This window comes from Myxococcus sp. CA040A (genome assembly GCF_013336725.1).
GTDB classification, from domain to species: Bacteria; Myxococcota; Myxococcia; order Myxococcales; family Myxococcaceae; genus Myxococcus; species Myxococcus llanfairpwllgwyngyllgogerychwyrndrobwllllantysiliogogogochensis.
Window position 1 is genome coordinate 57672 of the sequence record NZ_JABUMR010000008.1, and the last position, 57671, is coordinate 115342.

Genomic DNA, 57671 nt, shown 5'->3' on the forward strand with positions numbered 1-57671 from the left:
CGGCGTCGGCCAGGCTGGGCTCGGTCATCTGCGTGGCGAGCGCCGTCGGCGTGCGGCGCAGCGTCAGCGCCTTGAGTGCATCACCCGGCCGCCGCATGGCGACCAGGCCTGAGGCCGTGGCGCGCAGTTTCAGCGTTCCGGTCCGTTCGCCGGGGAAGAGAGCGGACAGGGCCTGGGTCATCTCCTCACGGGGGATGGGCACCATCACCAGCACGGACACGGCGGTCAGCTCCTCGCCCGTCTTCGTCAGGTCGATGGGGGCCAGGAACAGGCTCTCCGCCAGCAGTGCGCCAATCTCGTCCTCGGGGACGAACGACAGCTCCACGTCCACCTCGGGCGGGAAGAAGACCTCCGTGGACTCCTGCCCGCTCACGGCGACGGCGGCCGCGGGGAGTGGGCCCGCGGGGGGCAGGGCGAAGAAGTGCTCGCTGGCCGCGAAGCGCTCCCCCTGGTTGACCTGCCGACGGGACTCGAGCACCTCTTCCAGGTGCTCCCGGTACTGCAGCAGGTGGGCCTCGCGCAGCGCGCGCGGCGCCTGGCCGAAGCCCAGGAAGTCCGTCTGCTCCGAGCCCACCTCGCGGCGCACGAGGAAGCGGTCGATCCACCGGATGACGCCGTGGTCCAGGGCGAGCATCCCGATGGGCAGGGCGTCCACCGGCGGGCGCAGGCCGCCGTTGCGCACGAAGATTTCATGGGCCACCCGGGAGCGGCGCGACTCGAAGCCCGCCCCCGCGTGGTTGTCCGGGTAGGGGATGAGGGTGATGGCGGTGGCCTCGATGATGTCGCCGTCCTGCGCCGTGCGCGTGCCTCCCACGGAGCTGGGGTACGACGCCACCAGGTTGGCCGTGTACTCCACCGGACGCAGCGCCACGATGTAGAGCCCGGAGCGGTTGCGGGCCGTCTCGCGGGGGATGGGCGCCAGTCCGAAGGCCGCGTCCAGCCGCTGCACCTCCGGGATGTCGTCCAGCCGGACGTTGGTCAACTCCCGAGGGATGACCACGGCCTCGCCCGAGGGGGTGACGCCGTGGCCCGCGGTGATGCGCAGCGCGCGCGGGTCCGGGCCCTCCTCCACGCTCAGCCCCGTCACCACGCCCACGCCTCCGCCGCGGCCCAGGTCCGCCTGCCGGGTGAGGAAGTAGGCCTGTTCGCGCGTGAGGTCCTTGGCCGTCAGGAAGCGGCCATCGAAGAAGAAGGAGCGCAGCCGTCGGTCGTCATGGACGAGTGTGCCCGCGACTTCCAGCCTCTTGGCGGCGTTGGGTTCGAGCCGCTCGCGCGCCGGTCCTATTGTCGTATCAATCATCGCAGCCACTCTCCCCGCGTCTTGTCGAAGTCCAGGGGCTAGATGCCCAGCCAGCGCGCCAGCGCCGCCACCGTGACGGCGAACGGGCGCATCTCGTTGTCCACGGCCACCGCGCCCGTGCGTACGGGCCTGCCACCGCCATCCGCCGCGTTGGTGACGCCCACCGCCACGCGAGCGAGGAACACCCAGGCGGGGTCGGCCACCTTGCCCCCGGGCTGGCTCGCGTCGAAGCGCAGCGCATGGGGCAGGAACTCATCGCCCCACAGCCGGTCCAGCAGTGACTGGCGGCTGGGCAGCCATGAGTCGAGGATGGCCTTCTTCAAGGCGCTCCTGCGCGTGGCCTCGTCCCCGGACGAACCCGGGAAGGGCGTGCCTCCCGCGGGACGAGGCCAGGGCCCCGCGGGCACCCCGGGCAGCGGTTGGAGCACCGTCTCCAACCGAGGCACGAGCCGCAGCTCGAAGCCGTCGCGCAGCCGCGCCGGCGACACCGCGTCCGTCGCGTCGTAGAGCCCCGAGGCCAGCGCTGGCGTCCAGCCGCGCTCGTACACGCGGAAGCGCACGAAGAGGTCGGCCACCACGGCCTGCTCGGGCAGCTCCGCCGGAGGCAGGCCCATGCCCAGGTCCGCCCGCGCCCGCCTGAGCAATTGCGCCGCGTCGTGGCCCTCGTACCAGCGCTTGACGCGGATGCACGCTCGGGACGCGACCTCCACCGTCCTCCCGAGCGGATCCACCGCGAGCCCTGGCTGGACGGCGACCTCCGCCTCGCTGAGCGCGTCCGAGTACGGCTCGTGGAGGACGCGCAGGCCGGAGGCCGTGCCCGGGCCATGCAGCGCCGCGAGGGAGCGCGCCAGCCGGCCCCGGTGGTACGTCTGTTCCGCGACGAAGTCCGGCGTGTCCAGGAGGACGCCCGTCGCGTAGTACGTGCGGTCGGTCGCCTCGTTCTCGAGCAGCGGGTCCATGGGGGAGCTCATCGGCTAACCTCCTGCAAGAAGTCGGGGGTCCAGGCTGGGTGGTCGCTCGAGCAGATTCTTGCTGCCGAGCGCGCCCTCGCCCACGCGAAGGGGCTGGGGGCCGGGCGGTGGGCCCAGGTACGTGTCGATGCCCACGAGCGACGCCACGCCCACCATGAGCGGATGGCTCGCCCGCTTCACGGAGACGGCGACGTGCGCGGGGGCCTCCAGCTCCGCCACCCGCTGCACCAGGCCCAGCTCCCGTGCGTCGAGGTCCTGGTGCACGAGCACCGTGACGCGGTGGGCGAGCTCCGCGAGGAACCGCTCCACCGCGGCCTCTTCGGCGGCCGTCGTCGGGAGGTCGGGGCCGAAGAGCGCGAGGAACTCCCGGCTGTCCTCGGCGCCCAGGAACAGCGTGTCGCCGACATACGAGTTGCCGCTGCGATGCAGGCCGGGCAGCAAGGCATCCTCCTCGTCGCCCAGGTTGATGCCGAGCAGCGTGGAGAAGGTGCGGCGCAGCCGGAATTCCTCCACGACGACCAAGCCTCCTCGCGAGATGCCTCCGTCGGTGAGGGCGTCCAAGGCCAGGCGCAGGCCCCGCATCGTGCCGCGCCAGGGACGGATGCGTGGGGCGGCCTCCAGCATCCGCCGCCGTCGCTCCTGGGGAATGGAGGCGTCGAAGGAGAAGCCAATCCAGCCCGCGAGCCACTCCAGCGACTCCTCGGGGACGGTGCGCGGGTCCGTGAGCAGCGAGGCGCCGGCGATCTTGTCCTCGATGGGCGTGAGGACACCCTCCACAAGCCCGAGGAAGCGCTCCATGAAGTCCGAGGGGGTGCTCGTCGCCGGCGCGTTGGCCTCGTCGCCGAAGACCTGCTCTCGGTAGAGCTCCGGCAGGTAGTTCTCTGCGTACGAGAAGCGCGGGCCATGGACGCGCAGCGCGGCCAACTCCGGCGAGGAGCGGCCATCTCCGACGAGCTGCACCCGCACCCACAGGTAGCGCCCCTGGAGCGAGCGCACGCGCAGCCCCGCGCGCTGGATGAGCACGGTGAAGAGTCCCCGGCGGCCGGGCACGGACTCGCCGGGCAGCAGCCCGGGATGGAAGGGCAGCTCCGAGGACTCGGGCACCCACGAGCCCCGCGGTACCTGAAGCGCGCCGCTGACGGAGGACGCGTCCCCGAAGAGGTGCTCGTGCCAGGTGTCCTCTGCGTCTTCGGCCGGGCGCTGCGCGGTGGCTGTCGCCGCGAGGAAGACGCGGATGCCGCAGCGGGGCGGCAGGCAGGCCTCCAGATAGAGCCGGTGCCAGACGGCGCGGGCGCTTCCCGCGTCGAGCAGCGGTGCATCGGGAGGCGTGGCGTTGCGCAGGGAGCCATGGATCGCGAAGGACGGCAGCGACACCGGGTGCAGCGGCTCGGGCGGGCCGCCCAGGATGGGGTAGTGAAGCTGCTCGCGGGGGCCATGCAGGAAGGGGCCGCCGTCGTGGTGGGTGAGTGGGTAGTAGTCGCCCAGTGGCGCGGCGAGCTGCTGCCCTGGCTCCAGTTCGTAGGCCACGACCTGCGTCGTGGTCTCCCCCGTACGCACCAGCACGACGAGGCGCTCGTCCGAGACCCACGCGAAGCTGAAGGGCCTGCGAGCGCCCAGCAGCGCCACGGGCGCCGTCAACCCGGTGCCGGTGACGAAGCGCAGGCGCGCGGAGCCGTCGCCCGGCGGCGTGGCGCTCGCGGCGTCATGCACCCAGCTCAAGAGGGCGAGCCGTCCGTCCGGACAGGTGGCGAGCCCCACCAGCACCTCGCCCGGGAGGCTGGGGCCGTCCAGCATGAGCGACATCCGGGGCGGGTCGCGGTTGTCCTCGGGGTTGAAGACGGTGGGCGCGCGCTCGCCGGGCAGGCCCCGGTGGAGCGGCCGTCCCGTCACCTGGGCCAGCTGGACCTGGGCGGGGCCCGAGGGAGCGCTGAGCGAGGCGGGCCGGCCCAGCGCGAACACACCGCCTCCGGGCGCGGGCGCGAGCCGCCAGGCCTCGAAGCCCTCCAGCGACGTGGTGGCCGGGTCCCAGCGGTTGCGTGTGTCCTTGAGCAGCACCTTGCCGCCGCCCGTGGCGACATAGAGGACGCCATCCTCGCCAAGCACCAGGTCATTGGGCCGCGCGCGGGGCGTGGTGGCGTCGAAGCGCAGCAGCGGGTACGGCTCGGGGCCGGCGCCAGCGGCCATGACGGTGGCCGTCGCCGCGTCGAGGTAGGCCCAGGTGCCGAACGCGTCCAGCGTGCCGGGCACCTGGTTCACGAGCTGCTCGGCCCGCGCCGGTGCGTCGGGCTCGGTCCAGGGGAACGTTCCGGGCGAGCTCGCCAGCCGCACGCTGCGGCGGCGGGTGTCGCGGTGGATGGCGTGCGGCAGGGACGGGCCCTCCGGGAGGGGCTCCCAGTGGACGAGTGGCTCTGCCAGCATCCAGAAGCGCAGCCGGTTCGCATCCATGGTCAGCAGACCTCTGGGACGACGGGGACGGCGACCCCGGGCTGGGATTGGAACGGGTCTGGCGCGCCCTTCAGGTCACGCGGCAGGCCTCCGTCCGCGTCCACGACGACGGCCATCAGCTCCGGCAACTGCCAGGGGCGCAGCACCAGCTCCACTGGCATTCCGGGCACGGGGCCGGCCAGTGCTCGCCAGCCGGAGGGAGACGGGCTGGTGCTCGCGGGCAGCGCGGAGCCGGAGGCGCCCGTGGACGTGACGGACGCCGCGGGCCGCACCTCGAAGCGCGCGGAGGTGGGCCCGTCCGAGCCCGAGGGCGTCGGCGGCAGCGCCACCACGGTGCCGCTGCTGAACAGGCGCACGCCGGTGATGGAGTCCACCCCGGGCACCTGGGCGATGGCCACCTCCAGCTCGCGGTCCCTCACGGCGCGCCCCAGCGTCCAGCCTCCGCCCTGTGGCCCTGCGGGAGGCAGCGGCCACAGCCAGCGGAACAGCGCCTCGCGCACCGCGTTCACCACCGTCTCGCGGCCGAAGCCCTCTCGCACGGTGATGCCCGTGGCCAGGCCCAGCGGTACGTACTCGCAGCCGATGACGTACAGCTCCGTGGCCAGCGGCCGGCGCGCGTCCAGGTGCGCGTGGACGCCCTCGAGGAAGGGGCGGTCCGGGCGCGGGTTGGGCGCGCGGAAGGTGCTGGAGGGCGGAAGCACCATGACTGTCACCACGCCGGGGACGTTCTCCCGGCGCTGGTGGGGCTTGAAGCGGGGGAGCACCTCCACGCGGCCGGGCGTCGCTCCGGGGCTGCCGGCGGCGAGCCAGCGGAAGTCCTCCGCCGTCACCGCGCGCTCGCCATGGCGCAGGGTGGAGGGGATGCGCCGCTCCGCGTCCGGGAGCGTCTCCGCGTCCTGGCCTCCCTGCGTGGGCATCGCCTGCTCCACCTTCATCGCGCCGGAGGGCGCGGTGCCGTCCAGCGTGAGCGCGCTTAGGGCCTTGAGCGTGCCCGCGGGGAGGTTGCCGGCCACGCCTCCGCCGGTGCGCATCCGGGCCACGCGCACGCGCATGCCCACCACGGGGATGCGGCCGCGCACGCCGTTGCCGAAGCGCACCAACCCCGCTTCCGCGTCGAGCTGGAAGGCGGCCGAGTCGCGCCCGGTCAGCGTCAGGTCGTCCACGAGAGTCCACGGGCGGTAGCCCTGGCCGGGCTCCTCCACCTCGAGCTGGAGCGACTCGCGCTCCACCGAGCCCATGGGCAGCTTCAGCTCCTGGTCCGGCGTGCCGTCGCCCTGGCCCACGACGACGGCGGTGTACGTGCGGCGCTGCTCCACCTCCACCGCGTTGATGCCCACCCAGCTGAGCGACAGGTGCGACAGCCTCACCGTGGGGCGCAGCCGCAGCCACGCGACGAGCCGCTCGGTGCGCTTGACGTCATCCAGCCGGGGAGGGCGGTCGCCAACGCCCGCGTGCAGGCTCTGGCGCACGTCGTTGGACGGCACGCCAATCGGGTGGCCTGGCATGACCAGGTGGATGACGCCGCGGCGGGTGAGCCCCTGCGAGGAGTCGTAGGCCACCGACAGCAGGTGGTAGGTGGGGTTGCTCTGCGCGTCCGGGACGCCGCTCAGCTCCCACTGGTGGGGGATGCGGGCGCGGGGGCCAATCTCCTCATGGAGGGCGGGCACCTCGATGGACGGCATGATGCCCACGCTGAGCACCCGGGGCGCGCCCGCGGAGCCCGTGTTCAGCTCCTGGCGCAGCGGGGCGACGTCCGCCGCGGTGGGCGCCAGCAGCGCCAGCCACAGACAGTGGTCCACCGTCCGCTCCACCACGTCGAAGCCCGCGGACTCCGCGACGCCGCCGGGGAACAGCGCCGTGGTGACGTAGTAGGCGGCCTGCGCGGAGGACAGTCCGTACACGCGCGACAGGCCCGTGAGCAGCAGGCTCATCTCCTGGCGCTCGGCCTGGGTCAGCGGCCGTTTGTAGTAGGCCTCCGCCGTCAGGTGCAGGACGGGCAGCTCCGTGCGCGTCTCGAAGGGCACCGGCCCCCGCACCTCCGAGTACGGACGCAGCACGACAGAGGGCTGCAGCGTCTGGCTGTCGAACCGCACGCCCACCACACTGGTGGAGGCGACGGCGGGGCGCAGCTGGATGCCCAGCAGGCGCAGAAATGCGAGCCGCTGGCGCTCCGGGATGAGGTTGGCCCGGTACAGCACGGTGTCCGCCAGCCAGGCGAACAGCTCCAGCAGCGTGCGGCCCGGGTCTCCCTGGCGAGCGTGGGTCCACTCGGGGGTGTGCGCGGGGATGCGGGAGAGCAGCTCCTCGACGAGGTCGTCGAAGTTCCGGTCGTCGAGTCTGGGAGGGACGATGGGCATCCTAGGCTCCGAGGTCCAGGGTCAGCCCGAGCCCCTGCACCGTGCCGGTGCGGCGCAGCCGGTAGACGAGCTCCACGCGGGCGTGGGCGGGCGCGCCGTCGACTTCCAGCACGTCGACGCGCTCCACGTCGATTCGCGGCTCCCACCGCGCCAGCGAGTCCACGACCAGGTCGCGGATGCGGCGTCGCGTGGCGAGCACGTTCGCCTCTCCGACGAACTCCTCCAGGCCCGCGCCGAACTCGGGGCGCATCAGCTGCTCGCCCGGCCGCGTGCGGAGGATGACCTCGATGGACTGGCGCACGCTCGCCTCGAGCGTGGGGAAGTGGAGCTCCCCGCGCTCGTCGGGCACGGGCAGCAGCGGGAAGCTCACCAGCGGTCGTGCAGGGGTGTTCATCACGTGGGTCTCCAGGCAGCCTCACCGGCTCCGGCGAGGGAGCGGGATGCAGATTTTGATGAAGGGCAGCCACCAGAAGAGGATGTTGAGCAACGACAGGAAGATGCTCAGCACGATGAACGCGCAAAGCGTGATGATTGGGATGTTGAAGCCGCAGATCCAATCGAGCCCGAGCGAGCGCCCCTCGCGCGCCTTCTCCTCCAGGAAGTCCTTCGCCTTGTTGCGCGACAGCAGGTCGAAGATGTTGCCGGGGACCTGGAACGCGACGTTGGGCAGGAAGTTGCGCGCGTTCTCCCGGGTGACGGCGGGCAGGGCGACCTGGATGGGCGGCAGCCTGCCGTTCTCGTACCAGTGCGCGATGCGGAACGGCTGGCTGGGCGGGCCCCAGAGGATGGCGGGCGGACAGCCGTCATCTCTCCGGACGCGGAGGAAGGCGCGGACCTCGTAGCGGGCCTCCGGCACGTCGAAGCGCCCGCGCCGGGGCAGTAGCGTCGCGAGCCGGCTCTTCGAAGCCTCAGCGCCGGCCCGCACCAACGCGGACACGTCGCCGGACGACGGGCGTGGCCAGGCATCCGGCATGCGAAAGAACCGCTCCGGTCGGCCCAGCACGAAGACGTCCGCGGCCTCCGCCAGCGCGTCTCCCAGGGGCTTGCTCGTGGCGCCGAACCGCAGCGTCAGCCGGTTGAGGGCCGTCTTCATCGCCGGGGACTCGAAGGCGTTGAAGACGCTGACCAGCTTGCGCATGAACGTGGCGAACTGCTCCAGTCGCTGCCCGGCGACCTCGCGCGCGGCGCCGGAGAGCGAATCGTCCTCGGTGAGCTCGTCGGAGTAGCGGTACGAGTACGTCTTGCCGGCGATGCCCTCCAGGTTCACGCCCACCGAAGCCGAGAAGTACGGCAGGAGCATGTCGCGCAGCTCGTCCTCTTCGTAGCGGGGAGGCGGCGCCGCCTTGCCGGACACCTGCTCGGCGCTGGCCACGGGCACCAGTCCGTAGAGGATGGTGCGGCGCGTGGCGGCGCAGACGTGGGGCGGCGCCACGAAGAGCCGCGACACGCTCTCCTCGTAAGGCACGGGCGCGCCGAGCGCGTCCTCGACCAGCGCGTCCAGCGTGGGGTGGCCCGCGGGGAACGTCGCCTTGCGGCGAACGGGGTCCGGGTCCGTGTCGAGCGCGCGCGCGTCCGAGAGCGGCACCCAGCCGCGCACCTCGCCGTTGAGCTTCATCCACCCCTCGCGTTGGCCGGAGGTGGGGTTGAGCCGGCGCACCACCAGGCCCGCGCTCTCGATGCTCGCGGGGTCCAGCCGCGGCTCCCCGGGGATGTCGCAGAGGGCCTCGAGCACGGCCAGCTGGAACGAGCGGTGGACGGGCTGGTACAGCTTGAGCGATGGCGCGCCCTCGCCCGCGTTGCGCACCGTCGCCGTGAGCTGCTTGCGGCCCTCGTCGCTGCCCAGCTCCGCGAGGAACGCGGAGATGAAGTCGTCGTCCGTGCGCTCCACGAGCACCGGGCGGTTCTCCGTCGACGGCATCGGCCGGCCGCTGCCACCGTCGAAGGTGAGCCCTCTCAAGAGGGTGGGGTGGGCTACCATACGTTTCCAGCTCCGGGCGTGTAGGTCGCGGCCACGACGGTGGTGGCCTGGAGGACGTCGCACTTCACGACGCCGGAGAACGTGGACATGGCGGCGTCCACCTGGACCTGCGCGGCGGACACCTCGACGCGGCTGGCGGAGACCTTCACCGTCAGCGGCGTCTGGACGGTGACGCCCTGGGTGTCCAGGGTGACGGTGTTGCCCGCGGCCTCCAGGATGACCTTGCCGCCGTCCCGCTGGGTCACCGTGACGATCTGCCCGCCGGGCGTGGTGAGGGAGACGGTGGCCTGGCCGTCCGTCTCCTCGACGATGGCGATGCGGCTGCCCTTGCGGCCGGTGAGGGTGTAGCGGTCCACGCGGTCCCCCGCGCCGCCCAGCTGCTCGGAGGGACGGGCGGCGCCGTTCCACAGCCCGCCCACGACGAGCGGTTGGCGCGGGTCTCCGTTGACGAAGACGATGGCCACCTCGTCGTCCACGTCGGGGATGAAGAAGGCGCCGCGCCCGCCGCCGGCGAAGGGCACCGCGACGCGGGCCCACACGGTGGCGTCCCCGTCGCCAATCGTGTCGGGCGTGCTGACGAGGCGCACCTGCACGCGCGACAGCTGCTCGGGGTCCGCCACCGAGGTGACGCGACCGAGGTAGGTGCCATGCAGGGCACCCAGGTGTGGCGGCATGGGAGCCTGGGGCAGGGGCTGCATCACGGACCTCCCAGGAAGGCGCACTCGGCCTCGAAGTCCGTCTCGTAGCCGCGCGTCAGGTCGTAGCGGTGATGGGCGCGGACGACGTAGTAGGTGTTGTCGTAGCGGCGGCCCAGGCCTCGCAGCGACAGGTGCGTGCCCACGCGCAGGGAGGGGTTGCCCTCGGCGGTGCCCTCCACGCAGACGAAGCGGCGGGCGCGCTGGTCGAACGCGGCGTCGGCCAGGGCCCGTGCCTCCGCATCCGTCATCGCGGAGAGGTCACCCAGGTGCTCGGCGCGCGCTCCCAGGGTGGAGCGGAGCACCTCCGCGCCCTGGCGGCCACCGCCGGGGCCGAGGTTCGTCCCGGTGCCGCGGCCGGAGACCTTGCTTCCGGTGAGCGCGTTCCAGCCGGAGACGGAGACCTCGGTGGCCTGGTGGGCCAGGTCCACCATCACCCGCGCGCGGCGCAGCTGGCTGTGGAGGGCCAGCTCCACGGTGCCACGCCGCACGTCCTTGCGCGGGGCCACGTGCAGCTCCTCGCCCACCACCTGCAGGTCGCCGTCGCGCGAGGCCAGGAGGCGCCGCAGGAAGGCGAGGTCGCTCTCGTTGAGCTGCACGTGGGGGCCCATCGGCGCGTCGAAGCCGTCGACGACCGCGCGCATCCCCATACGCGTGGCGAGCTCCTGGGCCAGCGAGGCAATCCTCGTGTCCAGGTGGACTTGCGTGCGGCGCGCGAGCCGGGCCCGCTGGAGCGCGTCCTCGGCCAGCAGGAGCAGCGCCGGCCCGGAGGCGCCCTCGAAGCTCGCCTCCATCCCAGTGACGAGCCCCCGGAAGATCTCCCGAGGGGCGTCCTCGTCGCCGGCATGCACGGAGACGGTCGTCCCGAGACGCACGAGGGCTTCGTCCTCGAACGCTAGGTCCATCTTTCCGTCGTCGAACCGCGCGGTGTTGTCCAGGCTCAGCTCCAGCGAGGACATGCCTCCCTCGGACTCGGTGATGTTCATGGTCCCCAACTGCTGGGTGACCTTGTCGGACGCACGCCCGTCGATGCGCACGGTGGGGCGCGCGGAATAGAGGGGCCTGCTGCTCAGTGCTTGTTCGGCCATGGCGTCCGGTCCTCAGTCCGCAGTGAGCCGCGTCCGACGCCAGGCCCTCGTCCGGAGCTGACGCTCCAGCGCCTCGGCGTGCTCGGGGCCAGGCGCGCCGCCCGGTGGAGTGGCCTGCGCCGTGCCCGCCTCGGGGGGCTGCTGCGCGGAAGGACTGTCGCTCACGCTCCCCACCACCTCACCAATCGAAACGATGCCCATGGCTCACTCCTCCTCGAAGCGCATGCGGACTCGCGTGTTCCCACCCAGGCGCGACCCTCGGCTCAACATCCGTCCGCCCAGCTCGAAGGTGGCGCCGTCCTCCGTGGCGTGGGTGTGCGTCTCCACCCGCTGCACCAGTCGGCTCGCATCCAGGCGCACGGTGGACGCGCTGACGGAGGGCATCCGCAGGCCGGAGAAGGCACCCCGCAGCGAGGGGAGTCCGCCTGGGCTCCCTCCAATGCCCACGCTCGCGAAGGCCGCCGGCGGGGAGAGCGTGGCGGACACGTCCACGGTGAGCACGGGGGCGCTTGGAAAGCGCATGCTCAGCTCGCCATTCATCGCCGCGATGGCCCGCCCCGCGGAGGGCGCGCCCGCCTGGGTGGCGGTCGTCGTGGTGGAGCCGCCTCCGGGCGGTCGAGCCACCTGGGACTGGGAGTCGGCCCCGGCCTCGGCGGGGCTCCAGCCGGCTGCCTGTTGTCCCGGCGCGCCGCGCGCGAAGATGTCCTCGTCCTGCGTCATGCCCAGCGAGACGCTGGAGCGCAGCGGCACCCCGTCCGAGGAGAAGAAGTCGAGGGTCTCCTTGTAGGAGTCCACGATGCCCTCGAACTTGAAGGCGCCCCACTCGAACGCGACGAACGGGGGCGGCTTGCCCTTCTCGCCGAGCAGCCGCGCCACCTTCACCGTCGTGTCGCACACGTTGTCGAGCGTGTCCGTGGTGTCGAAGACGAGCTCCACGGCGAGCTTGGCCGTGCCCTCGTTGACCACCTGCCGGCCGCCCTGCTTCTTGCTCTTCTTCTCGTTGAGCTTGGTGGACAGGGTGAGCTGCAGCGAGGCCGGGTTGAAGTGCACCTCGATGGGGGATTGCCCCTTGGGAGTGAAGGTTGCCTTGGTCGGCGCGCTCATGGGGTCACTCTCCCGTCCCGGGTTGGGACTCGAGGAAGAGCCCCTCGTGGGCGAGGTGCAGTTCCTCGATGCCCACTTCGGTGGCCCTGGCGTTGAAATCGGCGGCCTTGAACTTGATGGGCATCGCCCGCTCCAGTCGCCAGGTGAGCAGGACCTGTGGCTCTGACGCGTTCGGCGCCGGCATCGCCTTGAGCAGGATGCGCACCGTGCATCGGTGCCTGGTGTCGCCGGTGGCCACGCGCTCGAACCACTTGAAGAGCCGGCCGTCGCGGGAGATGCCGCGCTTGAGCACCACGGTGGCGAACGTCACCGGCCCCACCCGCTGGATGGCCCCGTAGTTGTTCCCGCCCGACTTGATGACCTTGGGCTCCATGGTGGATTCCAGGCCGGTGCACTCCGAGAACGCGCCCGCCGGGGCCGGGCTCAAATCGCCCCCGTCGCCATGGAGCGGCTGCTCCTGGATGGAGACCTCGAAGCGGAAGGTGAAGAGCGGCTCGAAGGGCTGGGTCGTCATGCTGCTCCCTCCGGCGACAGCGAGAGCACGCCTTCCTCGGCCATCGTCAGGACGACGTGGATGCGCTCGAGCGCCGCGGCGGCGTCGAACTCCACCTCCGCCACCAGCCGCCCGGCGTCCAGGTCGTCCTGGGTCATGGTGGTCCTGTCGCAACGGACCCGGAACGCCTCGCGGGGGCTCGTGCCACGCAGCGCGCCTGCCTCCCAGAGGCGGACGAGCAGTCCTTCGATGCGGTACACCAACTCACGCCAGGTGCGCTCGGCGGAGGGCTCGAACAGCGTCCGCACCCCGGCGCGCCGCGAGGCGCGGATGAGCACGGAGAGCAGCCTGTTCACCCCGGCCTGTCGCCAGCTCTCGCTGGGGCTGGTGGTGACGTCGGAGAGTAAGCGCAGTCCCCCGGCGGTGTGGCCCAGCAGGCTCACCCGCTCCAGCCAGGGCTTGTCCGGGCCCTCACCCCATCCTGCGAGCGGGCGTTGTGTGAGGGCGCTTCGGTCCAACAGGGGGAACAGCTCATCGACATCCGCGAGCGCCGCGTTGAGCGCGCTGCGGAAGGTGCCTCGCAGGAGCGCGCCCCGGGCGAGCACTCCCGCCAGCAGGCCCTCGGGACTCTCCAGCGCGCCGGGCAGCCGGGCCGAGCCCGGGGTGCGTGCCCACGGGTAGACGAGTTGGACGAAGGCGCTCTCGATGAGCCGCAGGTGACCCGTGGCGAGCAGGAAGGTGTAGGCGTTCTCCTCGGCCACCCAGTCGCGTCCGTGGGCGTGGGCCACGGCGTCGGGGTGGGGGAGGGGAATGGCGGCGACGAGCTGCACCTCGCGCACGTGGCGCGAGAGCAGGGCCTTCACCCGCATCAGGAAGTTCGCCCAGCGCGTGTAGCCCTCCGCGTCCGCGCGGGGCGTGGGCCGCGTGGAGAGCTGCTGGTCCCCAGGGGTGGGGGCCGGTGTGGAGCACTCGACGAAGACCTCGGGGCTCGACGGCGGCGTGACGGGCGGCGGTAGCGGGTCCTCGTCCACGGCGAACAGCGCGGCGAGGTCCGGCATGCACAGGAACGACACGTCATCCAGGCCGAGCAGGTGCGCGGCGCCCTTCCACGTCCCGCGCTCGTGCGGCGAGGCGTCGAAGAGCGCGCCGGTGCCGGGGAGCAGCTTCTGCGCGAGTGCCGCGCGCTCCGCGCGTGGGGCCTGGTCGGGCCAGGGATTGCCCGCGCGGACGACGTAGCACTTGCGTCCGCCCTGGGTGAAGAACGAGCGGACCGCGGCGCCCAGGTAGGTCCCCTCCCAGGCGAACAGGCGCGCGAAGTCGCTCCAGCGCTCGATGGGGACCGGCACGTTCTCCAGGTCCGACAGCGGCGCCGTGCTCCAGCCGTGCTCGACGAGCCACTGCTGGATGTCCCGCGGGACGGGCGTGCCCGGGGTGCGGCGGACGAAGCCCACGAAGCAGGCGAGGTCCGCGCGCTCGGGCGCGCTCACCGGAGCGCGTGTGTTGACTTCGAAGACGAGGCCACTCATCCCAGACTCTCACCCGTCCCGCGAGAAGGAGCTTCGGCTACGTCACGTTGGGGAAGCCCGTCAGCACGTCCTCGGCCGACAGCACCAGCTCCTCCATGGCGACGTCTCCGCCGCCCTTGGCCGCGAGCGTGGGGCCCGTGTACTTCATGGGCGTCACGTTGATGAGCTTCCACGACTGCACCGGCGTGCGGGCCTCGTCCATCAGCGTGATAAGGATGAAGTCCTTGCGGCCGTTGACGCCCGTGGCGCGCACCGCCTCGATCCACTCCCAGATGACGCGGGAGGCGACGAGGCCGCGCTTGAGGGTGACGTCGCCCGTCTTGTAGATGCCGGGCACCTTGCGCACGTGGCTCTTCGGGTCCGTGCCTTCTCGGTACTCGGCCATCGTGAACTCGGTGTTCAGCCCCGAGGCATCCGAGAAGCCGCCGAAGGAGTCACCGCCAAAGCTGACTTCGAAATTGAATGCACCGTAGGGCGTGGGGCGCGTGCTCATGTCCTGGTTCCTTTCCCCTAGCTGCGGGCATCAGCCGTCTTCTGGCCGATCCGGAAGATGACGAACTCCGCAGGCTTCACGGCCGCCACGCCGACCAGGCAGATGAGCCGGCCATTGTCGAGGTCGTCCTGCGTCATGGTGCTGCGATCACAACGGACGAAGAAGGCCTGCTTCGGATCGCCACCGAGCAGCGCGCCCGAGCGCCACTGCGTCTCCAGGAAGCTGCCGATCGTCTCCCGGATGTTGACCCACAGCCGCTCGCCGTTGGGCTCGAAGACGGCCCACTGCGTGCCCACGTCGATGGAGCGCTCCAGGAAGTTGAAGTAGCGCCGGATGTTCAAGTACTTCCACTCCGGGTCGGAGCTGGCCGTGCGAGCGCCCCAGACGCGGTAGCCGCGGCCCGGGAAGAAGCGCAGGCAGTTGATGCCCAGCGGGTTGAGCACCTCCTGCTGCGCGAAGTTGACGTCCGTCTCGAAGCGAAGCGCGCTGTTGACGACCTCGTTGGCGGGCGCCTTGAAGACGCCGCGCTGCACGTCGTTGCGCGCGTAGATGCCGCTGATGAATCCCGAGGGAGGGAGGGCGATCTCCTTGGGGATGCTGTCGTCGCCCGCGCGGGCCAGGGGGTTGGCCACCACCACCCACGGGAAGTAGAGCGCCGCGTACTTGGAGTCGATCTGTCCGCGCCACTCGCGGACCTGGCTCAGGCCGAAGCCCTCGGGGGTGTCCAGCACCGCGACGCGGTAGGCGCGCCGCTTCTCCGCGGAGGTGATGAGCGCGTTGCGGACGCCCGGGCCAGTGGTGGTGCCATACGTCGAGGAGCCCGGAGCGGCGATGATGGAGATGTCCTCGATGGCCGCCAGGGCCGCGAGCGCCGCCTCGTACTGCGCCGTGTTGGGCGCGTCGCCGTCGAGGCCCCCCGTCAGGGTGAAGGTCTGGGGCAGGGTGCCTAGCGCCGACTTCAGATCTCCACCCGCGGGCGGGGTGGTGCCGGTGAAGTGGACGGCGAACTGCCGCTGGATGGTCTCGGACAGGCGGGTGGGGGTCTCCGACAGCACGCTGCCGATCCACCGGGGATGCTGGGGATCCAACCCCACGTCCTCGTACGTCACCTCTCGGCCGGCACCATCCCGGGTGCGGATGGAGAGCGTCACGAGGTCGCCGGCTGGCGTGTTGGGCAGCGCGGGGGCCCAGCCGCTGGCGCCCTTGAGGTGCGTCACGGGAATGGCATCGTTCGTCACGAACACCGAACCCGTCGGGGCGCGGTCCAGCGCGATGGGGCTCGCCGTGCGCTGCATGGCGCTGACGGTGATGGTGCCGTTGCCTCCGCGTCCCGGGAAGCGCGCGACGAAGCTGTGCCCGCTGGCGCCGATGGCCGCCGAGGCGAAGCCCGCGTCCGCGGACGTGGTGACGACGCGCGAGACGTAGAGGCGTGAGCCTCCCTCGTTGAAGTAGGCGCGGACCGAGTGCGCCAGGTAGTTGGTTCCGTACGAGAGCGGGTCCAGCCCTCCGTAGATGCGCTCGAAGTCCGCGAAGCTGGTGAGCAGCTCCGGTGTCCCTCCCGAGGGGCCGGTGAGCGTCGGACCGACGAAGCCCGTCGTGCTGGTGCTCACCCCTTCAATCGACTTGGCCCGGAAGCTGGTCTCTTCGACATACACCGCTGGTGCGAGGTATTCAGGCATGAGGCCCCCCTCTATGAAGTCGGGATCTGGATCCGACGGTGAATCTCCAGGCCGGAGGCAACCTGGAGGGTGAGTGGCAGCAACGTGAAGCTGGCATCCGGGACGTCCGGGTCAGGCGGTCCCGCCCCGCTCGGCGTGGGCGCCGCCTCCAGGGTGGCCGGGAAGTTCGTGTGGATGAGCGCGTCATCCTCATCCTGTCCCCAGCGGATGATGGGGATGCGGGGGACCAGGAGCAGCACCTCGCCGCGTGCGTCCGACAGCCCGAGTCCCACCGTGGACGGACGGTCCGGGACGTCGACCTTGATGCGAATCACCCAGTGCGACAGTGGCTGCTCGTCGCCGTCCAGGAGCGACAGCCGCACCACCGCGCTGCCCGGTGCGGGCCGGGCCGTGGGCGCCAGGTACATGCGGACATCCACTGGCGTGAAGACGGAGCGGCTGGGGTCCGGAGGCGTTCGTGAGGCATCGCGCGGCAGCTCGAGCGAGACGCGGCGGGGAAGGTGTCTTCCGCTTGGATCGGACACGGTGAGCGCGAACGGCGTGGTGGCTGGCGGCGGGGGCGTGTCGAAGCTGCCTGTATAGGCTTCGAAGCCCGCGGCCTGGGTGAGGACATAGAGCGAGCGCGGGTTGCGCACGACGCGGGTGGAGTTCCCGGAGACGGTGAGCGGGGAGGTGAGGGGCTCGAAGGTCTCCCCGTCCAGGAAGCGGAGGGCCGCGAGGATGCGACTGTCGATGGATTCCCACATCATTGCGCCTCCCCTCGTTCTCCATAAGAAAGACGTCGAGCGACGACTGGCTTTGCCGCGAGACCTTCCGCGACATCGATTCGGATGACGCGGGCGATGTAGGAGACGCTGAGCGTGTAGGGGCGCTGGAATGTGTCCCAGATGCGCATCAGGTCCTCGTTGCTCAGCTCCGCGGGGATGAGCTGCACCATCTCCCCCGGCCCCCAGCCTCCGTCCTCGTTGAGATCCGACGCGCTGAGCGTCTGGTGGGTGTGGAGCAGGTTCATGGCCCATCCCAGCAGACGGTGCTCGTCCTTCGCGTCCTCCGCCCAGACCGTCAGCAGATAGTGGAGATCCAAGGCGAGGGGTGGATGCGTCGACGCGGAGCCCCCGGTTGCGGGCTGGTTCCGCAGGTGCTCATTCATTGTCACGCGATACAGATACAGCGTCAGTGCGGGCCGGACGGGATCGGTGGCGTTGGGCCCACCTCCCATCTCCTTGCTGGAGAAGAGATTGAAAGCCTGGACATTCGGGAGTTTCGCTCGTTGCTCGGCCGGCAGGCTTTCATAGGCGTGCCTGAAATAGGAGACAAGCGATTCACCAATGGAATGAATTGCGAACAGGTTCGCCACGCCGTCCCCCTTTCGGCCATGAATTCCAAACGCACTCTACGTGAGTCTATTTCCATAATTCAAACAGATTCTTGTGCCTACTCATGGGATGAGGTGTCTCGATGAGATGTCATACGCAGGTTCTGGCGCACCGCATCGAATGTGCCTGTGAAAGAGACGCATGAGACTGAGATCCTTCGTCAGGAGTTGTCTCGAACGACGTTGAAGGAGAGGACCTGGTGGATGCGCCCCGTGCGTTCCGGACTGGCGAAAGAGGATTCCCGAAGCCGTTCATGTCGGGATGTAGGAGATGACGTGGGTTCGGTTCGGAACGGATTTCCGTTTTGATAGGTGTGATTGGATTTCGCGGTAATCTTATCTTGTGCTGGGAATTAGCGTTCGCCGTGGAGGCGACTTCGTGCCGGGGGGCGTATGGCTTTGATGTCGCCGCGCTTCGCCCGTGCGTGCCCGGGGGAGTTGCCCCGGAGGTCAGGAGTCTGCGGGCGGCGAGGGGGCCCGCGCCTCTTGGACCACAGCCGAGCCACCACGCCCGTGACGAGCAGGAACAAGCCCAGCCAGCGCAGGACGCAGCCGAGTCCAGTCTGGGACGGCCTCAACCAGCACCACAGTGCCGAGACGCTCGACTTCGTCGCCTGCCACCCCGAGGACTTCCGACTTGAGCGGCTGCCAGGAGATGCGCCAGACCTCAATCCCGAGGAGGGCTGCAACGGCGTGGTGAAAGCGGAGCTCCGCAATGCCACACCCGACTCTGTCGCCGAGCTGCGTGCCCAGGCACGCGCTTCATTCGTGCGCCTGGGCCACCGTCACGACATTCTCGCTGCCTTCTTCCTACACGCAGGCTTGCGCCTTACCGGATTTCCCTGAAGCCGGTTAGACCCCTTTAGAATTGCCACGAGCTACCGCGCGTCACCGCCGACCTCTCGCTGAAGACCCGTCCGAGACTCCCTCAAGTTCCATGCGTGGGCATGAGACTGTTCACATCACACATGCCTCGGGTCCCGCCTCGACACGACGGGAGCATCGCACCACCCTCATGGGTAGGAGCGCCCCGCTCACCAGCGCAGCTGGAGGTTGCTCCCCGAGAGGACCTGACAGTGAGCACGCGTCCTGGACCCATTCCCACACACGGCGCCCCAGCATGGGCAGACGCACACCGGCGCGGCTTGAATACACATCACGTGTGGGATTGACACGCCCAGCGCTTCGGGCGTTTCCTGACGGACAGTCAGCGGTGACAACGCGACACGCAGCATGGGGACTGCCGTGGATTTCGCTCGCGCCAAGAAGCCGGAGGTGAAGCCCGCGCCCTTGGATGCCAAGGCATCCAGGCCGAAAGCCAGCGCGACGGACCCGAGCGTTCCGCTCTATCTGCGCGGGCCGCTGGGGTCGGCCGTGCCAGCGTCCGACGCCGCCACGCCACCCCAGTCCTCCACCTCGGGCGCTCCGGATGCGGGCCTTCCCCTGTACCTGCGCGGAGCGATGGGCCCCGGCGCGGTGCCACCGCTTCAGGCCAAGCTGGCGGTCGCGCCCGCGAAGAGCGCGCTGGAGGAGCAGGCGGACCAGGTGGCTCGCACAGCGTCGACGCCAGCCTCCAGCGCCTCGGCGTCCGCCACACCGCCTCGCCCCCCCGCGACGCCCAACCGCCTCACGGGCACCTCGGGCGAGCCATTGAGTCCCCGGGTCCGCGAGCGCGTCGAACCGGTCGTCGGGCGCGACCTCGCGGATGTCCGCGTCCATCAAGCATCCGACGACCGCGACGCCGCCCAAAGCATCCGGGCGCGTGCCTTCACCCACAAGGAGCACGTCTTCCTGGGGCGGGGAGAGAGCGCGGAGGACGTGGAACTGCTCGCCCACGAGATGACCCACGTCGTCCAGCAGACCCAGGGCGACGCGCCCCCGGTGCAGCGCAAGCCGGCCGACTACCGCCAATCCGAGGACGGCACGGGGCCCGCCGCCCGAATGCGGGCGCGCATCGACGAGGAGCTCGCCGACGAGGACGTCCCGGACGAGCAGCCCGACATCGACCGGGGTGAAGTCGCGTCCAAGAGCCACGGACTCCAGCCCCAGGCGCGCCCGGACGTGGACAGGGCGGCGCAGGAGCGGCCGGGCGTCCAGGCCGCGGCGACCGAGACGGCGCAGGTGGTCGACGCGCCGGCCCAGGCCGAAGGCGAAGGGGAAGGCGGCAAGGGAAAGAAGGGCGAGGCGGGAGGAGGCGAAGCGGCGGCGGGAGACGCGGAGCAGTCGGCCGCGCAGGACGCCTTCTCCATGGCGGCGGCCGAGCCCCAGCCCCTGGTGCCCGCTCCGGTCGCGCCGGTGCCCCAGGTGGCGCCCGTGGACGCGGGGGGACAGGCGCTGCGGCCCCCGGAGAACATGGAAACGGCCATCACGGAGATCGCCGAGGCCACCCAGGGCATGCGCGACGAGGGCACGGGCCTGCAGGAGGTCGCGTCCAACGAGCGCGCCAACGCGCGCATCCTCGAGGGCAACCTCAACCTGGTACGCAAGGGCGTGGCGCAGTCGGACCTGGGCGTCACGACGTCACAGGGCCACGCGGCATATCGGCGCACCGTCATGGATCAGGGCCGCGCCGCCCTCGGCGTGTCGCGGCAGAAGACCGCGTGGGTGGCGGAGCAGGCGCCGCAACACCTGGGCAAGGCGGACGCGGGCCGCGAGGACTCCGCGGGAATGGCCGAGGAGTCCTCCTCGCTGTCGGCCGAGAGCGCGGCCAACACGCCGGACGACGCCGAGGCCGCGGAGAAGGCCAGCGAGCAGCGCGGCGAAATCAACCAGGCCGGCGGCGACGTCAACAACATGGACCGCGCGTTCTCCGGGGGCCAGGAGCGGGCCCGGGGGCTGTCGGCCGACGCGGCACAGGCCGCGAACCTCAACACCCAGGCCGAGGCGAAGCTCACCGAGAGCACGAGCGTGCTCCAGCGCACGGACGAGAAGCTGTCGCAGATGCGCGAGCAGACCGACGGAGCCCGCGCCCAGGTCGAGGCGCTCGCGGATCGGCCAGGGGAGATGGCCGCCCAGGCGGACGAGACCGAGGCCGAGGGACGCTCCGTGGTCGAGCAGTCGTTCACCGTCGAGGAGCGGCTGCGCGAGGAGCAGGAGACCCACCGCCAGAACACGGCCGCCATCCCCGAGGAGACGCCCGAGGAGCGGGCGCTGCGCGAGGAGGAGGGAATCGAAGCGCCACGCCTCGAGCCGCAGCCCCCCGCGCAGCCGGAGCCCGCGCAGCCCGAGGAGGGAGCAGCGCCGCCGGTGGCCGACGGCGGGAAGGCCGCCGCCGGTGCGCGTGACGGCGCTCCGGCCGAGGCGAAGCCAGAAGGCGAGGCCCAGGCGGCGATGCAGCAGGCCCAGGCCACCGCGGCGGAAGGGGGCGAGTTGCAGCCCATCGCGCCGCGGCCCCCCAGCGAGGCGGGCGCGGAGACGGTGGTGCAACGCCAGCCCCAGGCGGGCTACGAGGACCGGTGGAGCTTCGACCCAGCGGGGCCGATCGCCAGCCACATCCCGAAGGTGCTCGGCGGCACGGCCCCGTCCGAGGGCGAGCCGCGCGTGAGCCGCGAGGAGTTCGAGGCGCTGGAGCTGAAGCGGCGCCAGGACGCGGTGGTCGAAATCCAGAAGATGGCCGGCAAGCCCTTCGAGCAGACCACGGCCTGGGAGCGGCGGCGCATCGCGCTGCGGATGATGGGGCGGAACCTGTGGGCGAAGCTCTCGGGCATCCCCTGGCCAGGGTTCTTGACGTTGGCGGTTGGGTTGGTGAACCCGGTGACGCCGCTGCTCGGCGTGGTGTCGGGCTTCGGGATGATCGCATCGGGCGCGGCGAACGTGGTGAACATCCAGGCCTGGCAGCGCGACCCCATCGGCAACCTGCTGAAGATCGCCGCGGACATCGCGACGGGCCTCACCATCATCCTCGGCTCCATCACCGCGCTGGCGGCGGTCATCGCCGCGTTGTGCACCGCGCTCATCCTGGTCACCTTCGGCATCCTCGGCCCCGCGCTGGGTCCGGTGGTGGCCTTCTGCGCCAGCGTCATGGTGACGGCGGGTGGGTGGACCATCGCGGTCGGCAAGTTCGCGCTGCTCTTCCAGTTCCTCTGCTTCCTGAAGAACCTCTACGAGGCGGGCGTCGCGCGGAACGCGGAGGAGCTGCAGCGCTCGTCGGACCGGATGTCGAGTGACGTCTCCGCCGCGGGCAACGTCCTGCTGCAGATGGGCATGGCGAAGCTGGCCCAGGTGGGCGGCCGTGGCATGCAGCGGGGCATCATCCGAGCCGGGGGCGGCGCGCGCTGGGGAGGCGGGCTGACCACGCGGCTCGGCACGGCGGTGCGCGGCGCGGGGCGAAGCGTCATCCGAGGAGGCAACTTCGCGAGGATGGGAGCGGCCGTCCGCCGAGGACTGCCCCAGGTTCCTGGCGCGGTGGGACGCGGCGTGCGGAGCATCGGCGGGGGCATCCGCAACATGCCAATGCAGGCGGTCGCGGCGGCGCGGGCCTTGCCGGGCGTCATCGGCTCGCCGTTGCAGAGCATGAGCCGCGCGTTTGGCTGGGGGATGTCGCGTGGCTACCTCTTGGGTCGGGGTGTGGCGCCCGGTCTCGCGGGGGTGCGCGCGGCGGGTGCGGAGGGCGCGCTGCTCGCCCGGATCGAGGCCGGCGGACTGAGCGCGTCGGCGGCCCAGCGCGCCCTGCGGGTGTGGGAGCGCGAGGGGCTGGAGATGCTGCTCGCGGACGGACTGAGCGCCGCGGAGATCAACCTCCTCACGCAGGTCTCTCAAGACGCGCTGCGGAGGCTGTTGTCGCGGTACTCGGCGCGCGAGCTCGTGGACACCGCGGCGCAGGTGGGCCCACGGGGCCTCGAGGTCCTGGCGCGGCTCGATGATGCGGTGACGCGGCCTCAGCTCGTCTGGGCCATGCAACTTTCCGCCGCGGAGGCCGAGGCGCTGCTGCGCCAACTCTCCGTGGCCGCGCGCGCCGCCATCATGGACATCTCGGCGGCCGAGGCACGCGATGTGATTGCCGCCGTCGGCATCGGCCGGGTGAACACCGCGCTCGGCCTGGGGGCGACGGGGCCAGTGCGTGGCTCGCATCTGCAGGCCCTGCTCCAGCGGGCGCCGGTGCGCATGGCGGAGGATCTGCTCGACTCGGCGGGAGGCGCCTCCGGCCGCCTCGTCCGCCTGGCACGGGTCGCGTATGGCCTAGAGCCAGCGGAGGTGCTTCTCCCGGGCGCGCCAGTGACCTCCGGCACCATCATCCTGGACAGCAACGCGCGCGTCGCCATCGACAACCTGTTGGCGGGCGTCCACCCGACGACAGGTGCCCCCGGCATCCGCTTCGCGGACCTGGCCATCAGCCATCGGGATGCCATCAACGGCCTCCGAAATGCTCGGGGTCTAGGGCCCTATATCGACCCTCCAGATGGCGCGACCCCAACTCTCGCAGACATCGTTGGACCCGACGCGGACCTCCGCCTCTCACCACTCGCTGGCGCGGAAGCAGTCGGGGGACAGACTGTGACTGGCCGCCCATCGCCATCTCTCCCGAGCCTCCAGGGCATCACCCCCGACCGCACCCATCCTCGCTATCGCGCGGCCCTCGACGAATTGATCGCCGCGCAGGTCGGAAAGGGGAAAGGCGGAGTGGACCGCGGAATCATCGTGGACGCATTGTTCGCGGACACCACCCCAGGCGCGGTGCCGCTCATCATCTCCGTGGACGAAGATCTCGCCATTCCCCTCGCTCGGCAATTCGGAGTGTCGCCCAGGACATTTTCTCCCCTCTCCAGCGACGGGCTCAAAGCCCAGTTGGTTCAACGCTATCCCGAGGGTTACTTTGTCATTCAAGTCCAGGGCCGCAGCTTGAAGATCGTCTTCGGCCCTCCGACAGGACGTCCCCCCGTGCCACCCAACTAGGAGTCCATGATGGCCTACGTCGTATGGTTCCTGACTCCGTTGACCTGTCTTCATTGTGGTGCGCACACGGTCGAGGATGAGACGAATCTGCATACCTCGGACCTCCGCTGGGATCCGGAGAGCATCAACGTTCGGCCGGGCGAACTCCTGGACACAGGACTCCAGGAGTTCAGCGACGCATATCTCAAGCTTCGGCACCCCGTCGGAACAGAGGACGTTCACGCGCTCGAGCAATGGAGTTGCGGAGTGTGCCACCGGGCTCAGTGGGCACGCATCGTCCTCCGATACGTGGACCCGAAGCACTATCGGTTCGTCTCGGCGGAGACGGTCGCCTTGACGCCCGAGGTGATATCCGCTGCGCACTACATCTCGAGCCACCTCGACTGGTGGGTGGAGACACATCCAGGTGAGGAGTCGGAGCGAGTCCTGCCGCTCCTCAAGCACCTGCTCACCTGACACCGGTGGTCCTCTGGGAACGCACCCGATGCCCCTCGAGAAAGACAGTCATGGCCGATTCGTCGTGAGCCTCTTCGGCTTGCCACTCTGGGCGCTCCTCCTCGTCGCGCTATCCATCACGGGCCTCGTCGTCGCGGCGGCCCGGCTCGTTGAGCCCCACCCCGTGACACCGCCGTGGCTCACGGACGCCATCCACCTCGGAGGCTGGGTCTACCTGGCGCTGGTCCTCGTCGCCGTGACGAGCTGGCTCACGCGTCGGAGGAAGCGCTGAGCTTCGCAATGTCCGCGCCAATGTGGCGAGGTCCTCGTCAACCTGGTTGAGGAGTTGCGGATAGCGCTCCGCCAAGGGTGAGGACTTGTCGGCGCCGGGCCGGGTGGCGAAATCCAGCACCTCGTCCTCGAGCTCGGCCATTCGCGCCCGGTACTGCTCCAGCGTTTCGCCACGGCGCTGGTCGAAGAGCCGTCGCTCCATCTGCGCGGGGGGGCCCCCGGGACAATCTCATGGTGGCGATTGAGATCCTGCTCCAGTTGGATGAGACGCTCACGCTGGGGCTCGGTGAGCGAACCCCGCTGCTCGGCCTCGCGCAGGGCCTTCATTTCACCCCGCACCTCGTCGACGGGGGCCACGGGCTTCGGAGGAATGACGGAGGAGAGTCCGGAGGGCTGCGGCTGGGGTGGCACACTGAGCGGAGGGGCCGCTGACTCGCGGGCCCCCGCGCCCCGTGGTAGGACCCGCCCCATGGCTCTCGTGCCTGCGAACACCCTCAAGGCGTGCCCCCTCTTCAAGGGCTTCACCGACACCGGCATCCAGATCTTCGCGGGTGTGGCCGTGCCCCGTGCCTTCCCGAAGGGCACCGCGCTGTTCACCGAAGGCAAGACGGGGGAGTCGCTCCTCATCGTCGGTGAGGGCACGGTGCGACTGAGCGCCAGGAGCCCCTCGGGTGACGACGTCCCGTTGGGCGAAGTGGGGACCGGCGAACCTCTGGGAGAACTGGCGCTGGTGCAGAAGGGCGAGCGGCTGTGCACCGCCACCGCCGTCACGGACGTCTCCGCGCTGGAGATTCGCGCCTCGGACTTCCAGAAGCTCCTGGCCACCAAGCCCCAGGCCTGCGTGAAGCTGCTGATGGGCATCGTCGGCTTCTTCGGCCAGAAGGCCCGGGACAACCGGGACATGATTAGGACCCTCATCGGAAAGGCTCCGGCCGTCTGAGAGGCCCGTGGTAGCGTGGGCGCCGGTATGCGAGCCCCCCACCTGGCCTTCCTCCTACTGCTCGGGGTCCATGCGTCGGCCCCCGCGCACGCCGGGTCGACCGCTCAGGTTTCCATCGCCCCCGAGGAGGACTGGTTCGCGAGCCAGTACACTCCGGGTGGCCTGGAGGTGCGCGCCGATGTCCGCGTCTTCACGCTGTTCGCCCTGCTGAACCGCGCCGGCTACGACGCCGGCCCCGTCGAGCGGGCACACCCCGTTCCCACCTATCGCTACGGCCGCGCTCGCACGCTCGTCCGGGAGAAGCTGGCGACAGCGGCCCCGTCGGTGCTCGAGGACGCGCGGACCTACTTCGCCGCGCACCCGGAGCCGGTGGAGGTGTACCTGGCGCGCGTCCTCGGAGGTCCCGATGTGCCGGGCGCTCCTGGGGACCTGGTGGGACTGGAGGCGCTGCTGGCCCGCGTGGAGCGTGAGTGGCCCGTGGCGGCGCTCCGAGCGGAGACGCTGCCCGACTTCCGCGCCGCGCAACGCGCCTGGTTGCCCCTCTTGGACGGCCCGTTCAAACAAGCAGCCCGACTTCTGGGCCTACGGGAAGGTGAGCCAGCACCCCGGGTGGTGGTTAATCTGCTCGAAGCCGAGGGAAGCGTGCGACCGGTCGACACGGGGCGCGGGTGGGTGATTGTGGTAGGGCCTGCGACGCGAGCCCCCGAGCCCGAGCCCGTGGTGCGCGAACTGGCGCGGGGGCTGTTGTCCTCGCGACTGGCCGGCCGCCTGGGTGCTCGCTGGGCGGGTGGGGCGGCGGCGCTGAAGGACGCGCGGGCGAAAGGGGCGGGCGAGGGGACGGTCGACGACTACGGGGTGGCGCTGCTGAGCCGAGCGCTGGCCCTGACGGCGACGGGGGCACCAGCGGGGGCCTACGAGGCGGCCCAGCGCGAGGGGTACTTCGGTTTGAAGACCCTGTCGCGGAGTTTTGAGGACACGCGCCCGGTTGATGTGTGGGCGCTGGATGGGCTGGCTCGGGCGGTGACCCAGCAAGCCAATCGGAAGTGAACGGACGGGACAACGCGTGCAAGACCTTCTCACCAACCTGCTCGGCGACTCACAGGGTTTCATCGCCTATGCCACCGTCTTTGGCATCCTCGTGGCCTGCGGCCTGGGGGTTCCCCTGCCGGAGGACATCTCGCTCATCCTGGGCGGCTTCCTGGCGCACAAGGGCGCCGCGAGCCTCCCGGTGATGATGGCGGTGGGCTTCGCCGGCATCCTCGTGGGTGACAGCCTCATCTTCTTCGCCGGCCGTCGGCTGGGCGGAAAGCTGGGGCGCAACGGCGATGGCAAGGGCGGAGGCTTCTTCGCGCGCATCGTCACGGCGGAGAAACGCGCGCGGGTGGAAGGGCTCTTCGAGCGCCACGGACAGAAGATTGTCTGCATCGCGCGCTTCATGCCGGGCGTGCGCGCGGTGACGTACTTCACCGCGGGCTCGGTGGGCATGTCCTACTGGCGCTTCATCTTCTGGGATGGGCTGGCCGCGCTCCTGTCCGCGCCCATCTTCGTGTGGCTCGGCTTCCACTTCGGCGGCGAGCTGGACATGCTCATCTCCAAGTTCAAGGAAGGCCAGTACGCCGTCATGGGCGTGCTCGCGGTGGCTGGCATCGGCTACTTCCTGTGGCGACGCAGCCGCGCGGCGGCGAAGAAGCAGCAGGAGAGTCTGGCTCCCAACTCGTCCGTGTCGACTCCGTCGCTCTCCTCCAACGAGTCCTCGCCCCCGAGCGCGTCTCGCAACAACGTGAAGGGCGGCTCCGAGCCGCTGTTCAAGGTGAGCTCCACCTCTTCGGAGAAGTCGCCGGTGGTGGACTCCTCGCGCGAGCTGATGAAGCACTGACGACGCGCGTGACTCGCCCGTCACGTGCGCACGTTCGTCATTTGAGCTCATAGGAGCCGCGAGGCTCCCTGAGTCCATGGCAGGCAGGCGCGAACGGGCTGGCGACGCAGTGCGGCGACTGTTAGTCCCTCGCGCGAGTTCAGCGCGGCGGACCATGGCAGACACGACTGTGCAGGGCCCCACCCGGATGGGGTTGTTTCGGCTGACCTGGCCGATCTTCCTGGAGCTCCTCCTCTTCATGATGATGGGGACGGCGGACACGCTGATGCTCAGCGGTGTGTCCGACGACGCGGTCTCCGCGGTCGGCGTCGTCAATCAGTACCTGTTCATCTGCATCCTCATCATGGAGGTGGTGAGCAACGGTGCCTCCGTCGTGGTGTCCCAGTACCTGGGCGCGCGACGTTCGGAGGAGGCCGCGCGCATCTCCGCGGTGGCCATCACCCTGAACCTGCTGCTCGGCGTGACGGTGAGCGCGGGGCTCTTGCTCTTCGGCGATGCGCTGCTGCTGCGGATGAACCTGCACGGCATTGTGCTGGAGCACGCGCGCACGTACATGGGAATCGCTGGAGGGTTCATCTTCCTCCAGGCGCTCATCAACGTCTGCTCCAGCTTGATTCGCACCTACGGCTTCACGCGCGAGTCGATGTTCATCGCGCTGGGGATGAACGCGCTGCACGTGGGCGGCAATGCGCTGCTCATCTTCGGGCTGCTCGGGGTTCCCCGGCTGGAAGTGGCCGGCGCGGCCCTGTCCACGGTGGGAAGCCGCGCGGTGGCGCTCGTCGTGTTCGCCTGGCTCTTGTACCGGGTGATGGACGTGAAGATGCGGGCGCGTGACTACGTGACGTTCTCCCGCGACACGCTCCGGAAGATCCTCCGGGTGGGGATTCCCTCCGCCGTGGAGCAGGGCACGTACCAGTCCTGCCAGGCTGTGTTCCTCTACTACGTGACGTTCCTGGGGCCCACGGCGCTGGCCTCGCGGCAGTACGCGAATGCGATTTCCCAGTACATCTTCCTATTCAGCCTCGCCGTCGGCATGGGCACGGCCATCATCGTGGGCCGGCTGGTGGGCGCGGGGCAGGTCGACGAGGCGTACCGCCGGGTGCTCCAGAGTTTGAAGTGGGCGGTGGCCATCACCTTCGTCGTGGACGTGGCGGCCATCCTGGTCCGCGCGCCGCTGGTGGGGTTGTTCACCCATGACGGCGACATCGTCCGGCTCACGTCCCAGGTCATCGTCCTGGGGCTCCTGCTGGAGACGGGGCGCTCCTTCAATCTGGTCCTGGTGAACGCGCTGCGGTCAGCGGGGGATGCTCCCTTCACCGTCTACATGGGCTTCTTGTCCATGGTCTGCATGAGCCTGCCGCTGGGCTACGTCCTGGTCTTCAAGCTGAACCTGGGGCTCGCGGGCGTGTGGCTGGCCGTCGCCGCCGATGAGTGGCTTCGGGGCATCTCCATGTGGATTCGCTGGAAGAGCCGAGCGTGGGAGCAGAAGTCCCTGGTCGACCCGGTGGAGGCGCCCGCCGTGGTGGCCGTCGTGAGCGCGTAGCCTTCAGTCATCTCAAAGACCTGGCGTGCGCGGCGGGGGCTTGCTCCAGGCCTGGTGGCCTGAAGTGAGCAAGGCCCGCCTGGACTTGCTCATGCCCCGCGCATCTCCATGTTGATGCGGAGCTGACTTCTGGACATCCGCAGGGGAGGCGTTCGGCATGGGGCTTCAAGGCATGGGTTCGAAGAAGCGGCTGCTTTCGCTGGTGCTCTGCGCGGGCGGACTGGTGAGTGGTTTCTCGCCCGCGCTCGCGGCACCAGGGCAGGCAGCCGCCGGTCCCCAGGATGCGCCCGCGGTCGACCCCAACGCCATCAAGGCCTTGGAGGAGATGGGCGGCTTCCTGAGGAGCTTGCCTGCGTTCGCGATAACTGCGGAGACGACCACGGACGAGGTCCTGGACAGTGGTCAGAAGATCCAGCTGTCCTCGGAAGCAGAGCTCCGCGCGCGCCGCCCCGACAAGCTCAGGGTCGACATCAAGTCTGACCGGAAGCAGCGCCAGTTCTTCTATGACGGGAAGACCTTCACGGTGAACGGCCCGAAGGGCGGGTACTACGCCTCGTTCGATGCTCCTCCCACGCTGGCGCAGACCATCGCCACCGCCGAGCATCGCTACGGTGTCGAGATTCCATTGGTCGACCTCTTCTATTGGGGGACGGACAAGAGCGGCATCAAGGACATCCAGTCGGCTATCGACGTGGGGCCCGCCACCATCGACGGCGTGGAGACCGAGCAGTACGCCTTCAAGCAGCAAGGCGTGGACTGGCAGGTCTGGATCGAGAAGGGGGACAAGCCCCTGCCTCGGAAGCTCGTCATCACGAACACCCAGGACCCCACGCAGCCCCAGCACGTCGCGGTCCTCGATTGGAACCTGAAGCCCAACGTCGGCAACGCGGTGTTCGCGTTCAACCCCCCGAAGGGCTCCCACCGGATTCAATTCGATGCAGGCCCGTCGAATCCCGGAAGAAGCCCGTGAGCCAGGAGCCTGAACCCATGAGCCCCCATTCATTCCTGAAGTCCCTCGTGGTCGTCCTTGGCTTCGGACTGCTCGCAGGAAGCGCCGAGGCGCGTGCGGTCCGCACCACGACGAGGACTCACGTCAATTCCAACGTCAATCGGGATGTCGACGTGCACCGCGACATCGACGTGGATGTCGACCGGAACTATCACCCGGTCGCGACGGCCGCCGCCGTGACGGCGACCGCCACTGTCACAGCGGCGGCCATTGGCTCAGTGGCCCGCTCGCTTCCTCCGGCGTGTTCAACGGCCGTGGTCAGCGGCGTCACGTACCAGAACTGCGAAGGCACCTGGTACCAGCCTCGCTACTCCGGTACCGAGGTCTCCTACGTCGTGGTGAACCCGCCCAGGTGAGCCGCGAGCCCGGTGGATGGGGCAGGGCGGTGGACTAGAGTCGCTTCCCATGAAGCGACTCCTCCCCGTCTGCCTCATGGTCCTCGTGGGCTGTGCCACCACGAAAGCACGTCCGCCCGAATACGCGACGTTCATCCAGAACGACTACGCCGCGGCGCTCGCCCAGGCCCGCGCTGAGCGCAAGCCGCTCTTCATCGACTTCGGCGCGGTGTGGTGTCCGCCCTGTCGGACCATGGAGGCCCAGGTCTTCGCCGCGCCAGACTTCATCGCGAAGGCGAAGGACTATGTCCTGCTCGCGGTGGACGTTGATGACCCCATCAATGAGCCGATCCTCGAGCGCTTCCCGGTGGACAACCTGCCCACGTTGCTGGTGCTCGACTCCGAGACGGAGACTCCCGCGGTGCGCTGGATGGGAGGCGCGGCGCTGGAGGATGTCCTGGCGTTGCTCGACGATGCGCGGCGCGCGCTGAGCGCCCAGGTGTCGGGGCCGGAGCTGCTGCTGCTCGAGGGCGACCGCGCCCATGCCCGGAGGGAGCACGAACTGGCCGCGCGGAAGTATCAGGAGGCGGTGGAGCAGGGCCCCAGGGATTGGAGCCGTCGCACCCGGGCGGTGGAGTCCGCGCTCAATGCGCTGTGGAACGCGGAGGCCTTCCAGGCCTGCGCGGAGTACGCGGTGAGGACCGTCCCCAGCCTCGACGAGGAGGGGCAAGCGGGCCCGGCGAGCACCGGCTACTCGTGCGCGAGCTACGCCAACGAACCCAAGCCCTGGGCCGCGCCGGCCATGAAGGCGCTGGAGGTCTACTTCGAGAAGGCCTTCGAGCAGGCCCAGAAGCACGGCACGAAGAGCCAGACCTGGCTCTACGACTCCATGGCGGACCTGCTCGCGGCGAGGGGCGACAAGGAGGGCGCCCGGAAGCTCTCCGAGGAGTACTACGCGAAGGTGCTCGCGTACCGCGCCGAGGAGACCACCGCGCGGGGCAGGGCAGCGTGGGACTCGCAGCTCTACATCGCCGCCGAGTTGAGCGGGCACCTGGCGGACACCCTCGAACTCTTCGTCCAGACGGAGCGCGAGCTCCCGGACGACTTCTCCGCCAGTACACGGGTGGCCGCGAACCTCCGAGAGCTCGGCCGCTATGACGAGGCGCTCGCCGCGACGGACCGTGCGCTGAAGCGGGCCCAGGGCGGCCGACGGTTGGCGGTCTGGCTGAGTCGGGCGCGGACGCTGGAGCGGGCGGGGCGCGAGGACGAGGCGCGCAAGGACCTGGAGACGGCGCTCTCCGAGGCGGAGCGGCTGCCCAGGATGCAGCGGGAGTTCTCCCAGTACGCGGTGGACGCGGTGCGCGCCGCGCTGTCCGCGCTCCCAGGCGCGAAGTGAGTACCGCTATTCCAACAAGGGCCTGTCGGTCGTAAACGCGGGCCAGGTGAGCTACCTGCTGGTCTCGCGCGACGTGAGCTTCGTTGGCTTCGGCTCAGCTACATCATCGTCCGCAACTGATTCAACGGGTGGGTTGGCCCTCTCTCCAGGGCCAACCCCGCATCCCCCACCCAGGAGGAGCGAATCGTGTCCGTGCTCCAGCATGGGCGCATCCTGGAATCGGTCCAGGCGACTGGAGCGCCCCCTCTCGTCAGCGCGTGCGGCAGACTGAACGGGTGCTGCCGTCCATGCTCGATATGACCGTGGAGATCCGCATCGGGCCCTGGAGCTTGTACGAGGTGTAATAGCCGTCGTTCAAGGAACAACCCATGCAGCCATTGCCATATCGATAATAGCCGCTGCTCACGTTGTAGCCGCAGGTCCCCCGCTCGCTACCGAAATCACAAAGGGTGATTGTCCCATCACTCACGAAACCCAGGGCCTGACAGGTCCCCATGCTCGGGTTCCCAGCGGCGACGAGGGCGTCGATGGGACGATTGTCGCTGGCGCCGCGGAGGGCCCACACGCTACAGAGCCCGGACGTGCGAGCAAGCAGGCTCATCATGACGTAGTCGAGGTTCGAGCCCTCACGCGTCCGTCCCCGGCGAACGCCCACATCTTCCGTGCAGAGTTCAACCCCCAACCGCATGTCGCAGTAGGCGGAGATGGGCCGGGCGCCGGTCGGGTTGATGACGTACTCCCCATCGGGAGCGCTGGGAATCGCGGCCTTCACCGCTGCGCAGCCCGCGAAGGTCGGCGCGGAGATGTTGAGCGCGAAGTCGCCGCAGCGGGTGCTGTAGCCATCGACGACAATCTTCACCCGCGTGCCGGCGGTGAGGTTCACCGTCACCGAGGACTGGAACGTCGTGCTGCTCGCATCGTCGTTGCAGCCCAGCGACGCATGGGTGGACGCATCGAGGAGCAGGAGCACCGTGTCAAAGGTAGCGCCCGTCGTGGTGAAGGTGAACATGCCGGTGGAGGGCGCGGTCCAGTAATAGGCGCGGTCCGGAGCCGTGGTCTGGGTGGTGCAGGCCGGAGTGTGCTCATTGAGCGCGGCACACGTATTGTTCGTGGCGACGGGTGAGCCCAGCACGGAGCCGAGCTCGTCGGTCAGCGCCTGGCCCACCTCATCCACGGTACCGACCTCATTTCCCGGGATGCCAGCACCCGCCCGTTCCTCCTCGGGCAGCGGGCCTTCACCGCAGGACAGGCTCAGGACAGCGCAGGCGCCAAGAAGAACACTTCTCCAGCCACAATCACTGTTCATCGGGTTTCTCCTTGTCCGGGTGCCGCATTCCCTGTGAGTCATTTCCCTCCGAATCGAACGGTCGGAGGCTTCGACGCCGAGCGACGAGCGGCCTGTCCCGCTCGGGACTTGAGGGGACAGGCCGGTGGGAAGCGACTACAGCTCTGTCGTGAACTGCACGCGCGACTTGCAGGGGTGCGTGCCCTGGGCCACGTCGTCGAAGTCGATCATGTTGCCGCTCGGGTCCTTCGGGTAGCCGGTGCCTCCCCACGGAGCGCCCGAGTTGAACCGGGTGACTCCGCCCGCCGTGGTGTACAACGGGTAGCCGGCCGAGGCGGCCGGCGTGGAGGAGATGTCCAGGTTCTTCGCGCAGTTCGTGGGAGCGCCGGCCGGGAACGTGATTCCCACCTCCTGCAAGGCGTTCGCGCGGATGTTGTAGAGCACGATGAAGGGCGACGCCTGGGACATCGTGTCGGTGCGCGGCATGAGCGTGCCCGCCGCGTTGGGCAGCTTCAGGCTGAACTGGACGGTGCCCGTCGTGCCGAAGCAGGTCTCCGGGAAACCCACGAGTTCGATAATGGTGCAGGCGGGCTCGCGCTTCTCGATGTCCGCGTTCCACATGCCCAGCCCGCCCGTGCTGATGGGGACGGCGCCGGAGATGCTGCTCGTGCCCTGCATGGTGAAGGTGGTGCCCGTTGGGCCGAACTGCATGTTGGCGGACTTCTCCTCCCACTTGCCCGTCGTCTCGTTGAACTTCCACATCGCGAGTCGACAGGTGCCGTCGGAGACACACGCCGGCATGCTACCCACCTGCGTGGGCACGGGGATGAAGCCCGTCGCGGTGGCACCCGTCGCCAGGTTGAGGGCCGCGCCGCTGGCATCCGTGGCGCCCACGAAGACGGCGCCCACGGACTCGAGCGCGACCTGCTGCCCGCTGGAGTTCACCGCCGTGAAGTCGCCCGGCATGCGCATCGGGTCATAGCTCGCGACGGTGATGCTGACCGGGCCCGTGGCCGGCACGCCGCTGGCGTTGACGAGCGTGTTCGCCTTCAGGTTCACCTTCACGCCGCTGGGCGTGGTCACCGTGCTGTCCACCGTCGGGCTGACGGTCTGCACGAAGCCCGTCTCCAGGGTGTGGTTGAGGCTCGTCTTGCTCGCCGAATAGAACTCGGTCGCCGAGGCCAGTCCGTTCTTCCGGAGGGTGAGGACGTAGCCGTTGGCCGACGCCACGACGGACATGAAGTACCGGCCGGTGGTGTCCGTGGTCCGGGAGATTCCGTTGATGACCACCGTGACGCCCGCCTGCACGGCGCCCGCCGAGTTGCGCACCGTGCCCGAGAAGACGGCCGACGTGGCGAGGTCCGCGTTAGCCTCCCGCGTCTCATCGCCCACGGCCTTCGAGTCCTCCAGCGCTCCGCAGCCAGTCGCAAGCAGCGCGGGCACGACGAAGATGCTGCACAGACGTCTCAGATTCATGGCAAGCCTCCATGCTGGGTTTGAACAGACACGAATCCACCGCGCCCCCGTCGTCTCCGGAGGCGCCCCGCCCTGACTGGCCGCGACTACTGGATGTTGAGGGTGAGGGTGCCGCACCGCGTCCGGTAGCCATCCACGACGATGCGAAGCTGCCGTCCCGCCGAGAGCGTCACGGCGACGGACGACTGGAACGTGCTGGCGTTCACGTCGTCGTTGCATCCGAGCGCCGCGCCGGTGTTCGCGTCGAAGAGGGACAGCACGGTGTCGAAGGAGGAGCCCGTCGTCGACACGGTGAAGGTGCCGGACGAGGGCGCCGTCCAGGTGAAGCTCCGGTCCGGCGCGGTGCTGCCGGCGCTGCACGCGGGCGTGGAATCGTTGGTGGCGGTGCACGTGTCCGCCTGCACCAGCCCCGAGCCCAGGCTGCTCCCCAGGTCGCTCCCCACGTCGGGCGAATACAGGTCGGCCGTCGCGAGATGGCCGCTGCCACCGGTTCCGCCCGTCACCAGGACCTTCCCATTGGCGAGCAGGGTCGCGGTGTGCTCACCGCGGGGGCTGCTCATCACGCCGGCGCTCGTCCAGGTGTTGGTCGCCGGTGCGTAGAGCTCGGCGCTGTCCCGGCTATAGGCCCCCGCCGCCAGGACCTGACCGTTCGCGAGCACCGTCGCGGTGTGCATGTAGCGACCGATTCCCATGGGCGCCACCGGGGCCCAGGTGTTGGTCGCAGGGTCGAATGCATCGACACTGGGCGGCAGGCCCGTTCCGCTGTTTCCCCCCACCGCCAGCACCTTGCCGGTGGGGAGGACCGCCAGGGGGAACAGCACTCGGGCCGTGCTCATGGAGCCCACGGACGACCAGGAGTTGGTCGCCGGGTTGTACACCTCGGCGCTGGACCAGAAGGGAGTCCCCCCGCTGTAGCCCCCCGCCACCAGCACCCTTCCATCCTCCAGCAGGGCCGCGCTGTGCTGCTTGCGGGCGCTGCTCATGGAAGGCACGGCCGTCCAGATGTTGGTCGCCGGGTCGTACAGCTCGGCCGCGTTCGTCGACGAATTGACGGGAGCGCCCCCGGCGACCAGCACCTTCCCGTTCTGCAGCCGGACCGCCGTATGGAAGGCGCGCGGGCTGATCATGGAAGCCACGTCCGTCCACGAGTTGGTCGCCGGGTTGTACAGCTCGGCCTGGGCCAGGGTGCCGGTGGGGCTCTCTCCTCCCGTGACGAGCACCCTACCGTCCTGCAACAGGGTGGCGGTATGGGCCCGGCGTCCACGGAGCAGGGTGCCGGCCGATGTCCACGTGTTGGTCGAGGGGTTGTACTGCTCGGCGGCGGTCGGGAAGTTCCAGGTCGTCGTGATGTAGAAGCCGCCCGCCACCAGCACATTGCCATTCGCCAGCCGGGTCGCGCTGTGGAGCGACCGGAGACCCAACATCGGCGCCGCAGGCGACCAACCCGCTGCCCAGGCCCCACTCCACGCCACGCTGGCGATGAGCAGGGAAATGATGAAGGCCATGCGGCTGGAAAGGTCTTTATTCACTGACATGCGCACCCCCGTTCACGGACGGTGCGATGATTATCACTTATCCCTGGATTGCAGCTAGGTAATTACTATCGTGGATTCCACGTATGACGTTGCTGAGAGGCAGCGACATCGTCTCATCCTGGAACCCGTGGGTCACCGTGTGGGCGTGAAGCACCAACATGTCCGGCGAGATCGGAAACGGCCGCCCGGAGGGTAATTCCATCACTCTTGCGTCACTCCACCACCGAGAGTGGTCTGCCTTCACGACGATTGTCATAGCACCGAGACTTTTCCTTTCTACACGCTCCGTCTAGCCTTGCTGAGCAGGTGCGAGCCGGGTTGTGGGATGGCAGAGCTGCGGAAGAAGCAAGGTCCAGCCTGATGTCGAACACAGTGAATACACATGGGGTCATGACATGCTTCGCATCCAATTGATTGTGTCGTTGACGCTGCTTGTACTGTCGAAGCCTGCCGCAGCCGAAGCTCTCAGCGTCGTCAATGTCGGTGCACCAGCGATCAACTGTGTCTTCGACACCCGTTGCACGCTGTCTGTCACCGACTCGAGCGCCACCATCCCTCTGCCAGGAACCTCCGGGACCGCGCGCTTGCAGACGCGCACGTTCACAGGAGCGACCGGTGCCCCGGCTCAGGGGTACTACGGCTACGAGTACGTGGTCGACCTGACCAATGCCACCGGCATCACCCACATCCCTTGCGTCCAGTCGCTACGAGTCTCCTTCGGTCCTGTGGCCTCCTTTCAGTACAACGGCACGGGGCCGACCGATCAGGTCTATGTCGTGACTTCCGGTGGGAGCGGCACCATCGGGCTCTCCTCCGCCAACAAGGTGGGCAATGAATTCACCTTCACCTTCGCAACCCCGGTTTGCGCTGGAGGAAGTCCCGGGACTGGAAAAAAGAGCTTCTTCTTTGGCCTTGCTTCCGCCTCGGCCCCCACGGCGGTGACCGCGGTGATCGTGAGCAGCGGAACGTCCCTCTCCATCGGGGCGCGCGCCCCCATACACGACAAGTGCACGTCCGGAGTTCCGTTGTCACCGGCTTCCGACCCGTGTGTCTCGTCGGTCTGCACGGCCGACGCGTACTGCTGCAGTTCCTCATGGGACAGCCGTTGTGTGGGCGAGGTCCGAACAGTCTGTGGCAGCCTGACGTGCTCGGAATCGGACGGCACTTGTGCGCATTCGCTCTGCACGCCAGGTGCCTCTCTCGTGAACCACTGTGACAGTGCGAAGGCTGACTGCGTTTCAGCGATCTGCGCGGTCGATCCATTCTGCTGCTCCGTTTCTTGGGACAGCCTCTGTGTAGAAAAGGTCGGGAGCGTCTGCGGCAAGAACTGCGAATGAAGCGACCGTGAATGGACACTGGGGTTTCTGGGTGGCGCCCCAAACGCTCACGGACCCACCAGACGAAGTGCGGGAGCGCCACGGAAGCGTGTCCGACCGACGGGTGACGTCCGCCGGATGCTCCCTTCCGCTCGCGCCGCAGGGATCCGCGCTGTCCGCACTCCCAGGCGCGAAGTGAGGTCCGGTGTGCCAGGTGCTCCCCCTGGCCCATTCCCTCCGTCTCCTCCCGTGACACGGTGATTTTACATCGTCGGATGCCCGGCACCGCACGGCCGTGGGTTGAATCGCGGCCTTCCCGCCACGAGACTTGCGCGCCAGCAGGCAGGTCAGCACCTTCCCGCCGCCCCATCCCCCCAGGAGAGAGTCGCATGCGCATCCTCTCGGTGCCCCTCATCGTCGCCGCCCTCCTCGCTGGTTGCAGCGAGGACCCTGACCCCACGCCCCAAGACTCGGGCGTCCCGCAGCAGGATTCGGGTGTCCCCCAACAGGATTCGGGTGTCCCCCCGGAAGACGCGGGTGTCCCGCCGGAAGATGCGGGTGTCCCGCCGGATCCGCTTCCCAGCGGCCCCGAGGTACCTCAGGGGCCGCCCAACGTGCCCGAGTTCTCTCGAGCCTTCCCCGAGCAGACACGCGCGCCGGCCATTCAATCGAAGACGGCAATCCAGGTCACCGAGATTGCTTCTGGCTTCAGGAACCCCTGGGCCATCGCCTTCCTGCCCGACCAGCGCATGCTCGTGACGGAGAAGGCCACCGGCTCGCTCTACATCGTCACTCCGCAGGGCGCGAAGTCTCCCGCTGTCACGGGGCTGCCCGCCGTGGATGCCCGTGGCCAGGGCGGACTGCTCGACGTGGAGGTCGGTCCCGACTACGCGCAGAGCAAACTCGTCTACTGGACCTATGCCGAGCCACGCCAGGGTGGCAACGGGCTGGCGGTGGCGCGCGCGAAGCTCGTGGAGGAGGGCTCGCAGCCTCGCGTGGAAAACGTTCAGGTCATCTTCCGAATGATGCCGACACTCGAGTCGACGCTGCACTCGGGGGGACGGCTGGTGTTCACCCCCGACGGCAAGCTGTTCGTCACGCTCGGAGAGCGCTCCATCCTCGCGGGCCGGGTGCAGGCTCGGGACGTGAAGAGCCACTTCGGCAAGGTGGTCCGCATCCATCCCGACGGCTCGGTGCCCCAGGACAACCCGTTCGTGAACACCCAGGGCGCGAAGCCCGAAATCTGGTCGGTGGGTCACCGCAACATCCTGTCGGCGGCGCTCGACAGCCAGAACCGGCTGTGGACGGTGGAGATGGGGCCCAAGGGAGGGGACGAGCTCAACCGGCCCGAGGCGGGCAAGGACTATGGCTGGCCCACCATCGGGTATGGCGAGGAGTACTCCGGCGCGCCCATCCACGACAGCCCGCAGGGTCCGGGCATGGAGCAGCCCGTGTACTACTGGGACCCGGTGATTGCCCCCTCGGGGATGGCCATCTACACGGGGACCCTGTTCCCCGAGTGGCGCAACGACATCTTCGTGGGCGGTCTCGTCAGCCAGGCCCTCGTACGGCTCATGATTCGCAATGACCGCGTGGTGGGCGAGGAGCATCTCCTCAAGGGCCGCAACGAGCGCATCCGCGAGGTGGTGCAGGGGCCCGATGGAGCCCTCTACCTGCTGACCGACGCCACCAACGGCAAGCTGCTCAAGGTCACACCGCGCTGAGGTTTCCGCCGACCGCGGCGGGATTCGCGCTCCCCAAGTGACTTGGTCCTCGGGGAGCGCGTCCCGGCGCCGCGCTGAGAGGGGCGTGGTGGCGACCGGTCGTTTGGCGATTGGCCGTCAGGGGCCTCGCGCGTCAGCCCCTTCCCGGGTGTGTGCGCCTCCGGGGGGCGGTGCGGGTGGGGCTCTGGTAGACGTGGAGGAATGAGTCGACGACGTGCCTCGGAGGAACTCCACGCGCTGCTGGGGGAACCGGCGCCGGACTGGGAGCGCCTCATCAAGGTGCTCAAGAAGCTCCCGGTGGACGTGGACCCGATGCTCGCGGCGGGGGCGGCGCTGCAGCTCCTTCCAGCAGACCGCTCGTTCTTCGGGTCCTTCGGGCAGCACTGTCAGCGGTTGCCCGCGCCTGTCATCCGCGCGGTGCTGGAGCGGCTCGCGGGGGATGTGCGTCCGGCGGTCTTCTTCCTGCGCGAGAGCGTGGACCGGGAGGGCTCCGACGAGGCCCTGTGTGCGTCGTGGCGGACAGCGCTCCAGGGGATGCTGGATTTGAATGTGACGTATGGCTGGGGCTCGAAGCAGCGCAAGGCGAAGCTCCAGGGGCTGGCGGAGAACCCCGTACTGCTCCAGGCGATCCAGACCGTCGTCGTGGCCAGCGAGGAGGTGTCCCTGGACATGCTGGCGGTGCTGACCATCGACGCGTCCGAGGCGTCGCTCGACGCGCTCATCCCCCATGTCGAGCGGGCGGTGCAGTCTCAGGGGTGGGAGTTGGACAGGCTGGAGGACCTGCGGACCCACGCGCGCTCCACGCCGGCCCTGGATGCCCTGTTCGAGCGGATGGAGGCGCTGCTCCAGGCGCGTCGTGCCCGCTCGCCGGCGCTGGAGCTGGCGCGCGCGCTGGGGTTCGGCGAGCTGGACGTCTTCTGGTTCAAGCTCTACGCGGCGGGCGGCGAGGAGGGAGACGCGCGGTCGATGACCTACCGCCACCACTGTCATCTGACGGTCGACAGCCGGGCTCCGGTCTGGTTCAGCTTCTCCATGTCCACCTGGGGCCCGGACGGGGAGCCAGGGCGAATCGTGCCGGTCTTCGACTTCGACAGCGAGGGGCTCCAGAACGACACACTGGGGTTGGGGGCCTGCGAGCCCACGCGGTTTCCCGAGTGGATGGCCCTGGCCGCGAAGCGGCTGCGGAGCGATTGGGACCTCGAGCAGGTGTCGGTCATGAGCAGCCTGAGGGGCCGGCAGCGCACGCGGCTCGTCAAGTGGCTGAGGGGTGAAACTCCTCCTGGGAAATAGACCGATGATTTCGGCCTGATCCGGCAGTCAATGCACGTGAACCCTCAGCCACGTCCTTGGAGACGCGTGGCCGACTCAGGACGGCGCATCGCGGTCCCAGAAATAGAAAGGCCCTCGGAGCTTCCCTGCCGCCGCAAGGTTGCTCCGAGGGCCCCTCTACCGAGCAGATCCCCCGCTCGGGTCACACCCACTTCGATTCAAGCTCACAGCATGCTGGCGATGTCCTTCACCGGCTGCGGAGCGGCCTCCGTGTTGGCCAGCGCGCCCGCCGCGCCACCGAGCAGGAGCGAGGCCGGGTTCACCCGGCCCGTCGTGACGGCCCCGAGGACACCCTCCGCGGCGCCCTTCAGCGTGTTGACGTAGCCCTTGGCCGCGCCCTCGAAGACGCCCTTCGCGCCACCCTCCGAGTTGCCGATGCCCGTCAGCACGTTGCTCACCGCCGGCAGGAACCACAGGTGCTTGCCCGCCTCACCCGCGGCCCACTGGAAGTTGTCCTTGTTGCTCCCGTCCGCCTTGACGTGCGTGTCCTTCGTCGTCGGCAGCTTCTGCTCGCCCAGGAACGAGTAACCCTGCTCGGCGAAGTCCTTCACCATTCCGGCCTCGGTGCCGTGCCGCGCATCACCGCTCTTCGTGATGCCCTCGATGTTGCCGTCACCCTTGCCGTTCTTCACCTTGCTGTCCCGGTCCCCACCAGTCGACGCCTTCGCGCTGTCGATGAACTCCAGCACCTTGGCCAGGCGGAACACCGCGTCCGGGTTCTGCTTCGCGTCCTTCAGGTCCAGCTTGGGGTCGATGCCCGTCTGCTTGCAGAGCTGGTCGAACTTGATGTCCTTCTGACGGCCCAGGTTCTTCAGCGCGGGCGAGTCGTCGACGATCTGCGCCGCCGAGCGCTTGTCCCCGGCCGGGCGCTTGTCATTGGCGCTCGGGATGCCCGAGGACTCCGGCTCGGCCTGCGGCGCGGCGCGCGGCGTGGCCTCACGGGCCGGCGCGAAGTCCCTCAACTGCGGGGGCAGCCCGCGCGGCGCGGGGTTGACGGGCTCCTGAAGCGAGGGCGGAGGAGCGAAGTCCTGGAGCGAGGGCGGAGGAGCGAAGTCCTGGAGTTGCGAGGGCAGCCCACGGGGAGCGAAGTCGACGAGGCCCGGCAGCGAGGGCACCTGCATGCCCTCCAGCATGTTCGGCGTCATCATCGGCGGCGCGGTGGGGAGCCCGAGCCCCTGCGGGAGCCCGTCCATCGAGGGCAGGCCCCTCGGCATGGGCGCGTTCATGGGCGAGAGGGTGTCCATCGCAGGCATCCCGCCCATCCGCATGGGTGCGTTCATGGGCGAGAGCTGCTCCATCGACGGCAGTCCTCCGGCCATCATGGGCGAGAGCGCCTGCATCGCGGGCTGTCCTCCGGCCATCATGGGCGAGAACGCCTGCATCGCGGGCAGGGCGGCGCCTGACACATTCGAGAGCGTCTCCATCGCGGGCAGGGCGGCGCCCGACACATTCGAGAGCGCATCCAGCGCGCGCGTGCCCCGACCGCCGGACGCGGGGTTCCTGCCCTCGAACCCATCCGTCGGCCGCTGCGCCTGCGAGGGCGCACCCGAGGGGTTGCGAACCTTCGCGTCCTGCTGCGCGGGGACAGCGGAGGGCGTCTTCTTCGGAGGGGTGACCGAGGCGGAGTCCGGCGTGTTCTGACGCAGCTTGGAGGGGGAGAGAGACGAGGGCTTGGTCTTGATCATGGGCGTCACCTGTTTCAGGACAGCGATGGGGGACCGTCGCGGCGAGGAGTTCGTCGTCTCGCCCGTGCCTTCCCTCATTGCAGCGCGAATGCCAGCCACTCTGTCTCCGCAACCCCGCGACTTCACTGGAGCGGAGCGTTCCACTTGGGCCCCCAGCCGATGACTGCAGTCATCAGGGGACTGGCTCCAGTCATCAGCGCGCGGCGCGCACCCGTGACGCCGGACCCCGGAAACACGAAGGGCCGTGTTCCCCTCGAGGAACACGGCCCGGGTGCTCGGCTCCGCGCGTGACGCGTGGCCGGGTTCTTCAGTACGGCCCGCCGCCCACCGCGGAGACGAGGTGGCGGAGCGGTGCTTTCATGCTCTCGACCATGACCGGCTCCGGTTCAACGACCCGACGGGAAGGTGCGCGGTCGCCTCGGCAGGCACGGTAGTCTTGACGCGCCGCCTTCAGACCCGCCAGGTTTCCGTCAAGCGTCCTGACGCAGACCCCGCACGCACGAGCTTCGCCCAACCACGCTTCGAAGCGCCTCTTCCAGGGAGCCAGTGCGATGAACCATATCAAAGGCTACGCTGTCATCGACGACGAGATGCGAATCGACGGGCTGCATGTCATCGAGGTGCGTCACGCGCCCGCGCTCGTCTTGCCTACGCATACGCACGACACGGCGAAACTCGGCGTCTTGCTGGCGGGCGGGGGCAGTGAACGGGCCGGGCTCGAACTCGAGAGCCACACGCCGCTCGCCCTCTTCACGCGTCGACCCTATCGCCCTCACGAAACCCAATACCACGCGCAGGGCGCTCGCTTGCTGTTCGTCCAGATGGACCCCGACGACCGACGGGCGCGCGCCGCAATCGACCCGCCCCGCCTCGATCCCGCTACCGCCCTGCAACTCGGAGGGCACCTGGTGCGGGCGTTCGGCGAGCTCCGCTCGCGCCGGAGCCGTCTCGTACGTGATGCGGCCCACATGATTCTGCACACGCTCAATGAAATGCGCCGACCGCGCCCGCCAGCCTGGCTCGACGAGGCACGCGAGCTCCTCGTGGCGAACATGGTCCGGCCGCCAACGCTGAGAGAACTCGGGCGCGTCGTCGGCGCGCACCCCGTGCATCTCGCGCAATCTTTTCGCGCCCACTGGGGCATCACGACGCGCCACTATTTGCGCGCCCATCGCGTGTTTCGCGCGCTGGAGTTCATCGACCGCGGGGTCGGGCTCGCCGAAGCGGCGGCGGCGGTCGGCTTTGCCGATCAGAGTCATATGACGAGGGCCATTCGCCTCGAGCGGGGCGCCCCGCCAGGGGCGCTGCGACGGCAGTCGCCGACGTGAGACGCGTTCGCGACGGATGGGGCGCGGCCCACGACGCGCGTCGCGGGGCAGGCCGCCCTAATCGCGTTCAAGAACCGCCGTATGCCCGCGGGTAATGTGAGCCTCTGCCGGGCCTTACGTCACCCCACGCTCGAGAGGTGCCTGGGCCCCATCCAACGCACGCGTCACACCAGGAGGGCTTCGCCATGGAGAAATCAATCGCGCGCATCGAACCGACGTGGTTCGGTCGTACAGCCGGGGCGTTCGTGGCCCTCGCTCTCGCCAGTATTACCTCGCAGGCCCACGCCGCGAGCGCGCACAAGGCCGGCGAGGTGGTGATGGAGACCGCGTCGGCGAAAACGGCCGGGGGCGAGACGGTCCGGTTCGAGATAGGCACCCTCTACGTGCCAGAAAACCGGGCCGTCCCGGGCAGCCGCGTCATCGGCATCGGGTTCGCCCGTATCCGTGCGGCACAGCCCACCGGCGCTCCGCCAATCTTCGACATGGCCGGCGGGCCCGGGAGCAGCAATCTCAGAGCCTTTGTCGACGGAGACCCCTACGGACAGGATTTGCTCCAACTCTTCGTAAGGCTCAGCGCCGCGGGCGACGTCGTGGTCTTCGACCAACGCGGCTATTCGAAGCGCGGAGAAGTGCTGGAGTTCGCCTGGCCACAGCAACCCCTGGACAGGCCGGGTTCGCCGTCGGCTGACGCCGCGAACATGGTGAAGGCGGCCCGAGAAGCAATCGCGGCCCACCCGGACAAAGACCTCGCCGGGTACACCATCGTTCAGTGCGCCGAAGACGTGAACGATCTGCGGCGGGCCCTTGGGTATGACAAGATCACGCTATTCGCGGAGAGCTTCGGGTCGCAGTGGGCCTTCGCCGTGATGCGGCTTCACCCCGAAATCGTGGCCCGCGCGCAGTTGGCGGCCGTCGAGCCGCTCGACTTCGGGTACGACATGCCCTCGCACGTCCTCGCGGCGCTTCAACGCATCGCCTTCGACGCCGACCGAGACCCCGGGCTCGCGCCCTACCTGCCGAAGGGCGGCATCATGACCGCGTTGCGTGCGGTGCGCGACCGCTTCGCGCGCGCGCCGATCAAGGTCAAGGTCAAGGACGAGATGACGGGGAGGGTTCAAGAAGTGGTGCTCGGAGTCAAAGAGCTTCGCGACTCGCTCGTCGTGCCCGCCCACGTGTGGCCGGCCTTCGTTCTGTCGCTCTATCATGGCCACTATGACGACTGGGCGCGCGCGCTCGTGAAGCAGAGCAAAGGCAACCAATTTCCCCTCATCGGCCCGCTGATTGATACGAGCCTGGGGGTGACGACGGCCCGCGAGCACCTGCTTCGAACCGACCTGGGCGGAGATCTCCTGGGCATGGGCGCACTCGACGCGTACACCGCATCGGCGCCGGTCTGGCCAAGCCCGGACGTGGGCGACGACCTGCGGGTGCCGGTGTTGAGTTCCACCCCGGTGCTCTTCATTCACGGCGATTGGGACACGTCTACGCCCGTCGAAAACACACTGAGCATGCTGCCGTATTTTCCGAACAGCCGAACAATCCTGGTGCACCGCGGCAGGCACGGCGCTCGCTATGCCCTTCTCGATCAACAGCCCGCCGCCCGGGCGGCAATCATCGAGTTCCTCAAGACCGGCGACACCCGCGCGGTACCGACCCACGTGACGCTGCCCGCCCCGCCTTTCAGGCGGCCCGCTTTCCCGGCGCCCGAAAAGCCTTCGGGCCCCTAGGCGGAGGAGCCGAGGAGGGCCGCTGACTGCGTACCGGGCCCAGGACTGGGGGCATGCGCTCCGGCGAGTGGACCGACTTTGAATACAGGGGCGCGTGCTACCAACCCGCATGGCACGCTACACCTGATGGCGTTGAGCAAGCAGTGCGGCTTCGTGACCGAAGTGTCTGTCATCGGGCGTACCGCATGCTCATGATCGTCATGGAGGACTGCGCTTTCGCAGACAAGGAAAGCAAAACAGCTTCGTCACGAATTGTTCGCCGGAGACACTCTGCCGAGCGAGAACCGCTAGGGTGAGGCGACTTCAGTGTCTGAGCTGGCGAAGCAGAGCGGGTCTTGGCATTTTCGTTGAACCGTGGCGCCCTTGGTGCCATGAGCATGTGTCATGCCGAGGCTGTTCCCTCCCAGCGAACAAATGATGCCGTTCGTGCCGTCTGTCAGGCTGTTCGCGCCTGGCGAGCAACTGGCGCCCTTCGTGCGTTCGATCATGGTGCTCGAGGGAGGCCAGGAAGGGACGCGCACGTTGCTTCCCGACCCCGGCATCACTCTCGGCATCGCCTTCAGGGGCTCCGCGAGCCAGATTCAGGGGAGCTCCGAGCGCAAGCTCCCAAGCAGCGCCATCTCAGGCATGGGCTCCATCGTGCGCCGGATACGGGCCTCGGCGAACGGGGGGAACGTCCTCGTGACGTTCAAAGAGGCAGGGGCCGCGCAGTTCTTCGCGGAGCCCTTGCACGAGTTCCTTGATACGATTCAGGCACTCGACGATCTGGTGCCACGCGCAGATGTGGATCGCCTCTCGTCCCGCATAGCGGATTCGGAGAATGCCACGGAGCGGTCGGAGCTTGTGGAGCAGTTCTTGTGCGCACGGTTGAGGCCTCGGGAGCCCGATCAGATTGTCGCAGCGGCAGTGCGCGCCATCCGCGCGGCTCACGGATCGCTTCGGATTGGCGCGCTCGCCAAGTCACTCCACATCAGCCAGGACGCGTTCGAGAAGCGCTTCCGCCGCACCGTCGGCACATCACCCAAGCACCTTGCGTCCATCATCCGGTTGCGCCAGGTCGTCGACTCCTACCGACCGGGCGTGAGCCTGTCGCGGCTATCCCTCGACGCTGGCTATTGCGATCAATCTCACTTCCACCGTGAATTTCGGGCCGCTGTAGGATCCGCGCCAAACCGCTTCTTCAAGTCGGAAGAGTATTACTGACGCGTTGGGGCGGCGTCGGGCCCGGCTCCACATCCTTGAGCCAGGCCACGATTTCTCCGTGCCTGGTCAATCCTTGCTTGGCGACAAGCCTGGCGAAGTCCTCCAGTCCGTGCCCGTCTTCTCCTTGATGGAGTCGAGACACGCTTTGAATGACATGCATTCTCCGGAGGTCAGGGCTTTGCGGCCGGCATCGGCTCGTCGAGGAACGCCGGGACGATGGGCGCCAGGAGATCCGTTCGAGTCAGGATGCTCCAGTGGCTCACACCCGGCAGCACGGCCAGGCGGGAGCTCGGCGGGTTGCCCATCGCGCCGTCTGCCTTACCGCCGCCCAGCACTCCAAGCATCTCGACGAGGTGGGCTGGAGGCATGTTGTCGGTGTCCCCGGCCACGATCAGCGTCGGCGCCTTGAGGGTGCGAAGGGTGTCCGTCCAGTCATACTCTTCCCCAGCCAGCAGCTGCCTCAGCTTGGACACCAGCACGGGCCAATCTCCCGGCCTGGGCGCAACCCGGACATAGGCTTCGTGCGGGGGAGAGCCTGCCAGCGCGTCGGCGTCCATGTACGCCATCCCAGCCCGGACCTCGGGGTACCAGCCGTTGCTCTTGAAGGGCGCCGAGACGACCACCAGCTTGCGCACCACGCTCGGATGCCGGATGCCCAGCTGAATCGCGACGCCGCCTCCAAGGGAGAAGCCGCAGACGTCCGCGCTCTCGAACCCAAGGTGCTTGATGAGCGCAGCGATGTCGTCCGCCATCAGCTCGTACTTCATCGGGCGATCGATGTCCGCCGTGCGGCCATGGGCCTGGAGCTCCACCGCGATGACCTGCCGGCTCCGGGCGAGCGTCGACAGAAAGGGCTCCGTCGTATCGATGGTAGACAATCCACCGTGGAGCAGCACCACCGGTCTGCCGGTGCCATGAAGCTCGTAGTACAGATTGATGCCGTTCACCGACGCGTAGGCGCCCGCGGTGCGATTCTCCGGGGCCTTGGGGGGCGGGTTTTCAGAGTCGCATCCCGTCACCCAGAGGGTCGAGCAGAGGATGGCCATCACAGCGAGCGTGAACCTGTTCATTGTCTTCATGGAGTTCTCTTGAAGTCCCTGCGGAGTTGAATGTCTCAGTTGAAAACCAGCGATTGCTTGCGAGTTCTTCGGAGTGGCCTTGGCTGCGCCATTCGCCGCCCCCGAGTCACTGCGCCTCACGAAAGGGGAGGATGGAGCGCAATCGCGCATTGCGCAGCCAGAGCCCGACCCACAGGAACGCCGCGAAGTAGACAGGGGAGAGCACATGCGTGAAGAGCGGACTCTCGACTCGAACGTGGGTCGCGATGGCTCCGCCCAGGTAGCCTGTCCACAGCACCGCGCCGAGCACCGAGGTGCGCGGGATGAGGTACACCGCGAGGAACACGAGCTGGAGCACTCCCAGTCCTACGACGACGCTCGCGGGGTAGCCGAGCTGGAGGGTGCCCTCCACGAACTGCGGCGCGGAGAGCACCTTGCCGACGGCGTCGAAGATCAGGAAGAGGACGGCGAGGCCGCTCAAGATGCGCCCCGTCCACATGGCTTTCTTTGAAGGACCGGCAGAGTGGGGGGGTGAAACGGAAGAGGATGAAGCGGCGTGGACTGCGGTCAAGGGGGCTCCGTGAGGGGGGAATCGGTCTCGATGTATGGACTTGCCAGCCCCACCGAAATCATCGGCTGGCCGCAAAGAAGTATTCGTTGGCCCGCCATGGGTCTTGAACAAATTCATTGAACTGCTCTCTTCACTGCTCAATCACTCGCCTCCAACTCGAAGGGTCTCCGAACTGGAATGGCGTTGTGCGTGGAAGGAGCGCTGCCAGGTTTCCGTCAATCGCCCCAAAGGGCGAGGGACAGATTTTCAGTCCGGACCTAAGGACGGGGGACAGCCCCGCATACCTCACGGGGTTGCCTGCTTAGGAGCGGCGGATGTTCAACCCACGGGACTTCAACTCTCGCGAGCTCAGGGTCCGGGACACAGTCACCGTGGCCCTTGGCAGTTCGCGGTCCCTTCCGGAGGTCCTTGAAGCGACTCGAGCGCCGCTTCTCGAGTTCGTCCAGGCCGACTCCATGGCCCTGTGCCTCATGCGCGTCGCGCCTTCGCTCGACTTCCGATGGCACGTCCCCGGCCACCCCATCCCGATACTCAAGGAGTACGCCGGACTGGTCGACCATGACTTCCTCCGGGCCCCCATCCTCGCCCAGCCCGAAGTGCCCACCTGCGACACGCAGCTGCTCTCCCGCGGGGAGTACGAACGAACCCTCGTCTACCAACGCAGCGTGGAGCTTGAGCTGCCTCTGGAGCACATCATGGCCGTCCTCGTGCCCATCCGCCCCGGCGTCGTCGGCGCCTTCGCGTTCTACCGGCACACGCGGTCCGCCTTCTCCTCCCAGAGCATCACCGCGCTCTCCAGCCTCACCAGGCACCTGGCGAACTCCGTGGGCAACTGCCAGGACTACCAGGACCTGACCGCCCGCACCCAACTGCTCCAGGAGCTCTTCCAACGCAAGGACTCCGCCTTCCTCATCCTGGAGCCTCCCACGCGTGAGGTGTTCCGCTCCCCGCACGCCACGGCCCTGCTGGAGCGCTGGTTCACCCCTTCGGACGTACACGCCTCCGGCCTCCCTCGCGTCCTCAAGGAGCGGCTGGACGCCCTGGTTCGGATGGACTTGGACTCGCGGCTCGGAAAGACTTTATGGGTCATCAATCATCCCGAGGGCTACCGCACGTGCCGGTTCGTCGAGCTGCCCGCCAGTGACGGCCCCCGCCAATGGGCCCTCCTGCTGACCGAGTTTCCCCACTCCATCCCGCTCCCCTTGCACATGCAGCGCGAGCTCACGCCCCGCGAGCTCGACATCGCGAGGGGTGTGCTTCGAAACTGGTCCAACGGGCAGATCGCCGATGAACTCAAGATCTCGGGCCAGACGGTGAAGACCCACGTGCGTAACCTCTTCGGCAAGCTGGGCGTCGATGGTCGCGCCGATTTCCTCTACCAGGCAGCCCTCCTCAACAGGCCCGTGTGAGGCGTCCTCCCGAAGGCCAGGGTTCGAACGGGAGGTTCCCCCAGCCTGCGTGCGGTTGTCTCTACCCCGCGAGGGGTAGGGTGGAGGCGCCGCCCTCACGGAAGATGCACGGGTAGACGCTCCGGGCGATGCGGGCCGAGAAGAGGATGGCCTCCTGGTCCTCGGGCTCCGTCAATCGCTCGAGAAGCCGCGCCATCTCCGCCACGTGGTCGCCATCCAGTGCCCCGTGGCTGCGCAGGAACGTCACGGACTTGTGGATGTTGGGAATGGCGGACACCTCCTTCAGTCGCCGGGCCCACACGCCCGCCCGCGTCTGCGACAGGTACTCCAGCACGTACGCGGTCCCCAACACCGCCGTCGGCACGCCCGCGCGGGACGTGAAGAAGTTCCACCCCGTATAGGCCTCCACCGCCGGGCTCCGCGCCGCCGTCTCCACGGACTCCTCCGAGCACCCCAGGTTCTTCAGGTCCGACAACAGCCACCGTTCGTGCCCCCGTTCCTCCTCTCCCTTCTGGATCAGCAACTGCGCCAACTCCGGGTGCCGGCCCAGCCGCTTCAGCCGCTCGCCCGCCTCGCCGAGGATCGGCGTGCTCCAGCGGGCGTAGTGGTACGTCTGGACGAGGTAGTGGATGTAGCCCGCGGCATCGAGGGAGCCCTCGAAGAGGCGGTGGCCGTCGGGCCGCGCATCCACCGCCGCCACCAGCCCTCGCGCCTCCGCGTCCAGCGCCGCCAACCAAGTCGTTGCCGCGTGATTCTCCGCCTGTGTTCGCACGTACGTCTCCTGTCCGGTGCCCGTGGGGCTCCCGGTCGCCGCGTGTTGAAGGTGAAAGGAAGGGAGCAGCCGCCCCGCTCTAGTCGGCGGGACTCATGCCGTTTTCCATCGCGTGGAAGCGCTCCACGGAGTCCGCGGGGACTTCATCGAGCGCCATGACGAGCGGCAGCGTGAACCACTGGAAATACGTGTCGTAGAGCGGCTCCGCGATGAAGCGCGCCCCCATCGTCCTGGCGAAGAGCGAGGGCGCCCTGGGCAGCCGCAGTCCGTCCAACAGCCCCTGCGCCGCCTGTGCCCGTTCTTCGGGCGTGTAGAAGGGACTGCGGGGCCGCACCGGGGCCCTACAAGGGTCGGTCACGGCCACGCGCCAGTGAGGACTCAGCCATCCCCGGTGGGCCGCGACTTGCCAGGAGAGGAGCGCGTCCTCGGGCGAGTCCGTCTCCAGGTTCGCGGACGCAATCCAGTGCGTCACTCCGCGCCGCCGGCTCTCCGCGTACATGCCCGCCTGCAGCCACGTGACGGCCTCCGAGCGCCGCCACTTCGGCAACACGCAGAAGCGCGAGGGCTCCGCGAACAGCCTTCCCGGCCGGAGCAGGCCCGAGAGGTCCACTCGCTGCTCCATCTCGAGCCCCACCTTCGCACCCAGGTTCGCCGCCACCTCCGCGTTGGGCAACGCGACTCGCATGGTCGCCACCGGCTCGTCGCCGGCATGGACGAGCACATGCACCGTGGTGTCGAGCGTGTCGACGCACGTCACCTCCCGCCGAGACAGCGCGGACTGCTCCGGCAGCAATCCCAGTTCTCCGCCGAAGACAGCCCAGCGGATGCGAGCCACGTCATCGAGCTCCCGCTGGGTCGCGGCAACACGCCAGCGCCATTGCCTGCACGTCATGGGTACTCTCCTGGTAGCGAAGCGGGCCGGTGTCTCACCGCCCTCGCACGTCCTTTCGTCGCGGGTGGCTCGAGTTCGACCGCGGCCCCGAGACAGGCCTCGCGAGCCGCTGCGCACGTGCTCCGCTCCAGCGGGTAACAGTTCGCCCCATCACAACGGCGTCCAGGTCTCTCCAAGCCGTTGACGGGTTCAGAGCCCACAACGAATGGAGAACATGCACATGACGCAGTGGAAGCGAGTCCTCACGTGGCTGCCGCGTCGGACCTCCATGTCCGAGTCGCGGCAGCCACCTCACGTTCCTGCTCAGCGCGAGGACTTCAGCGCATCCCGCAGTCGCTCGGCCAGGGTTTGCACGCCGGGCTCACGCAGCAGTCCGTAGTGGTCTCCCTTCACCGGGTGACGCTCCAGTCCTTCACCGATGAGCGCGGACCAGCCGCCATCCGTGGGCAGCTCCGCGTCGTGCTCGGTGGCTTTGAACAGCACCGCGCGCGTGGACAGCGGCTTCGCCACGTAGCGACGCGCGGCACCCAGGTTCGCCTCGAACACCCGCAGCAGGGACTTCAGTTGTTCGGGGTCCGTTCCGGGAGGAAGGACTCCCGCTTGGGTGCCCGCCGCGAGCAGGTGCTCCAGGACCGCGTCCGGCTCCAGCGAAGCGAGCGCGCCGAAGTCGAGAGCGAGGTTCGTCAGCGACGCCCCGAGCAAATCTCTCGCGAACATGCCGACCACCTGCAACCGATCCAACTCCGACGGCTCCTGGGCCCGCGTCACGTCCGGGGCGTAGCTGTCGATGAGCGCGAGCAGCTCCACCTGCTCCCCCTGTGCGCGGAGCTGCTGCGTCATCTCGTAGGCGATGACGCCGCCGAGTGACCAGCCTCCCAACAGGTAGGGCCCCGAGGGTTGGACCTCACGCATCGCCGTCACGTAGGCCTGGGCCATCTCCTCGACGGTGCCTCGCGGTGCTGCTTCCCCGTTCACGCCCCGCGCCTGGAGGCCGATGAAGGGACGCTCCGCTCCGAGTCGACGGGCCAGTTCGGCGTAGGCGAGGACGTTGCCTCCCACGGGGTGCACGCAGAAGAACGGCGTCTTCCCGCCAGGGCGCGGGGCTCCGAAGGGCACCACGGTGGACGGGGTGAGAGGGGCGTTGTCGCTGAGCAGGACCGCGAGCTGCTCCACCGTGGGCGCCTGGAAGAGCGCGGCCAGCGGAACCGGGCGGCCCACCGCCTCGCTCACCTCCGCCATGAGGCGCACGGCCATCAGCGAGTGACCACCCAGTTCGAAGAAGTTGGCGCGGACTCCGACGGCGCGGACTCCGAGCACCTCTTCCCAGATGCGCACCAGCCGCAGCTCCAGAGGTGTCCTCGGCGGCAGCGCGGACTCCGTTCCGGACGCATCGACGGACGGTTCCGGCAGGGCCCTCGTGTCCACCTTGCCGTTGAGCGTCAGCGGCAGGGCGGGCAGGGCGACGAAGGCGGACGGCACCATGTACTCGGGCAGGCGCTGCTGGAGCCACGTTCTCAGCGTGGCCACATCCGGCGCGGGCGGCGTCGAGGCCACGATGTAGGCCACGAGCCTCTTGTCTCCCGCGCCATCGTCTCGCGTCACCACGACCGCGTCTCGCAGGGACGCGTGCTCGCGCAAGACCGCGGCGATCTCGCCGGGTTCGACCCGGAAGCCGCGCACCTTCACCTGGAAGTCCATGCGTCCGATGAACTCCATGCGGCCATCCGCGAGCCACCGGACCCGGTCTCCCGTGCGGTACATGCGTGCCTCGCTCGCCGTGCTGAACGGGTCCGCGAGGAAGCGCTCCGCCGTCAGCTCGGGACGCCCGAAGTAGCCTCGGGCCACCTGGGGGCCACCCACGTACAGCTCGCCGGGCATCCCCACGGGGACGGGCCGCAGGCCCGCGTCCAGCACGTACAGGCGCGTCTGCCCCAATGCCCGACCGAGCGGGACCTGCGCGGGGGCCTTGTCACCGGGCGGCAGCTCCACCCGCCCCGCGAGGACACCCACCGTCGTCTCCGTCGGCCCGTAGTGATTGAAGACCTCGCACTCCGGCGCGAGCGCGTGGACCTTCTCCAGCAGGGCCCACGACGACGACTCGCCGCCCGTCACCAGTCGCTTGCGCGGAAGGACACGTCGCGGCTCCGGCACCGTCAGCAACGCGGCCAGATGCGACGGGACGATCTTCACGCAGTCCACCGCGTGGCGCTGGAAGTACTCGGCCACTCCCTCCGGACTTCGCGCCCGCTCCTGCGTCAACACGTGCAGCAGCCCACCCGTGACGAGCGCGGGGAACAGCACCGTGTTGCCCAGGTCCGCGGCGAAGGTGGAGACCATCGCGAAGCTCGAGCACTCGGTCAGCCGCAGCCGGTCGATGGCCGCGTGCACGTAGCTCATGAGCTGGCCGTGCGGCACCGCGACGCCCTTGGGGCGACCCGTGCTGCCCGACGTGAAGAGCACGTAGGCCAGGTGCTCCAGGCCGACTTCGACTCCCGTCGCGTGGACAGGCTGGTTCGCGAGCAGCGCCGCGTCCTCATCCATCCGCACGCACCGGACGTCGAGTCCGTCGAAGGCACCCGCGAGGCGCGCCTCCGTGATGACGATGGGCGCGGACACTTCTTCCACGAGGCCGCGCAGGCGCGCCGCGGGCTGCGACGGCTCCAGCGGAACGTAGGCCGCTGCCGCCTTGTGGACCGCGAGCAGCGCGGCGACCACCTCCACGCCACGCTCCAGGCACAGGGCCACGGGCACATCCGGCCCGGCACCCAACGCGCGCAGGTGATGCGCGAGCTGATTGGCGCGTTGGTCGAGCTGACGGTAGCTCCACGCCTGGTCCTCGCAGCGAAGCGCGGGGGCTTCGGGAGTCCGCGCGGCCTGCTGCTCGAAGAGGCGATGGAAGGGATGCCCCGGCTGCACACTCGCTTCGACCGGGGGGGCGTCCAGGAGCAGTCGCTTCCGCTCATCATCCGTGAGCAGCGAGAGCGTGGCCAGCGGGGCATCCGGCGTGGCGAGCGCGCGCTCCAGCAGGTGCTGGAAGTGGTGCATGAGGCGCTCGGCGGTGGCCGGCTCGAACAGGTCGGTGCTGAAGACGAGACCGCCCCGGTAGCCGTCGGTCGCTCGGACCATGTGGAGATTGAGCTCGAACTTGGTCGAGCTGTGCTCCACGTCCACGCTCTTGAGCGTCAGGTCCGACAGCGCGACTTCGGGAGTCGGTGCGTTCTGGAGCACGAACATGGCCTGGAACAGGGGCGTGCGGCCCAGGTCCCGCGCGGGCTGGAGTTCTTCCACCAGTCGCTCGAACGGGAGGTCCTGGTGCTCATAGGCGCCGAGTGTCGTGTCACGCACCTGGGCCAGCAGACCTCGGAAGGTCAGCTCCGGCGTGAAGCGCGCGCGCAGCGCCAGGGTGTTGATGAAGACACCCAGCATGCCCTCGGTCTGTGCATGTCGACGGCCCGCGATGGGCGAGCCGACCACCACGTCGTCCTGTCCCGAGTACCGCTGGAGCAGGGCCTGGAACGCGGCCAGGAGCAGCATGAAGGGCGTGACCTTCTCGCGGCGGGTCGCCGCGTCCACCGCGTCGCTCAGCGCGGGAGACAGTCGCAGGGACGCCAGTCCGCCATGGGACGAGAGCGCGGCCGGACGAGGCTTGTCCGTGGGCAGCTCCAGCGCGGGAGCGGCGCCATCGAGGTGACGCTTCCACCACCCGAGCTGCTCACTCAAGGCCTCACCCTTGAGCCAGCCTCGCTGCCACACCGCGTAGTCGGCGTACTGCACCGGCAGCTCCGGCAAGGGCGACGGCGCTCCTCGCTGGAAGGCCTCGTAGAGCTGGGTCAGCTCACGCACCAGCACGCCCATGGACCAGCCGTCCGAGACGATGTGGTGCATGCACACGAGCAGGACGTGCTCCGTCGGCGTGACGTGCAGCACGGTGACTCGCAGCAGGGGACCCGCGGCCAGGTCGAACGGACGGAGCGCGTCCTCCGTGGAGAGGCGGAGCACTTCGGCCTCACGTTGCTCGGGAGGCAGCTTCGTCAGGTCCACCGCGTTGAACGGCGGAGTCGCCGTCGCATGGATGACCTGTCGCGGCTCGCCGCCCTCCATCGTGAAGGTCGTGCGCAGTGACTCGTGACGCTGGACCAGCGCGTCGAAGGCACGCTGGAGCGACGTCAGGTTCACCGTGCCCAGGAGCTTGAGCGCCCAGGGGATGTTGTAGTGCGCCTGTCCGGGCTGGAGCTGGTCCAGGAACCACAGGCGCTGCTGCGCGAAGGACAGCGGGAGCGCGCCTCCTCGCGGCACGGGCACCAGCGGCGGCAGCACCGCGAGCCCTCGTTCCATGGACAGCCCGCGCTGGAGATGCTCCGCGAGCCCCGCCAGCGTGGGGGACTCGAAGAGTGTACGGACGCCCAGCTCCAGGCCCAGCTCCGCGCGGATGCGCGCCACCAGTCGGGTCGCCATCAGCGAGTGGCCGCCCAGCTCGAAGAAGCTGTCGTGACGGCCCACGCGGGGGACCTGGAGCAGCTCCGTCCACAGCTCCGCCAGTCTCGACTCGAACGGGGTCGCGGGCGGCTCGTGCGCCCTCCCCATGTCGAAGCCAGACGCGTCCGGCACCGGCAGGGCCTTGCGGTCCACCTTGCCGTGCGTCGTCTGAGGGAGCGCGGACAGGTACATGACGTGCGTGGGCACCATGTACTCAGGCAGCCGTTGCCGCAGCCACGCTCTCGGCTCCTCACCGGTGAGGGCCTTGCCGTCGGCCGTGACGACGTAGGCCACCAGGCGCTTGTCGCCGGGCACATCCTCCCGGACGACGACGGCCACCTCGCGCACCTCGGGATGCGCGCGCAGGGCGGATTCGACTTCACCCAGCTCGATGCGGAAGCCACGCACCTTCACCTGGAGGTCGATGCGTCCCAGGAAGCGGAGCGCGCCGTCCTGCGTCCAGCACACGCGGTCTCCCGTGCGATAGAGGCGCTCTCCCGGCGTGGTGGCGAAGGGATGCGGAACGAAGCGCTCGGCGGTGAGCGCCGGACGTCCCTGATAGCCACGTGCCAGGCCCGGGCCTCCGATGAACAGCTCGCCGGGCACGCCCACCGGGACGGGCCGCAGCGACGCATCCAGGACGTAGACCTGGGTGTTCGGAATGGGCCGGCCAATGGGGACGGAGTCGCCCAGGGGCTCGCCCGGTGGCAGCGACTGTTGCGTCGTCACCACGGTGACTTCCGTGGGGCCATACGCGTTGGTGAGCGCGAGCCCACGCGCCAATCGCTCGCGAGCCCTGGGGACGGGCAGCACGTCGCCACCCACCCACAGCCGGGGCAGTCGGGACAGGGCCTCCGGCTCATGCTGCTGCATGACGTCGAAGAGGGCGGTGGCCAGCAGCGCGGTGGTGACGTGGTGCTCGTCGATGACGCGGGCCAGCTCCGTCACCTCCGGTGTCACCGGCGGGTACACGGCGAGCCGCGCCCCCGTGAGCAGCGCGCTCCAGATCTCCAGCGCCGTCGGGTCGAACGTCAGCGGAGCCACCTGGAGGATGACCTCGCCCGGCTCACGAGACGCGAAGCCCATGCCGGAGACGAGGCGCAGCACGCCCCGGTGAGTGATGGCCACGCCCTTGGGTGTGCCGGTGGAGCCCGACGTGTACGTGACGTACGCGAGACTGTCCGAAGCCAGCGGCACGGAGAGTGGCTCCGCGGACTGGCTCTCGATGAGGGGAGAGTCGGTGGCGAGCACCACCACGGGCCAGGGCCCGGAGGGAATCACGCCCTGGACCGCGCTCACGGTGAGGACACCGGCGACGCTGGAGTCCTCGAGCATGAACGCGATGCGCCGCGACGGATGGCTCGCATCGAGCGGGACGTAGCAGCCGCCGGCCTTGAGGATGCCGAGCAGCGCCACGTACAGCTCCAGGCTCCGCGGAATGCATATGGCGAGGCGCGGCTCCTGCCCCAAGCCCAGGGACAGCAAGTGTCGAGCGAGCTGGTTCGAGCGCGCGTCGAGTTCCGCGTAGGTGAGGTGCTGGCCCTCGAACTGAATGGCGATGGCCTCGGGCGTGCGCCGGACCTGCTCAGAGAACTGCTGGGGCAGGGTGGCCTCGGACGGGTAGTCCGCGCGCGTGTCATTCCACTCGACGAGGACGCGCCGGCGTTCGGCCTCCGTCATCAGCGACAGGGCGGAGAGCGGTGCGTCCGCTTCGGCGACGGCCGCTTCCAGCAGGCGCAGCAGGTGCGCCCCCAGTCGCTCGATGGTGGAGTGCTCGAACAGCTCCTTCTTGAAGGCCAGTCCTCCGCTGTAGCCCTCCGGAGTTCGGGTCAGGGCGAGCTCCAACTCGAAGCGACTCACGGCGTGTTCCACGTCCACGCTTCGCAGCGTCAGCTCCGGCAGTGCCACCTCCGCGTCTGGCGTGTTCTGGAGGGCGAAGAGGGCCTGGAACAGCGGAGTGCGGCTCAAGTCACGCGTCGGCTGAAGCTCCTCCACCAGTCGCTCGAAGGGGATGTCCTGGTGTTCGTAGGCCCCGAGCGTCATGTCGCGCACCTGGGCCAGCAGGCCCCGGAACGTGAGATCTGGCGTGAAGCGGGCGCGCAGCACCAGGGTGTTGACGAAGAAGCCGATGAGACCCTCCGTCCGGGCATGGTGGCGGCCCGCGATGGGCGAGCCGATGAGGATGTCGTCCTGCCCCGAGTACCGGTGCAGCAAGGTCTGGAATCCGGCCAGCAACAGCATGAAGGGCGTGACGCGCTCACGTTGAGCGAGGGCCTCCAGTGCGTTGCTGAGCGCGGGTGACAGGCTCAGGGGGATGCTGGCGCCCTGGTGAGAGAGCACCGCCGGGCGAGCCTTGTCGGTGAGCAAGTCCAGCGTGCCAGCTGCTCCCGAGAGCCGGCCCTTCCACCAGTCGAGCTGCGTCTGAAGCGTCTCACCCTGGAGCCAGTCGCGCTGCCAGAGGGAGTAGTCCGCGTACTGAATCGGCAGCTCCGGCAGGGGCGACGGAAGGCCCTGGCGGAAAGCCTCGTAAAGCTGGACCAGCTCGCGCACCAGCACCGTCTGAGACCAGCCGTCGGAGATGGCGTGGTGCATGCACAAGAGCAGCACGTGCTCGTTCGGCTCCAGCACCAGCAACGTGGTGCGCATGAGCGGCCCCGAGGCGAG

At 69.0% G+C, this 57671-nt stretch carries 45 protein-coding genes (2 of these 45 cut by a window edge); 19 read left to right on the forward strand and 26 right to left on the reverse strand.

Annotated elements, in window-relative coordinates; genetic code table 11:
• The 16 genes in view from HUA75_RS33280 to HUA75_RS33355 are tightly spaced (at most 38 nt apart) and all read right to left on the reverse strand, a layout consistent with a single transcriptional unit that may run on beyond the window.
• On the reverse strand, nt 1–1300 hold the 5' portion of the coding sequence (locus HUA75_RS33280) for a hypothetical protein (RefSeq protein WP_174488681.1). It extends 626 nt beyond the left edge of the window; only the first 1300 of its 1926 coding nucleotides appear in the window; its start codon is at nt 1298–1300; its stop codon lies beyond the left edge, outside the window.
• Nucleotides 1301–1338: 38 nt separating this feature from the next.
• Nucleotides 1339–2271 carry a hypothetical protein gene (locus tag HUA75_RS33285; RefSeq protein ID WP_174488682.1) on the reverse strand — a complete coding sequence of 311 codons (933 nt, stop codon included), beginning with the start codon at nt 2269–2271 and terminating at the stop codon, nt 1339–1341.
• A gap of 3 nt (nt 2272–2274) precedes the next feature.
• Entirely contained in the window at nt 2275–4716 is a 2442-nt protein-coding gene (locus tag HUA75_RS33290; protein ID WP_174488683.1) for a phage tail protein, read from the reverse strand.
• 2 nt (nt 4717–4718) lie between these two features.
• Nucleotides 4719–7073, reverse strand: a complete 2355-nt coding sequence (locus tag HUA75_RS33295) for a putative baseplate assembly protein (RefSeq protein ID WP_174488684.1) — start codon at nt 7071–7073, stop codon at nt 4719–4721.
• Nucleotide 7074: 1 nt separating this feature from the next.
• Nucleotides 7075–7467, reverse strand: coding sequence for a GPW/gp25 family protein (locus HUA75_RS33300; protein WP_174459090.1), 393 nt, complete (start codon nt 7465–7467; stop codon nt 7075–7077).
• A gap of 21 nt (nt 7468–7488) precedes the next feature.
• Nucleotides 7489–9051, reverse strand: coding sequence for a hypothetical protein (locus HUA75_RS33305; RefSeq protein ID WP_174459089.1), 1563 nt, complete (start codon nt 9049–9051; stop codon nt 7489–7491).
• A complete protein-coding gene (locus tag HUA75_RS33310) occupies nt 9045–9749 on the reverse strand; it encodes a phage baseplate assembly protein V (protein ID WP_174488685.1) in 705 nt (234 codons plus the stop codon). The genes HUA75_RS33305 and HUA75_RS33310 overlap by 7 nt, the downstream gene beginning before the upstream one ends.
• On the reverse strand, nt 9749–10834 hold the full coding sequence (locus tag HUA75_RS33315; protein ID WP_174459087.1) for a phage late control D family protein: 1086 nt from the start codon (nt 10832–10834) through the stop codon (nt 9749–9751). The genes HUA75_RS33310 and HUA75_RS33315 overlap by 1 nt, the downstream gene beginning before the upstream one ends.
• Nucleotides 10835–10846: 12 nt before the next feature.
• Nucleotides 10847–11035 (reverse strand): hypothetical protein, encoded by a 189-nt coding sequence (locus HUA75_RS33320; RefSeq protein WP_174459086.1) that lies wholly within the window; start codon nt 11033–11035, stop codon nt 10847–10849.
• A 3-nt stretch (nt 11036–11038) separates the two neighbouring features.
• The gene (locus HUA75_RS33325; protein WP_174459085.1) at nt 11039–11938 is read right to left on the reverse strand and encodes a hypothetical protein; all 900 of its coding nucleotides are present in this window, start codon (nt 11936–11938) and stop codon (nt 11039–11041) included.
• Between the two features lie 4 nt (nt 11939–11942).
• Complete coding sequence (locus HUA75_RS33330; protein ID WP_174488686.1) at nt 11943–12452, reverse strand: phage tail protein; 510 nt, start codon at nt 12450–12452, stop codon at nt 11943–11945.
• Entirely contained in the window at nt 12449–13957 is a 1509-nt protein-coding gene (locus HUA75_RS33335; RefSeq protein WP_174459083.1) for a phage tail sheath protein, read from the reverse strand. Before HUA75_RS33335 ends, HUA75_RS33330 begins: the two co-directional genes overlap by 4 nt.
• 37 nt (nt 13958–13994) lie before the next feature.
• Nucleotides 13995–14450, reverse strand: coding sequence for a phage tail protein (locus HUA75_RS33340; RefSeq protein WP_174459082.1), 456 nt, complete (start codon nt 14448–14450; stop codon nt 13995–13997).
• Between the two features lie 17 nt (nt 14451–14467).
• On the reverse strand, nt 14468–16129 hold the full coding sequence (locus tag HUA75_RS33345) for a phage tail sheath subtilisin-like domain-containing protein (protein ID WP_174459081.1): 1662 nt from the start codon (nt 16127–16129) through the stop codon (nt 14468–14470).
• 11 nt (nt 16130–16140) lie between these two features.
• Entirely contained in the window at nt 16141–16878 is a 738-nt protein-coding gene (locus tag HUA75_RS33350; protein ID WP_174488687.1) for a hypothetical protein, read from the reverse strand.
• On the reverse strand, nt 16875–17486 hold the full coding sequence (locus HUA75_RS33355) for a DUF4255 domain-containing protein (RefSeq protein WP_174488688.1): 612 nt from the start codon (nt 17484–17486) through the stop codon (nt 16875–16877). The genes HUA75_RS33350 and HUA75_RS33355 overlap by 4 nt, the downstream gene beginning before the upstream one ends.
• 420 nt (nt 17487–17906) lie before the next feature.
• On the opposite strand from HUA75_RS33355, the gene HUA75_RS48025 reads away from it, so the two are divergent.
• The 12 genes from HUA75_RS48025 to HUA75_RS33415 all read left to right on the forward strand — a co-directional run bounded on the left by HUA75_RS48025 (nt 17907) and on the right by HUA75_RS33415 (nt 31221).
• Entirely contained in the window at nt 17907–18350 is a 444-nt protein-coding gene (locus HUA75_RS48025) for a transposase (RefSeq protein ID WP_371746264.1), read from the forward strand.
• A 399-nt stretch (nt 18351–18749) separates the two neighbouring features.
• Nucleotides 18750–23396, forward strand: coding sequence for a DUF4157 domain-containing protein (locus tag HUA75_RS33365; RefSeq protein WP_174488690.1), 4647 nt, complete (start codon nt 18750–18752; stop codon nt 23394–23396).
• A 9-nt stretch (nt 23397–23405) separates the two neighbouring features.
• The gene (locus HUA75_RS33370; protein ID WP_174488691.1) at nt 23406–23852 is read left to right on the forward strand and encodes a hypothetical protein; all 447 of its coding nucleotides are present in this window, start codon (nt 23406–23408) and stop codon (nt 23850–23852) included.
• Nucleotides 23853–23880: 28 nt separating this feature from the next.
• On the forward strand, nt 23881–24123 hold the full coding sequence (locus HUA75_RS33375) for a hypothetical protein (protein ID WP_174459075.1): 243 nt from the start codon (nt 23881–23883) through the stop codon (nt 24121–24123).
• Between the two features lie 230 nt (nt 24124–24353).
• On the forward strand, nt 24354–24554 hold the full coding sequence (locus HUA75_RS33380) for a hypothetical protein (protein ID WP_174455545.1): 201 nt from the start codon (nt 24354–24356) through the stop codon (nt 24552–24554).
• A gap of 37 nt (nt 24555–24591) precedes the next feature.
• Entirely contained in the window at nt 24592–25062 is a 471-nt protein-coding gene (locus HUA75_RS33385; protein WP_174488692.1) for a cyclic nucleotide-binding domain-containing protein, read from the forward strand.
• A 27-nt stretch (nt 25063–25089) separates the two neighbouring features.
• A complete protein-coding gene (locus HUA75_RS33390; protein WP_174488693.1) occupies nt 25090–26109 on the forward strand; it encodes a hypothetical protein in 1020 nt (339 codons plus the stop codon).
• Between the two features lie 16 nt (nt 26110–26125).
• Entirely contained in the window at nt 26126–26938 is an 813-nt protein-coding gene (locus HUA75_RS33395) for a DedA family protein (RefSeq protein WP_174488694.1), read from the forward strand.
• A gap of 154 nt (nt 26939–27092) precedes the next feature.
• Nucleotides 27093–28481: an MATE family efflux transporter gene (locus HUA75_RS33400; protein ID WP_174455541.1), complete on the forward strand. Its 1389-nt coding sequence runs from the start codon at nt 27093–27095 to the stop codon at nt 28479–28481.
• Between the two features lie 172 nt (nt 28482–28653).
• A complete protein-coding gene (locus HUA75_RS33405; RefSeq protein ID WP_174488695.1) occupies nt 28654–29451 on the forward strand; it encodes a DUF2092 domain-containing protein in 798 nt (265 codons plus the stop codon).
• A gap of 17 nt (nt 29452–29468) precedes the next feature.
• The gene (locus HUA75_RS33410; protein ID WP_174488696.1) at nt 29469–29846 is read left to right on the forward strand and encodes a hypothetical protein; all 378 of its coding nucleotides are present in this window, start codon (nt 29469–29471) and stop codon (nt 29844–29846) included.
• A 49-nt stretch (nt 29847–29895) separates the two neighbouring features.
• A complete protein-coding gene (locus HUA75_RS33415; protein WP_174488697.1) occupies nt 29896–31221 on the forward strand; it encodes a tetratricopeptide repeat protein in 1326 nt (441 codons plus the stop codon).
• Between the two features lie 250 nt (nt 31222–31471).
• Here HUA75_RS33415 and HUA75_RS33420 read toward each other — a convergent pair whose 3' ends face one another.
• From HUA75_RS33420 to HUA75_RS33430, 3 genes are all read right to left on the reverse strand, one after another.
• Complete coding sequence (locus tag HUA75_RS33420) at nt 31472–32395, reverse strand: fibrinogen-like YCDxxxxGGGW domain-containing protein (RefSeq protein ID WP_174488698.1); 924 nt, start codon at nt 32393–32395, stop codon at nt 31472–31474.
• A gap of 267 nt (nt 32396–32662) precedes the next feature.
• The gene (locus HUA75_RS33425) at nt 32663–33982 is read right to left on the reverse strand and encodes a carboxypeptidase-like regulatory domain-containing protein (RefSeq protein ID WP_174488699.1); all 1320 of its coding nucleotides are present in this window, start codon (nt 33980–33982) and stop codon (nt 32663–32665) included.
• An 86-nt stretch (nt 33983–34068) separates the two neighbouring features.
• On the reverse strand, nt 34069–35487 hold the full coding sequence (locus tag HUA75_RS33430) for a kelch repeat-containing protein (protein ID WP_174455536.1): 1419 nt from the start codon (nt 35485–35487) through the stop codon (nt 34069–34071).
• 425 nt (nt 35488–35912) lie between these two features.
• Here HUA75_RS33430 and HUA75_RS33435 point away from each other — a divergent pair, with 425 nt between their 5' ends.
• The 3 genes from HUA75_RS33435 to HUA75_RS33445 all read left to right on the forward strand — a co-directional run bounded on the left by HUA75_RS33435 (nt 35913) and on the right by HUA75_RS33445 (nt 39847).
• Nucleotides 35913–36854, forward strand: a complete 942-nt coding sequence (locus tag HUA75_RS33435) for a hypothetical protein (RefSeq protein WP_141641104.1) — start codon at nt 35913–35915, stop codon at nt 36852–36854.
• A gap of 368 nt (nt 36855–37222) precedes the next feature.
• A complete protein-coding gene (locus tag HUA75_RS33440) occupies nt 37223–38557 on the forward strand; it encodes a PQQ-dependent sugar dehydrogenase (RefSeq protein WP_174488700.1) in 1335 nt (444 codons plus the stop codon).
• 201 nt (nt 38558–38758) lie between these two features.
• Entirely contained in the window at nt 38759–39847 is a 1089-nt protein-coding gene (locus HUA75_RS33445; RefSeq protein ID WP_174488701.1) for a hypothetical protein, read from the forward strand.
• Between the two features lie 203 nt (nt 39848–40050).
• On the opposite strand, the gene HUA75_RS46285 is transcribed toward HUA75_RS33445, so the two are convergent.
• Nucleotides 40051–41571: a hypothetical protein gene (locus tag HUA75_RS46285; protein ID WP_217446435.1), complete on the reverse strand. Its 1521-nt coding sequence runs from the start codon at nt 41569–41571 to the stop codon at nt 40051–40053.
• Between the two features lie 551 nt (nt 41572–42122).
• Between HUA75_RS46285 and HUA75_RS33455 the strand changes: the two genes are divergently transcribed.
• The 3 genes from HUA75_RS33455 to HUA75_RS33465 all read left to right on the forward strand — a co-directional run bounded on the left by HUA75_RS33455 (nt 42123) and on the right by HUA75_RS33465 (nt 45829).
• The gene (locus HUA75_RS33455; protein WP_174488702.1) at nt 42123–42899 is read left to right on the forward strand and encodes an AraC family transcriptional regulator; all 777 of its coding nucleotides are present in this window, start codon (nt 42123–42125) and stop codon (nt 42897–42899) included.
• A 185-nt stretch (nt 42900–43084) separates the two neighbouring features.
• Nucleotides 43085–44626: an alpha/beta hydrolase gene (locus HUA75_RS33460; RefSeq protein ID WP_174488703.1), complete on the forward strand. Its 1542-nt coding sequence runs from the start codon at nt 43085–43087 to the stop codon at nt 44624–44626.
• A 384-nt stretch (nt 44627–45010) separates the two neighbouring features.
• The gene (locus HUA75_RS33465; protein WP_174488704.1) at nt 45011–45829 is read left to right on the forward strand and encodes a helix-turn-helix domain-containing protein; all 819 of its coding nucleotides are present in this window, start codon (nt 45011–45013) and stop codon (nt 45827–45829) included.
• On the opposite strand, the gene HUA75_RS48030 is transcribed toward HUA75_RS33465, so the two are convergent.
• The 3 genes from HUA75_RS48030 to HUA75_RS47110 form a co-directional block, all read right to left on the reverse strand.
• Nucleotides 45807–45989: a DUF4287 domain-containing protein gene (locus tag HUA75_RS48030; RefSeq protein WP_371746248.1), complete on the reverse strand. Its 183-nt coding sequence runs from the start codon at nt 45987–45989 to the stop codon at nt 45807–45809. The two genes, HUA75_RS33465 and HUA75_RS48030, sit on opposite strands and share 23 nt — an antisense overlap.
• 10 nt (nt 45990–45999) lie before the next feature.
• The gene (locus HUA75_RS33470) at nt 46000–46908 is read right to left on the reverse strand and encodes an alpha/beta fold hydrolase (protein WP_217446399.1); all 909 of its coding nucleotides are present in this window, start codon (nt 46906–46908) and stop codon (nt 46000–46002) included.
• A gap of 106 nt (nt 46909–47014) precedes the next feature.
• Entirely contained in the window at nt 47015–47368 is a 354-nt protein-coding gene (locus HUA75_RS47110) for a DoxX family protein (protein ID WP_254627897.1), read from the reverse strand.
• A gap of 545 nt (nt 47369–47913) precedes the next feature.
• Here HUA75_RS47110 and HUA75_RS33480 point away from each other — a divergent pair.
• Nucleotides 47914–48867 carry a response regulator transcription factor gene (locus tag HUA75_RS33480; protein ID WP_371746249.1) on the forward strand — a complete coding sequence of 318 codons (954 nt, stop codon included), beginning with the start codon at nt 47914–47916 and terminating at the stop codon, nt 48865–48867.
• Nucleotides 48868–48928: 61 nt separating this feature from the next.
• Here HUA75_RS33480 and HUA75_RS33485 read toward each other — a convergent pair whose 3' ends face one another.
• The 3 genes from HUA75_RS33485 to HUA75_RS33495 all read right to left on the reverse strand — a co-directional run.
• Nucleotides 48929–49639: an iron-containing redox enzyme family protein gene (locus tag HUA75_RS33485; RefSeq protein WP_174488706.1), complete on the reverse strand. Its 711-nt coding sequence runs from the start codon at nt 49637–49639 to the stop codon at nt 48929–48931.
• 79 nt (nt 49640–49718) lie between these two features.
• Nucleotides 49719–50531 carry a GNAT family N-acetyltransferase gene (locus HUA75_RS33490; protein ID WP_174488707.1) on the reverse strand — a complete coding sequence of 271 codons (813 nt, stop codon included), beginning with the start codon at nt 50529–50531 and terminating at the stop codon, nt 49719–49721.
• Nucleotides 50532–50834: 303 nt separating this feature from the next.
• Nucleotides 50835–57671, reverse strand: part of the annotated coding region (locus HUA75_RS33495) for a non-ribosomal peptide synthetase (protein WP_174488708.1) (this coding region is incomplete at its 5' end). The annotated region continues 10985 nt past the right edge of the window; 6837 of its 17822 annotated nt are in view.

Coding starts and splice junctions, on each gene's coding strand:
- HUA75_RS33330 (WP_174488686.1), bottom strand. CDS start 12,452: ATGACGACCCAGCCCTTCGAGCCGCTCTTCACCTTCCGCTTCGAGGTC.
- HUA75_RS33480 (WP_371746249.1), top strand. CDS start 47,914: ATGGCCCTGTGCCTCATGCGCGTCGCGCCTTCGCTCGACTTCCGATGG.
- HUA75_RS33445 (WP_174488701.1), top strand. CDS start 38,759: ATGAGTCGACGACGTGCCTCGGAGGAACTCCACGCGCTGCTGGGGGAA.
- HUA75_RS33390 (WP_174488693.1), top strand. CDS start 25,090: ATGCGAGCCCCCCACCTGGCCTTCCTCCTACTGCTCGGGGTCCATGCG.
- HUA75_RS33410 (WP_174488696.1), top strand. CDS start 29,469: ATGAGCCCCCATTCATTCCTGAAGTCCCTCGTGGTCGTCCTTGGCTTC.
- HUA75_RS33440 (WP_174488700.1), top strand. CDS start 37,223: ATGCGCATCCTCTCGGTGCCCCTCATCGTCGCCGCCCTCCTCGCTGGT.
- HUA75_RS33310 (WP_174488685.1), bottom strand. CDS start 9,749: ATGCAGCCCCTGCCCCAGGCTCCCATGCCGCCACACCTGGGTGCCCTG.
- HUA75_RS33405 (WP_174488695.1), top strand. CDS start 28,654: ATGGGTTCGAAGAAGCGGCTGCTTTCGCTGGTGCTCTGCGCGGGCGGA.
- HUA75_RS33400 (WP_174455541.1), top strand. CDS start 27,093: ATGGCAGACACGACTGTGCAGGGCCCCACCCGGATGGGGTTGTTTCGG.
- HUA75_RS33320 (WP_174459086.1), bottom strand. CDS start 11,035: ATGGGCATCGTTTCGATTGGTGAGGTGGTGGGGAGCGTGAGCGACAGT.
- HUA75_RS33415 (WP_174488697.1), top strand. CDS start 29,896: ATGAAGCGACTCCTCCCCGTCTGCCTCATGGTCCTCGTGGGCTGTGCC.
- HUA75_RS33370 (WP_174488691.1), top strand. CDS start 23,406: ATGGCCTACGTCGTATGGTTCCTGACTCCGTTGACCTGTCTTCATTGT.
- HUA75_RS33345 (WP_174459081.1), bottom strand. CDS start 16,129: ATGCCTGAATACCTCGCACCAGCGGTGTATGTCGAAGAGACCAGCTTC.
- HUA75_RS33470 (WP_217446399.1), bottom strand. CDS start 46,908: ATGAAGACAATGAACAGGTTCACGCTCGCTGTGATGGCCATCCTCTGC.
- HUA75_RS33435 (WP_141641104.1), top strand. CDS start 35,913: ATGCTTCGCATCCAATTGATTGTGTCGTTGACGCTGCTTGTACTGTCG.
- HUA75_RS33490 (WP_174488707.1), bottom strand. CDS start 50,531: ATGACGTGCAGGCAATGGCGCTGGCGTGTTGCCGCGACCCAGCGGGAG.
- HUA75_RS33425 (WP_174488699.1), bottom strand. CDS start 33,982: ATGAATCTGAGACGTCTGTGCAGCATCTTCGTCGTGCCCGCGCTGCTT.
- HUA75_RS33455 (WP_174488702.1), top strand. CDS start 42,123: ATGAACCATATCAAAGGCTACGCTGTCATCGACGACGAGATGCGAATC.
- HUA75_RS33340 (WP_174459082.1), bottom strand. CDS start 14,450: ATGAGCACGCGCCCCACGCCCTACGGTGCATTCAATTTCGAAGTCAGC.
- HUA75_RS33385 (WP_174488692.1), top strand. CDS start 24,592: ATGGCTCTCGTGCCTGCGAACACCCTCAAGGCGTGCCCCCTCTTCAAG.
- HUA75_RS48025 (WP_371746264.1), top strand. CDS start 17,907: ATGTCGCCGCGCTTCGCCCGTGCGTGCCCGGGGGAGTTGCCCCGGAGG.
- HUA75_RS33380 (WP_174455545.1), top strand. CDS start 24,354: ATGGTGGCGATTGAGATCCTGCTCCAGTTGGATGAGACGCTCACGCTG.
- HUA75_RS33305 (WP_174459089.1), bottom strand. CDS start 9,051: ATGGTAGCCCACCCCACCCTCTTGAGAGGGCTCACCTTCGACGGTGGC.
- HUA75_RS33295 (WP_174488684.1), bottom strand. CDS start 7,073: ATGCCCATCGTCCCTCCCAGACTCGACGACCGGAACTTCGACGACCTC.
- HUA75_RS33335 (WP_174459083.1), bottom strand. CDS start 13,957: ATGAGTGGCCTCGTCTTCGAAGTCAACACACGCGCTCCGGTGAGCGCG.
- HUA75_RS33460 (WP_174488703.1), top strand. CDS start 43,085: ATGGAGAAATCAATCGCGCGCATCGAACCGACGTGGTTCGGTCGTACA.
- HUA75_RS46285 (WP_217446435.1), bottom strand. CDS start 41,571: ATGATCAAGACCAAGCCCTCGTCTCTCTCCCCCTCCAAGCTGCGTCAG.
- HUA75_RS33430 (WP_174455536.1), bottom strand. CDS start 35,487: ATGGCCTTCATCATTTCCCTGCTCATCGCCAGCGTGGCGTGGAGTGGG.
- HUA75_RS33350 (WP_174488687.1), bottom strand. CDS start 16,878: ATGATGTGGGAATCCATCGACAGTCGCATCCTCGCGGCCCTCCGCTTC.
- HUA75_RS33375 (WP_174459075.1), top strand. CDS start 23,881: ATGCCCCTCGAGAAAGACAGTCATGGCCGATTCGTCGTGAGCCTCTTC.
- HUA75_RS48030 (WP_371746248.1), bottom strand. CDS start 45,989: ATGCATGTCATTCAAAGCGTGTCTCGACTCCATCAAGGAGAAGACGGG.
- HUA75_RS33290 (WP_174488683.1), bottom strand. CDS start 4,716: ATGGATGCGAACCGGCTGCGCTTCTGGATGCTGGCAGAGCCACTCGTC.
- HUA75_RS33285 (WP_174488682.1), bottom strand. CDS start 2,271: ATGAGCTCCCCCATGGACCCGCTGCTCGAGAACGAGGCGACCGACCGC.
- HUA75_RS33300 (WP_174459090.1), bottom strand. CDS start 7,467: ATGAACACCCCTGCACGACCGCTGGTGAGCTTCCCGCTGCTGCCCGTG.
- HUA75_RS33325 (WP_174459085.1), bottom strand. CDS start 11,938: ATGAGCGCGCCGACCAAGGCAACCTTCACTCCCAAGGGGCAATCCCCC.
- HUA75_RS33315 (WP_174459087.1), bottom strand. CDS start 10,834: ATGGCCGAACAAGCACTGAGCAGCAGGCCCCTCTATTCCGCGCGCCCC.
- HUA75_RS33465 (WP_174488704.1), top strand. CDS start 45,011: ATGCCGAGGCTGTTCCCTCCCAGCGAACAAATGATGCCGTTCGTGCCG.